This is a genomic window from Streptomyces sp. NRRL F-525 (assembly GCF_000716605.1).
Classification (GTDB): domain Bacteria; phylum Actinomycetota; class Actinomycetes; order Streptomycetales; family Streptomycetaceae; genus Streptomyces.
Genome location: NZ_JNXE01000004.1, coordinates 342,565 through 400,235, shown reverse-complemented (window position 1 = coordinate 400,235; position 57,671 = coordinate 342,565). Strand labels below are relative to the sequence as shown.

The following is a 57,671-nucleotide window of genomic DNA, read 5'->3' as shown; positions in this document are numbered from 1 at the left end:
GCACCTGAGCGAGCGGCTCGGCCTCTTCGTCATCATCGTGCTGGGTGAGGGCGTCGCCCAGCTGGTCGAAGCCACTTCGGACGCGGAGTGGGACAAGAAGCTGTACCTGCTCGCCGTCGCGGCGTTCTTCCTGCTGGCCACGCTGTGGGCGTTGTCCTTCAGGCACGGCTACGCGGGGGTTCCGCACCTGGCGGCAGGGGTGCTGCCCGCCCGTGCGGCGCTGCCGCTGCACTGTTTCGTGTCCGGTTGCCTCGCCGCCCTGGCCGCCGCGCTGGGAGCCGCGGCCGGTCACCTGGAGACGCTGCCGGACGCCACCCGGTGGCTGCTGTGCTCGTCGCTGGCCGGGTACTTCATGCTCAGCGGACTCGCCTGGCTCGGCCGGGCCGGGCGGGAACGGCGGTGGCTGCTGTCCGTGGCCCTCCCCTGCTGCGTACTGCCCCTGCTGCTGGCGGCGTTCGGCGCACATGTCCGGACCGTGACCGTGGTCTGGCTACTCGTCCTGATCGCCCTGTGGCCGATCCTCTACGAGCGACGGGCGGCGAAGCCGTCCAAGCCGGCGGTGCGGACCGGGACTTGAGGCGTGGGGCGAGGTTGTACCGGTGGCGGGGACTCGGGCAGGCTGACTTCCCCGTCGCCAGGAGGAGCGGGACGACCAGAAGGAGTCTCAGGCATGATCGACTGGGTGCTTCTCCGTACCGGAGCACGGCCCGTCCCCTCACCCTTGGCCACACCACTGGTCTGGGCCGCGGCATCCGGCGGCGCGTTGGTGCTGGTGGCGCTGCTCAACGTGCTCATAGGTCCCGATCGTCCGTCGCCTGCGCTTGCCGCGCTGTCCCTGCTTTCGGTGCTGCTAGGCCTGTGCGCCCGTTTCACGGCGGCACCCGGCACCGCGGTGCTGTGCTGGCTCTTCCTCAACGGTTTCGCCGTCCCGCCCGCAGGCACCCTCACCTGGGCCGGACACCGTGACGCGTTCTGGCTCGCCTGCCTGTTCACCGCCGCCGTGGTGGGCACGGCTCTGGCCCGGCTCGTCCACGCCCGAGCCGCCTACCGCCGTCTCACCACGGACATCGGCGGCCCGACACAGACCGAATCATCATGAACGGCGTGGTGGCTCGCCCGGCCATACCATCGTGCGGCCGCCCAGGGTGCCCTCCCCGAGCAGGCCACTCTGTCGGGTGACGGCCGACGCCGTCGTCACTGCTCACCGAACCGAAAAGAGCCGTTTCCGGGCTACGTGGCCAGATCCCTCCTATCGTGGAACGACACAGTGACCCTCGGCGTCGAAACGGGCAGGCCATGCAGGATCCGGAGATCGACTACGCGGCGGTCTTCCGCGCCCTGCCCGGCATGGTGGCGCTGCTCACCCCCGAGCTCGTCTACGTCGACGCCAACGAGGACTTCCAGCGCCTGTCGGGGCGTAAACGCGAGGAACTGGTCGGCCGCTACATCTTCGACGTCTTCCCCGAGAACCCCAAGGACCCGGCGGCGGCCGGCATGCGCGAGACCCGGGAGTCGATGCGGCGCGCGGCGACCACCGGCGAACGCGACACCATGGCCCTGCTCCGCTACGACATCGAGGACCCCCAGGGGACCGGCCGATGGGTGGAGCACTTCTGGAGCCCGGTCAACGCGCCCGTCCGGAACCCGGACGGCGAGGTGACGCTGATCGTCCACCGGGTGGAGGAGGTCACGGAGTTCGTCCGGGCCGTCGGCGGCCGGTCCGACAACAGCCGGGCCCCGGTACTGGAGGCCGAGCTGTACACCCGGGCCCGTGAGCTCCAGGAGGTCAACGAACGGCTGCGCACGGCACACGCCCATGAGCGCGAGGTGGCCCTGACCCTCCAGGCGGCGATGCTGCCCCCGCCGCGACCGGTCGGTCACCACCGGGCGGCCGTCCGCTACCGGCCCGCCGTGAGCGCCCTGAACGTCTGCGGCGACTGGTACGACCTGGTCGACCTGCCCGACGGCGGAATGGCGGTCGCCGTGGGCGACGTCGTCGGGCACGGCCTGGCGGCCGCCTGCGCCATGGGCCAGCTGCGCAGCGCCCTGAGCGCGGCCTGCCGGGTCGCCGACGGGCCGGGTTCCGCCCTGGAGGCCCTCGGTCTGTACGCCCGTTTCGTCGAGGGCGCCGAGTCGGCCACGGCGGTGACGACGTTCATCGACTGGGACGACCACACCATCACCTACAGCTGCGCGGGCCATCCTCCCCCGGCCCTGCTCGCCCCCGACGGCACGGTGACCTTCCTCGACCAGGCCACGGACCCGCCCCTGGGCGCTCGACCCGAGCATGTCGGCCGGCCAGAGACGAGCGTCCCCTTCGCCGAGGGCGCCACCCTCGTGCTGTACACCGACGGCCTGATCGAGCGCCGTACGGAGGACATCGACCGCGGTCTGGCCCGCCTCGCCGACTCCCTCGCCCACCACCGCCACGCGGAACCCGAGCCCCTGGCCGACGCCCTCCTCGCCGACCTGCTCCCGGCCGAGGGCAACACCGACGACACGGCCCTGATCGTCCTGCGCCTGTGACGGCGGCTTCGCCCGGCGCCCCGGCCCCGATCAGCGGCTCCGGTCCCCGCTCGTTCCGGCTGCCGTGGCGGTCCGTCAGTCTCCCGTTTCCGGTGCCTGGGCCGCCCTCGACTCCCGCTTGTCGGCGGGCAGTTCCTGTTGGACTCCGCGTCGCAGGCCGAACAGGGCGACGACGAAGGCGACGGCCATGATCAGGCTCATGCCGAGCAGCACCGAGCGGGTCGCCTCGGCCACGCCCAGCCGGACGAAGTGCGGAATGGACGCGGTCCCACCACTGCCCTGTCCTGAACTCAGCTGGGAGATCGACCTGGCCTCCCGGCTCGCCGCCTCGTGGCCCATGCCCTGCTCGGTCAGGGACCGGGTGATCCGTGACTGCAGCACCGAGGCGAAGACCGTGCCGAGGACGGCCAGGCCCAGGCTGGAGCCGTAGTTGCGCACGGTCTGGGTGACTCCGGTCGCCTCGCCGTAGGAGAGCTGGGGTACGCGGTTGACCGCGTCGGTGTTGGACTGTCCCAGCATCAGCCCCATTCCCGCGCCCGTGAGCACGATGCACCACACGATGCGGCTCTCGCTCAGCTCGGTCACCCGGCCCGCCCACAGGAAGAAGCCGACGCAGGCCAGTGCGCAGCCCAGCACCACGGGCCGCTTGGCGCCGATCCGGTCGAGCATGCGTCCGCCGACCTGCGCGGCCACCACGAAGCCGAGGAAGAAGTAGAGCAGGTCGAGGCTGGCTTCTGACGCCTTCTTTCCGAGGGCGACCTCCGCGTACACGCTCGTGAAGAAGAACACCGGCACGAAGGCTGCCATGGCCACGCCCAGGACGACGTTCTGAACGGAGAAGGCCCGGTCGCGGAAGAGTTCGACGTCCAGCAGCGGATGGGCCGTCCGCCGCTCGACGAGGACGAAGACCACGAGCAGCAGCAGGCCCACGACGATGCACAGCCAGGTCGCCGCCGAGTGCCAGCCCCACAGATAGGACTGCTGGAAGCCGAAGATGCTCAGGCCCACCCCGGCCACGATGAGGGCCAGTCCGCGGTAGTCCATCGGGGCCGGCCGGTTCGGGGTGTGCGGACGCGCCAGCGCGATGAGCACCAGGGCCACGACGGCGACGGGGATGTTGACCCAGAAGATGGCCCGCCAGGTCCATTGCGTCAGCCAGCCGCCGAGGATCGGACCGACCGCGGTGAGACCGCCCGCGACGCCGAAGAAGAGCGCGAGTGCCTTGCCGCGCTCCTGCAGCGCGTAGGAGTTGACCACGATGGCCAGGGCGGCCGGGTACATGAGCGCTCCGCCCGCTCCCTGGAGCGCCCGGAACGCGATCAGCCATCCCTCTGCGATGCCGCCCTTGGGCGTCAGTCCGCACAGTGCGGACGCGACGGCGAAGACGATCACCCCGAGGACGACCATGCGCCGGTGCCCGACGGTGTCGGCCAGCCGTCCCCCGAAGGCGAACAGGGCGGCCATCGCCAGCAGATAGGAGTTGATGGCCCACTGCACACCGGTGTTCGTCAGCCCCAGCTCCTCCTGGATGTTCGGTGCGGCGATGGACACGATCGTCTGGTCGATGAACGTCATCGCCACCGCGAAGATCATCGCGGCCAGTGTCAGCCGTCGGGGCGAGGAGGAGGTTCCAGTTCCGGACATCGGTGTCCTTTCAGCCGTGTGCGCTTACGAGGGCCGACGGTCCCCCTGCGGTCGGCGCCGGGCGGTACAGGGCATACCGAAGAGGTTCAGCGGAACACGTCATACCGGCATCTCCACTCGCCTCGATGAGGCTCATGGTCGCCTTCATCTGCGACTTCCGCATTCGTCGGCCGGCCCGGCATCGCCGGGAGATGCCGGCGTCCGCCGCGGCTCGGCACGGTGCCGAGGGGAAATGCCACCTCTACGGCACCCTTGAGCTCGCCTGCTCCAAGCGGGTTGGAAACGGCCGCCGGCGCGTCACGCGTCCCCTGCCGGGCGAAGTCCCCGCGATGGCACTTGGGCGGCAACTCCACGAACATTGGCCGTTCGGACGGGGCGGCGTCCACCCCGGATGGACGCCGCCCCTTCCCCGAGCGGCCGCGACACCGCGCCGGCAGGGCCGGAACGGGTGCGGTTCGTCACCTGACGTCGACGAAATCGCCTGTCGCCGTGGACGGTCCGGTGGTGGGGGTGCCGGTGAAGACGAAGCGGTAGTAGCCGTCGGTCTTGGCCTTGGTGGTGGTTTTCAGCGTGCCTCCGACACCGCTGGTGACGGATTTCAGCGCCGTGTAGACGGAGCTGCCCTTCTTGCGGAACTGCAGTTGGACCGTCCGCCCCTGGTAGCCGGTGTAGGTGCCGCTCTCCCAGTTGGCGCGGGTCAGCTTCCCGGTGACCGTGATCGTCCTGCCCTTCTTCACCGGCTCGGGCGAGGCGTTGACCGTCACCCGGGCGTACCGCTTGAAGTTCGCCGTACCGGCGACGTCGGTCTCCGTCCAGTTGTCGTCGGTGTCCTGCGCCCCGGCGAGGACCTTCCAGGCGCCGGCGAGGCCGTTGTGGTCGAAGTCCCGCGCGGCGCTCACCGCGATGCTCACCTTGCAGGTGGAGGCCGTCGGGTCGGCCGGCGACACCGCGCATGTCCCCGACGGCGGGTACAGCGGCAGGATGCCGTCGGCGTCGTCGGTGTTGGGACCGTGCCACAGGTAGGCCCAGGACGCGGCAACGCCCTCCGGGTCATGGGCCGTCCACGTGATCGTGACGGTCTTTCTGGTGGTCAGGCCGAGCACGATGTCCTTGCCTCCGTTGACCACGACGTTCGAGAACGTGGTGTCGTCGGCAGCGGCCGGGTCCGCCGCTCGGGCGGTTGCCGGAAGCACCGATGCTGAAAGGGCGGCTGTCAGGAAAGTGACGGCCACGGTCGGGCGTATGCGCATGAAGTCCCCCCTCGGGACACTGGGTTCGCCGCTCCCCGCGCGACGAGACCTGACGGTGTGTCATCGGTGGCTAGACCTGTGAGGGACGGTCCCGGTTGCCCTGTTCTCCGGACCGGTTCCGGCAGCCGCCGGGCAGGGAGGCGATCAGGACCCGCGAACGAAGACAGCCCGGAGCATCACCCCGCCCGGCCGCACGTATATCGCGTTGTGGGCTCAAGGGCGCCGCCATAGGGTCACGAGCATGGATCTACGTCTTCGCATGCGTCGAGCGCTGCCGGAAGCGATGCGCGCGCGTGAAAGGGCCGCGGTGAGCGCCCTTCGCACAGCCCTCGCCGCGCTGGACAACGCCGAGGCGGTCCCCGTGGAGGAGACCGAGCTTCGCGGCTTGGCCGTGGAGCGGTCGCCGGTCGGTGCCGGCGCCACCGAAGCGGCTCGGCGTGAGCTGAGCGAGGACGGTGTGGTCGAGGTCGTGAAAGCCGAGGCCGCCGAACGACTGGAGGCCGCGGCGCAGTTGACCGCGCCCGTACACGCGCACCGGGCCGCACAACTACGCGCCGAGGCCGCCGTGTTGCTTCACTTCCTCGACGGTCCCGGCATCTCGTCCATGGTCCCGCCGACCACGGCGGGCGAATGAACCTGACGCTCGATCAGGCACACGTCAGCGTCGGCATCCCCCAGTCACCGTGGTCGTTGCCGTTGCCGTCGCCCGCGTCACCGACCTTGAGGTCGATCACCTGGGCACCGCTGACATCGACGTCGATCGGCACCGCTGCCTGTTTGCCGCGGATCGTCGGCGTGGTGACCAGGGTCTTGCCGTCGGCGATCACGGAGAACGTCACCGTGCCCGCGCCGCCCGTCTCGTCGTCGACGCCGACGTCCGCCGTCAACCGCGAGCACTGTCCGGCGAGGTAGAGCTGGACGTCGCTGACGGAGTTGGTGCCGAGGCCCTTGGTATAGCCGACGCCGGCGATGGTGATCGGGCGGCCGTCCCCGGCTGCCTGTTCGCCGACGCTGGTGTCCCGTTCCACCGGGCCCCATCCGTTCGTTGAGGACAGGAACGGCAGGGCGCTCACGTCGCTCTTCCCGGCGGGCGGTGCGGGCGGTATTCCGCCGACGATGCGCTCGTCGGCGCCGACGGCCTGCCGTCCGTTCTGCCGGTAGTGCACCGTGGCGGTGAGTGCCGAGGCGGAGGGCAGCGTTCCGGCCGGTGGCTCGACCTGCCAGGTGAAGGTGGCCGACGCACCGGGCCGCAGGCGCTTGACCGACGTGGGGGTCGGGGCGCTCACGCTCCAGCCGTCGGGGGCGGAGAGCGACGCCGTCAGTCCGGAGACGGGCTGTCGGTCCTTCGGCACCCGCACCGTCGCCCGGGCGGTGAAGGCCTGTCCCGGCTGGGCGGTGTCCGGCACGTCCAGGGTGACGTCCGCTCCCGGACGCTTCGGCATCGCGTAGGTCCGGGCGTCGTAGCGAGGGCTGTCGTTCTGCGCGACGCGCAGGGACGAGGCGTAGCTGCCGTAATTGGTCAGTGCGACCTTGCCGAGGCCGCCGGTGCTGCCGTCGAGGTTCCACACGGCGATGGCGATGCTGTTGTGGCCGTTCGGGTTCAGGATGCCGTTGGGGACCGGGAAGGTGTGCTGCGGGCCTAGGTAGTTGACGTAGTTGCCGACCTGCCAGCCGTTCACGAAGATCGTGGCGCGGTACTTGCGTGCCGGGTCGTCGGTGAACGTCAGCCCGAGCGAGGTGTCCTGGCCGTGCGGCAGGTTCAGGTTGGCGTCGGTGCGGTACCAGGAGACTCCGGGTGTCGTGTCGGTCGTCGGGAGGGACACGCGGTTCCATTTGGCGTCCGGGTAGCCCGGCAGGGACCAGCCGGCCCGCTCGCCGTAGAGGCCGCCCGTCGAGAGCGGGCCGCGGACCGTGTCCTGGAGGTCCTCGCCGCCCCGTACGCCCTGGAGGCGCCAGGTGACGGACGTCAGCGGCGCGCCGACGAGGGAGGCGCTGGTCAGGCCGCGCGCGGTCTTGTTGCCGTTGGAGGAGTTGTAGTCCTCCTCGTGCCCCATGTTGACGGTGAGCACGGAGAGGACGTTGTCGCCGGTGGACTTCACGGAGCCGGCCGGGAAGGCGAAGTCGCCGCTGCCTGTGGTGGAGCTGCCCAGGAAGGTGCCGTTCAGCCAGGCGGAGAACGCCTGCGCTCCTCCCCCGGAGTCCGACACCAGGTGGATGCCGGTCTCCTTGCCGGTGGCGCGGAAACGGCCTCGGTACCAGGTGTTGCCGGTGTGGAAGCCGTAGTCGTCCGCGTAGAGCACCGGCAGCGAGTTGACGCCGGAGACGCTGTTGGTGGTCGCCTTGTCGGCCACCTGCCAGCTGGTGTCGTCGAAACCGGGGGCCACTTCGGGGGATTCCTCGGCGTGCTTCCAGTCGGTGAGCGCCGGGAGGTGGACGGGGGCGGCCACCGGGATCTTTCCGGTACGGCTCCCCGTGTCGGTGGCGTGGCTGCCCAACGTCCTGCCGTTCCAGGTGACTTGGGCGGCGGAGGTGAACACCTCGATGTTCTTGTCGTCGGCGTTGTCGCCGGTGAGCGCCAGGGTGCTGCCGCCGTGCAGACTGGTCGCCGTCCGCAGCAGGTGGGTGCCGCGCACGAGCACCGGGCCGTTCGCCGTGTCCTGCCGCCAGAAGGTCTTCGCCGTGGCCTTGTCGCCGACGAGCAGGAGCAGCGGGCGCTGTCCGGCGCCGCTGACGCTGATGCGGATCAGGCCCTGGTGTGTGTAGTTGAGGCGCAGGTCCCCTGTGACGGGGTCCCAAGTGGTGCTGACCGTACCGCCGTTGGCGGTCACGGTGGGCTTGGTGGCGTAGCGCAGGACGGTCTCGCCGTCGCTGCCCTGGTCGCCGTAGAGCACCGCGATGTCCCGGTCCCCGATGGTCGCGTTGGTCATGATCTCGGAGGTCGAGTACTGCAACTGCGCTTCGCCGAGGCGGTAGTTGGCGACGATCACGTGGGAGTCGCGTCCGTCGAGGGTGATCGCGGTGCCGGGCTGCTGCGGCACGACCGGGTAGGTCGGCTCGGCGGTGGCGGCGGTCGGTACGTCGATCGCGTCGACGGCCACGTAGTTGTCCGTGGATCCCGAACTGTGGGTCCCGGTGACGACGATCTTCAGTGTGTGCGCGCCGGGTGTCAGGCCGGTCTTCTGGAAGAGCACCGCCTGGCTCTCGCTGCCGGAGTCGTCGACCGTCGCCACCTTGGTGCCGTCGAGGTAGACGTCGGCGTTGCCGTGGTTGTTGGTCTTCGAGCCGATCCAGCGGATCGCGGTGCCGTCGAAGGGGACGGTGAGCGCGTCGCCGGCCTTGTTCGAGAACGACTCCGTGTGCTTGTAGTCGCCGCCGGTGTAGCTCGTGTCGGCCACATGGGACCACGAACCGGCGTACTGCAGCGCGGAGTCGGGGTCGTCCCAGGTGTAGGTGGTGTCGTTGGTCGGCTGGGCGTTGAGGTCCAGGGAGATGTGCGTCTTGTCGACGGCCGTGGACGTGGAGTTGCCGTGGCGCAGGACGTGGAACTGCGTCTTGGTGTCGGGGTTCATCCGGGCGGTGTCCACGACCGCGGAGTCGTCCGGCGGGGTGGCCCTGATCGCCTCGGTCTTGGTCAGCGGGGCCACCGACTGCGTGAAGTACCCGATGAGTTTGTCCTCGTCGTACTTCGGATCGAGCTGGCGGGTCTCGCGGATCGCGGCGCCGTAGTCGTACGACGTGTAGTTCTCGGGCATGCCCAGCCAGCCCCAGTTGGTGCCGCCGTAGGTCATGTAGAAGCTCTGCGCGGTCGCGCCGACGGCGATGTTCTGCTTGTAGAAGACGTTGGCGAACTGGTCGTTGATGAGCTGGGCGCACTTGTCGTAGCCCGGTCCGCCCCAGGGGTCGAAGGCGCCGCCCTGGAACTCCGGTGAGTACAGCGGTTTTCCGGCCGGGTGGTCGTAGCTGATGTCGGGGACGCCGTTCCACTTCGCGGGGTTGGAGCAGTCGAAGCCCTGCGGGTAGGAGTCCGGGCCGTCGACGTCCAGGGCGCCGGTACCGGAGTTGAAGGTGCCGTTGTTGTTGCCGGTCAGCGGGACCGTGATGCCGTCGGCGCGGGCCTTGTCCTCCAGGTGCTGCATGTAGGAGCGGGCGGCGGCCGAGCCGTCGTAGTACTCGTTCTCGACCTGGTAGGCGATAACTGACCCGGTGCCGTTGGTGAGTTGGTGGCGGGCGATGATCCGGTCGATCTGGGTCAGCCACTCGTCGGCGTACTTCAGGAACCGCGGGTCGTCGCTGCGGTTGTCCTCCGCCTTGGTGGTCAGCCAGCCGGGCAGGCCGCCGCTGTCGACCTCCGCGTTGATGTACGGCGCCGGGCGGGCGATGACGTAGAGGCCGGCCTCCTGGGCCATGTCGAGGAGCTTGTCGACGTCCCTCACCCCGGTGAAGTCGTACACGCCCTCCTTCGGTGAGTGGTAGCCCCAGTCGAAGTACAGGGAGGTCGAGTTGAAGCCGGCGGCCTTCATCTTCTGGAAGATGTCGCGCCACAGGTCCTGGCTCGGGAGCCGGAAGTAGTGGAACTCGCCGGACCACAGGTAGGTGCGCTTGCCGTCGACGAGGAAGGAGTAGCCGTCGAGCGTCACGGTGTGCGCCTGCGGAGCGACGGCGGGCGGCTGCTCGCCGACGTCCTGGGCCGCCGCCGTGGCCGGCGCGGTCAGGCCCGCCGCCAGGGCGATGGTCGCGGTCGCCGCGAGGATCGCTCTCCACCAGCGACGGCGACCGGGTCTCGCACCCTCTGAACCGTTCCGACCATCCCGCACGGCGGCCTCCAGACCGACTGGGCGAACAGCATCAAACAGACTCAGGCAAACCCGAACAGTAAGGGGGCGCGGGCCCAACCACAATGGGTCGGAAGAACACAATCGAGAGGTCGGGTCCCGGGTACGTCTTCACGCGGTCCCGGCCCCGCTCCCGGTGTTCCGGTAGGCCGTCGTGTCACCCGGAATCGGCTTGCTGGAACCGCCGTTGACGGTCCGGTGCGGACCGGTCACACCCACCGAGGGACACCCGCCTCGGGGTATGCACACGAAGGAGTCGAAGCCGCGCCCACCCGGACAGAGCGTCTGGGTGGGCGCGACAAGAACGGGTGGCGGTGGCGGTCAGGTCGCGGTCAGCGACAGGTCGGCTGTCGTGGCGCGGCCCGGCTGCAGGGTCACCTCCTTGGATGCCGGTCGGTGGCCGGCGGCAGAGACCGTGATCCGCAGCGGGCTCGGGCGGGCGTCGAGCCAGAGGTCGTAGTGGCCGTCGGAGTCGGTGCGTACGGTGTGTGCGAGGTGGCCGCAGCCGGTCGTTCCGGCGTGCGCCACCGGGCAGATCAGGACAGTGGCCGCGGCGAGCGGTGCTCCCGTGCGCTTGTCGGTGATCGTCCCGGAGAGATGGCCCCAGGTGTGGGGGATCTTGACCTTGAGGCTGACCTTCACCGACGCTCCGGCGTAGGGGGCGTCCGTGTTGTAGGTGAGCCGCGCGGTGTAGGTGCCGGCCGTGGCCACGGCGGAGGCGTCGGCGCGGACGGTGACCGTGGTGGACCGGCCGGGGGCGAGATCGAACGAGGTCTTGTCCGCCGACAGCCAGCTGACGTCGTCACCGTCGCACTGGTCGTGCCCGGGCAGCACCTCGGCCGAGGAGACGGCGTCCAGGGCCGCGGTCATGCCCCCGATGCGGTAGATCCCGCAGCCGCCGCCGGCCCGGAGGACGGCGGAGCCGGTGTTGGGCAGGCTGGACCAGGAGTTGGACACCGGGTCGTATTCGACGACGGTGTTGACCGCGGCCGTTCCGACGATGCCGCCGACGACCTGGAGTCTGCCGTCGTTCCCGCTGGCGGTGGCGCCCCAGCTCGCCTCGGGCATGTCGGCGGCGCGGGTCCAGGTGTCGGCGGAGGGACTGTAGCGGTAGGTCTGTCCCTTGCGGGGGGCGACCCCTCCACCGTCGACCGTGATGCCGCCCGCGCACACCAGTTCACCGGTGATACCGGCGCAGGCTCCGCGTTCCATGGTGAACGGGTAGTCGGCGCGGCGGGTCCAGGTGTCGGTGGCCGGTGTGTAGCGGTAGACGGTGCTGACGCTGTCTCCGCAGCCGGATCCGGTGCAGCCTCCGATGACGTAGAGGCTGCCGTCGAGGGTGGTCACGTTCGGCATGCCGAACGCCTGGGGCAGATCGGCGAGGCGGGTCCAGGTGTCGGTGGTGGGGTGGTAGGCGTAGAGCGTGGCGCGGGCGCCGTCCGCGGTCCAGCCGCCGACGACGTACATGGTCCCGTCGACGAACGCCCCGCCGGGTGATTCCAGGGCCTCGGGGAGGTCGGCGATGGGTGTCCAGGCATCGGTGGACGGGTCGTGCACATAGCCGCGGTCGAGGTACTCCCCGCCGAAGAGTCCGGAGACTCCGGCGACGGAGTAGACCTTGCCCTGGTAGGTGCCCACGGCGTTGTCCATGACGGGCTCGGGGTAGTCGGCGATGCCGGTCCAGGGGCCGGTCGATGCCGTGGCCGAGGGGCCGCTCGACGTGCTCTTCGGGGCCGAGGAGATGGAACTCACCGGTCCGGGTGAGTAGTTGCCCTTCACGCGCAGCGTCGGAGCGCCTGCCGACACGTCCGACGTGGTCGTGGAGATCCCGTCCGGTGAGGTGTAACCGGTGCTCTGCTCACCGAGGTTGACGTGCAGCGGCGCCTGCCCCTTGTTGGTGAAGGTGACCTTCTTGCTCCCTGACCCGCCCAGCGCCTCGCTGACGGAGAGACCGGCCGAACTCACCGCCAGGCGGCCCGCCTTGAGCGTGCGGTCGAACCGGTTGACCTTGTCCGGCCGCGTGGTGAGGGTGCCGGTCGAGGTGGTGTAGCGGGCGGCGGCGGTCCGGTATGTGTGCCGTCCGACGGGGGTGCTGAACAGCCAGTAGTAGCCGTCGGACGCCAGGTCGTCGGGGGTCGCCATGGTGGTCGCCGTGGTGTAGCCGTCGGCGGTGTCGGTGACGGTGGCGGGCGTGATGGCGTCACCCGTGTTGCCGTCGACGACCTTCCCGGCGACGATCCCTCCGCTCACCGCCGCGCAGGAGCCGACGGTGACGGTGTCGAGCTGCCAGATCGACAGGCCGCTGCCGGAGTAGTGGAAGCGCACCTTGACGTGCTTCGCGTTCGCGGCCTGGGTCAGGGGAACCTCGACGTGGCCCAGGAACTCGGCCGTGTCCCGGTGCCACACCGTGGTCCACGTCGCGCCCGCGTCGAGGCTGAGGTCGACGTCGGCCACCGAGTCCGTGCTGGGGGCGTAGAGGGCGTAGAAGCCGAGGACGGGTGCGCTCTGGCCGGCCAGACTGAAGGTGGGCGACACGAGTTCGGTGTCCTCGTGGACACCGCCCCGGCCCCAGGGGTCGGCGGCGGCCCAATTGCCGGTTCCGCCCGTGTAGTTGGCCAGGAAGCTGTCGGCGAAGTCCCAGGTGGCGCCGTCCGTCCCGTGATCGACGACCGTCCAGCCGTGCTCCGGCGTCGTGCCGGTCCAGCCTCCGAAGTCGGCCGCGCCCGGGTACGCGTGGCCGGGTGCGACGCAGGCCGTCAGGTCCACGTCCGGGGCCACGTCGGCGCGTACGTCGGCGGTGCCCACCGGGACACTCAGGTCCGTGCTCCGGTAGCCGGGGTAGACCGGGGCCACATGGACGGCGTAGGTGGCCTCCTCCGGAAGGTCCACGCTGTACCTGCCGGTGTAGGGGTCGGTGTAGAGCGCTCCGTTCGGATAGCCGTCGATGGTGATCTTCGAGTACAGGGGCCAGCCGTGCCCGCTGCCGTCCTTCACCGTGCCGGACACCGTCCGGGTCGGCACTTTCACCAGGGTCAGGTCCGCGGTGGTGCTCTGGTTCTCGGCGACGCCCACTCCGGAGCTGGTGTTCTCCCGGTAGCCGAAGTCGGTGGCGGTGATCCGGTACTCGCCCACGGCGACGGGGAGGCTGTACGCGCCTTCGGCGTCGGTGGTGACGTGGTACTCCCGGCCGCCCGTCGCCTCTTCGGAGACGGCCAGCGCCGCACCGGCCAGCGGGGCGCCGGACACGCTGTCGGTGACTCGTCCGGACAGCGTTCCATGGACGCCGAAGGCCAGCGCGGACACTCCGACGGGGGTGCCGAGACCGGTCGGTCCGTCCCAGCCGGTGCCGGCGGTGCACACCACCGTGCCGCAGTCGTCGTTGGACCCTTCGGTGACATCGGTCAGCCCGGAGGCGTTGATGTAGGGGTAGGTCACCGGGTAGGTGCCCTCGACGGGAGTACCCGCCAGCGCGTACATCGCCGTGATCAGCGGCGCGGAGAGGCTGGTGCCGCCGACCTGCAGCCAGCCGTCCCTGCCCACCGTGTCGTACACGGCCAGGCCGGTCGTGGGGTCGGCGACCGCGGAGACGTCAGCCGTCGCGCGGGTGTCGCAGCCGGTGGTGAGCCCCCGCTGATAGGCGGGCTGGGCCTCGTACAGCGAGCAGCCCGATCCGCCGGAGGTCCAGGCGGACTCCGTCCAGCCGCGCTCGGTGTCCTCGGTGCGGGTCAGCCGGGTGCCGCCGGCGGCCACCACATCGGGGTTGGTGGCGGGCCAGTTCTGGACATGGCCGGTGTCGCCGGTGGACGCGACTACGGCCACCCCGGGGTGGTCGTAGTGGTGGTCGTACGCGGTCTCGGAGGCGCTCTCGCCGGGCAGACCGTAGGAATTGGAGACGTACTTGGCGCCCAGGCGTACGGCGGTGTCGACCGCGGTGCCCAGGTCGTCGAGGCTTGCCGAATCACCCTGCACGAGAAGGATGTTGCACGCCGGACAGGCGGACGAGACGGCGTCGAGGTCGAGCGCGGTCTCCAGCGCCCAGCCCTCGTTGTCGGCGGGATAGTCCGTGCCACCGCTCTGATCGACCTTGCGGAAGCAGGAGTTGGCGGTGGTGCACTCGGGCAGCCCGTAGTACGCGCGGTACGCGGCCAGGTCCGCCTCGGCGTGGGAGTCGCCGTACGCGTCGACGATCGCGACCGTCCTGCCCTCACCTCCGGCGGGAAGGCTGTAGGCCGCCTGGATGTCGGCCGGGCCCAACGCCGCGGACGGGGGCGCGCTCACCTGAGGCCGGACGATGTGGTCGGAGTCGGTACGCACGTCGGCGAAGCACTGGGCCACGCCGTCCTTGACGCTCGGGTTGTTGCAGCCGGCCGGGACGTAGTTCTGCGGGACGTTGTCCTGCGGCACGGCGTTGAGCAGGTCGGACGACCTGGCGGAGTCGGCGTCGGACGAGGAGGCCGAGGAACCGGGGGTGGCCGCGGCGGCGGTTGGTGTCGCGGCGAGAACTCCTGCGCCGAGACAGCCGGCTATGAGAAGGGAGAGGGGAGCGCGCATGCGCGCACGTCTTGAGGACAGCAAGGGGGCACCCTTTTCGTCACGTTCAGGACCCGATCGGGCCCGGATCAGAGGGGTTCGTAACCGCTGTACGTGTCGTCCGCGCAGGCGGGGTCCGCCGTCGTGTCGCCGGCGGGTACGCCCGGTGCGGCGGGCGTCGGTTCGGGGTGTCGCTCTCCGGTGGGCGGCACATCGGTGTGCTGCGCTCCGGTGGCGGAGGTGTCCGTACGGGCGCTCGGTGCGCCGGAATTCGGTTCGGTGGGTGTGCTGCTCATCCGATGGATGGACGCCCTTCCGGTCATGCCCAGGTGCAGGCCGGCTCGGGGATCGTGCGCGCACTGAGTATTGACGGTCGCCGCGTGTCCTCGCGATGGGGCGGATGACCTAAAGATCGGAGCGTGCGCCGGTGACATGGCCTTCCGACGGGGTGATTCCGGCCTGGGTCAGGCTGACCGCGAGTGCGGTGCGCGAGGTCACTCCGTATTTGCGCATCGCGGAGTTCAGCTGCGCGGCAACGGTCTTCGGGGAACGGGAGAGCGCTCGGGCGATGGCCGGGTTGGTCAGGCCGGTGAGCAGCAGCCGGACCACTTCCAGCTCGCGCGGGGACAGTTGGTCGCCGTAGCCACGCCGCCCACCGCGCCACACCTGTCGTACCGGGGCCCCGGCCGCACGCAGTGCGGCGTGCACGCGGTCGGCGTCGGTCCGGGCTCCCAGGGCCGTGAATCCGGCCTGCGCGCGGGCGAGTTCGGACAGTCCGGTATCCCTGTCCCCCGCTGTCAGCAGGCAGCCGGCCCGGCGCTCGGTCGCGAGCAATGCCTCATACGGCCGCGGCAGGCGCGTCCAGGCGGTGGCGGCCCGGCCGAACGCGGTGGCCGCCTCGGCGCTGCGGCCTTCTCCTTCCGCCAGCACTCCGAGACACGTCTCCAGGGCCGCGTGCGCTGCCGGCAGGTGCTTGCCGGCGAGACCTTCGGCCAGGTCCGCGACGAACCGCCGTGCCTGGTCGGGCCGTTCGACCGCGAGAAGCGCGCCGGTCCGTACCGGTGCGAACTCGGTGGCCCACAGCCAGATGTTCTTGCGGGCCACGACGTCGGCCGGTCCCTCCGTCAACTCCAGCGCCTCCGCGGCCGACCCCTCGGCGAGCCGGATCCGCGCCAGGGCGGCCGCGGGCTCCAGCGGCACATCCACGATGCCGCGCCGCAGCCCCGCGTCGAGCACCTGGCGCAGCCGCTCCTCGACGGTGCCCAACCCGCCGTCGGCCACCGCCACTTGGCCGGGGTTCGCGTCGCCGCCGCCGACCGCCCCGTCCAGCAGGGCTGTGACCAGCAGGGCGTCCAGCTGGAGCAGCGGCTCCTCGTCCACCTCTGCCAGGGCGGCGGCCCGCTCGGCCAGTCCGTCCCAGGCACCGGTGAACCAGTCCAGGTGCACCAGCGTCACCAGGATCATGTCGTGCAGCCGCCGGTACCGGTGTCCCTCGGCCCTGGCCAGCCCGGTCGTCAGCAGCGCTCTGGCTTGGTCGTAGCGGCCCCAACGCATGGCCCCGTTACCGATGTTGAGTCCGCTGCGCGCCAGCTGCATCATTCCTTCAGAGGTCGTCGCGGTACCAGGCAGTTCCGCGGCCACGTCCCAGCCGGCCTCGTCGCCCATGTCCAGCAGGGCAGTCGCCCGGTCCACCACAAGAGCCAGCCGCTGGTCCGCCGTCATCGGCAGCCGAGCGGCGTCGGCCGCCCGGTCCAGCCAACGACGGTGTTCCCCGGCGGTCATCAGGGTGCTCGGCGGGCTGCCGAGCGTGTTCATCGCCCAGGCGGCCTGGAACGGTTCGCCGGCCAGGTCCGGCAGTGCCCGCTCCAGTTCCGCCGCGCCGGCCGCGTACTCGCCCGCGTGCAGCAGCATGCGCCCCAGCTGGGTGCGGACGGCCGCCCGGTCGTGCGGGGCGAGCGCCTCTGTGTCCAGCACTCTGCGCAGCGCGCGGGTCAGATCGCCGCGGCCCACGAGCCCGTTGAAGGCCAGGACCGGCATCTTCTGTGCCCACCGGGCCACCGAGGCGGCGGGCGGATCGCTCTCGGTGAGCAACTCGTGCAGCAGCCCGACGGCGGTGCGATGGTCCCCGGAGGCCAGGGCGAGGTCCGCGGTCCGTTCGGCGTACTGACGCCACTGTCCGATGTCGCCCGCCTCCCGGTAGTGGTGGGCGAGCCGGGCCACCGGCTGCGGTGTCACGGCCCGCAGCGCGCGGCCCGCTTCCCGGTGCAGGGCTCGCCGGTCGGGCGCGGGCGTCATGTCGTACACCGCATGGGCGGCCAGCGCGTGCCGGAAGCGGACCCGGGCGGCACGGTCCTCGCCGAGCAGTCCACTGCGTACGGCGGCGTCCACAGCCTCGCCGACAACGTTGTTCGGGAGCCCGCTCACCGTCGCGAGGACGGCCGAGCCGACCGGTTCGGCGAGCACGGAGGCGGCCTGGAGCACGCGTTGCGCGACCGGGGTGAGACGCGAGGCACGCTCGGCGACCGCGTCCCGGATGGTGGGCGGCACGGCGATGTCGGCCAGCGTCCTGCGCACCCACTCGCCGTCGCGCCGGACCAGATCGGCCCGGTCGCGCAGCAGCCGGACGGACTCCTCGATCGCCAGCGGCACACCGTCGGTCCGCTCCTGGAGGAACGACGCGAACGCCTCGGAGACGTGCTCCCCGTCCAGCATCGACGACATCAGCTCGGCGGTCTGCGGCACGTCCAGCGCGCCGAGGCCGATCCGTACGTACCCGGTGCCGGCCGGGGGCCGGGAGGTCAGCCGCATCAGCGTGGAATCCGGCGCCACGTCCTCGGGACGGTAGGTCAGCACCAGGCTCGTCCGGCGGGACCGGCGGGAGGCGAGGAACATCAGGAAGTCCAGGGTGGCTTCGTCGGCCCAGTGGACGTCCTCCAGGACCAGGACGCCGACGCCCATGGCGTCCAGCAGTTCGGCCAGTGCGCGGAAGAGCCGGTGCCGGGCGGCGCCCGCGTCCGACAGCGTCTCGGGCGACGGCGGCAGGTCCTGCGTCCACTCGGGGAACAGCGGCCGCAGTACCCCGGCGAGGGGAGTGAGGGCCAGCTCCGCCACGTCGGGCCGGGCCTCACGGGCGGCATCGACGACCGGGCCCAGGGTGAGGGCCTCCCGGAACGGGGGGCACATGGCGGACAGCGGCCGTCGGGCGGCGATACCGGGCTCCTCCAGCGCCTCCTGGACGAGTCGGCTCTTGCCGATTCCGGCCTCGCCCTCGACGAGGACCGCGGCTGGCGGCCGGGCCAGGGCGTCCGTCAGCCGGTGCAGTTCGGCCGCTCGGCCGACGAAACGCGGAGCGCTGAGGCCGGGCAGCACGCGCGGGAGGCGCTCCTCCCCAGAGCGCTCCATCCGACCGCCTTCCCCACCCCGCCCAGGGTCTGCGCGGCCCGGGCGCCGACTGCCCGTGCGGGCCTCGACATCGCAGCATGCCACGATCGCCGTACCGACCGCGCCCAGGCAGTCCAACTTCTGCCGCTTCATACAATTCTGAGGCACTGTCATTTACTGACGGCTCGTCAAACAGGTGCTGTCGCCGTTGTGATGCTGCTGCTCATTGCGCCGAGGCAGAGTTGCGACGCGCCTGGTCGGTGACGCCCGCGTCAGTTCCGGTGCGCGGAACTCGCCCGCTGGCCAAGGGTGTTGCGCACGGCGCTCTTTCCGGAGCCGACTTGACCACGGACGATGTGCCCGATGGCCCACCCGGCGCTCCGTCGGAACAGCCCGGTCCATGGATCTCGCGGACTCGGTCGTCAGTCTCGTACGGATCCGCCGTGATGCTTCCGGACGGCGGGGCCGGGTTCGGGGTGGGCGCCGGTGAGTTCGGGCTCCAGGCCCTCGCTCAGCCCGGCAGGGTCACGGCCCGCGTCGGTGCGCCAGGCCTCGAAGGCCCAGGTCGTGAGGGCCACGACGGCGAGGCCCAGGAGCCAGCCGCCCACGACATCGCTGAACCAGTGGACGCCGAGGGCGATCCGGGTGAAGCCGACACCGAGCACGGACACCACCGCGATGGCCCAGCACAGCGGCCGCAGGGCGCGCGGCACCAGGGGCAGCAGCACCAAGAGCAGGATGGCGAACGAGGTGGTCGCGGTCATCGCGTGTCCCGAGGGGAAGGAGAATCCCGGCGCGTGCGCGACCGGGTCCTCCAGGGACGGCCGGGCCCGCTCGACCACCGTCTTGACCAGCAGCCCGATCAGGCCGCCGGCCGTGGCCGTCACGGCGGACCAGGCGGCGAGGCGCCAGGCCCGGCGGTACAGCAGCCACACGGTCAGCAGCGCGACGATCGTCCGCAGGGTGACCGGGTCCCACACCCGGTCGGACAGGAAGCGCAGGACGTCCGTCCATGCCGGATGATCGAGCGCGGTCTCGTTCAACCGCCGTGCCGTGCGCGCGTCGAGACTCCGCAGCGGCTGCCAGCGGCCCTCGACCAGGACGAGCAGCAGGCCGAACGGGACAGCGGCTACGGCGGCGACGGCGACCGAACCGAGGAGATGGACGCCGAATCTCCGGTCGGCCGCCCGGCGGCGACGGAGGTCACCGAGACGTTGGGCCGTGGCGCGGACCACCATTCAGACTCCCGGGTCGGCTGAGATCGGACCGGGCCGCAGCGCCCGCGCGGCCTCCAGCTGCGCGGCGAAGGACAGGCCCAGAAAGAGGGCGATGGACGTCAGGTAGGCCCAGAGCAGCAGGGACATGAAGGCGCTGAGCGGGCCGTAGATCGTGTCGAAGGACCCGCTGATGTCCAGGTACAGGCTCAGCACCCAGGTCAGGGCCGTCCACAGGACGAGGTAGACGGCGGCGCCGAAGGCCAGCCAGGTGTAGCCGGGCTGGCGGCGGCGGGGGGAACGGCGGAAGATCGCGCTGGCCGAGAGGAGGGCGAGGAGCAGACCGAAGGGCCAGCGCAGGATCTCGCAGGCGGTCCTGGCGTCGCCGTCCAGGTGGTACACCGTCGCCGCCGCGGCGGCCAGGTCGCCGCCGGCCACCATCACGACGAACCCGAGTCCGAGCGGGATCCCGGCGCTCAGCGACATCACGAGCCCGCGCAGGTACTTCTGGTGGAAGGGGCGGTCGCGTTCGTTGCCGTAGATCCGGTTGGCGCCGCGTTCGATCTGGCACATCGCGGTGGTGACGTTGACCAGGGAGAAGAGCAGGCCGAACCAGAGGGCGATCTCGTCACCGTCGCCCGCGCTGTGGCGGCTTCGGTCCAGTGCGTCGTCGACGACGTCGGCGCTGGGCCCCTGGGCGATCCGGTGGATGGTCAGTTCGGCGAGTCTCCCGATGTTCTCCGTGTGCAGCGCGGTGGAGAGGCCGACGAAGGCGATGGCCAGCGGGATGACCGCCAGCACCGTCTGCAGGGCGAGCGCGCGGGAGTGGCTGAAGCCGTCGGCGTAGCGGAACCGGACGAAGGAGTCGCGCAGCAGCGGCCAGCGGCCGTAGCGGCGCAGCGACGTCAGGGCCTCGTCGGCCGAGAGGTCCTCGCCGGTCATGTCGCGGGTCTCGGGGACCTTGGTGGCGGTGCCCATTCACTTCTCCCGGGTGGGCAGCAGCACGGTCAGCGCGCCGGGGCTGACTTCGGCGGTGAGCCGCCGGCCGTGGGACACCGGGTCGCCGTCGAGTTCGCGCGACTGCGGTACGGCGAAGGTGAGTTCGGCCCGTCGGAAGGTGCGGAACTCCACCGGTACGCCCTTCGTGCCGGTGCCCTCGGGGACGAGCGTCTCCACGGTCGTGGGCCGCGCGTTCCGCCCGCGGCCGCGCATCAGGATGCCCAGGGCGCGCAGCCAGCCGCCGGGGCCGCGCGGGTCCAGGATCAGCAGGTCGAGCACCCCGTCGTCGGGCCGGGCCGCCGGGAGGAGCGTCAGACCGCCTTGTACGGTGCCGACGTTGGCGAGGAGGACCATGCGGGCCGTGCGGTGCAGGAGGGGCTCGTCGTCGAGCCGGACCGTCAGCCGCATCCGGGGTGTGCGCAGGGTGCCGACGGTGGCGAGGACGTAGGCGAGCCAGCCGACGGCGGACTTGGCGCGGTCGTCGGTGTGTTCCAGCATCGCGGCGTCGAGTCCGGCCCCGGACATCGCGGTGAAGTGGGTGGGTGCGAGGCCGTCTCCCTCGATGCGTCCGAGGTCGATGCGGTGCGGGGTGCCGGACAGGGCGGTGTCGAGCGCGGTCGTGGGGGTGAGCGGCAGGCCGAGGTTGCGGGCCAGCAGGTTGCCGGTGCCGCAGGGCACCACGACGAGCGGTACGCCACTGCCGGCCAGGGCGTCGGCGGCCGCGCGGACGGTTCCGTCGCCGCCGCAGACCACGACCAGTTCCGCTCCGTCACGGACCGCTCCGGACGCCTGGCCGGTGCCGGGGTCGTCGGCCGTGGTCTCGATGAACTCCGGTGCGCGGTGGCCGTGTTGTTCCAGGATCCGCCGCAGTTTCTCGCGGGCCGCCGCGTCGGTCACCGTGGGGTTGAAGATCACGGCGGTGCTGCCGGGCTCGCGTTCCTCGGCCCGCGCGGTCGTGTCGGCGGGCCCGGTCCGCTGCGCGGGAACGGCGGCCACGGACGCGTCGGTGAACAGGGCGCGGCCGACGATCAGCAGGGACAGGGCGCCGTTGGCCATGCCGCCGATCACGTCCGTGGGGTGGTGCATGCCCCGGTAGAGGCGGGAGACACCGACGACCAGCGGCAGGAGGAACAGCAGCCCGGCCAGCGGCCACCGCCAGGGCCTGCGCACCCGGGACAGCACGAGCACCGCGAGTCCGGCATACAGCGCGGTGGCCGCGCCGGTGTGGCCGGAGGTGTAACTGGACGTCGGCGGGGAGGCGTCGAGGCGGTGCACCTGCGGGCGGTTCCGGTCCACCGACAGGGTGACGGCCAGGAACACGAGTGCCTGGAGCGAGACGGCGACGGCGAGGAAGACCGCCTGACGCCACATCGGCAGCCGGGGCAGGAGCAACATCGCCACGCAGCTCAGCAGGGTGATGGCGATCACCGTGAGGGTGTTGCCCGCCTCCGAGCCGACGTACGACAGCGTGGTCAGCGTGCTGGTACGGATCCGCTCGAACCCCTCGTCGACGTGGTCCTCCACCGTCAACGGCCACACGTTCTTGGCCGGGCCCGTGATCAGGAGTCCGAAGCCCACCATCAGGGCGGCCTGGCAGACGGTCAGTACGCCGATGCGTGCCGCGGTGGTGCCGGTACCGCGGGGCAGAACCGGCGCGCGGCCCGGCCGGACCGCCTCGGGTTCGTCCCCGCTCGCTCCTGCTGTTCTTCCCGGCACGGCGGTCGACATCGGGGCTCCCACGGGTCGGCGCCTCGCGGCGGTCCACGGCCGGGTGCCGTTCGCACCCGATCCATCGCCGTCTGCCCCCGAAGCCGGGGCGCAGACACCTCCTCACGTGGGAATCCGCGACTCGCCCTAGGAAGAGGAAGGCAGGACAACCTCCCGTACGCGCGCGAAGTGGCAGGCCGCCCCGTCCCCGTCGAGCACCGGCACCTCCTGGTCACAGCGTTTCCGCTCCCCCTCCGCCAGCTGCGGGTGGAGCGGGCAGCGCGCCCGGAACCGGCAGCCGTCGTAGCGTCGCGTCGGGCTGGGCGGGTCACCGGCGAGCAGGATGCGCGACCGCTGCCGTGCCCGCTCGCGTACCGGATCCGGCAGGGGTACGGCGGAGAGGAGAGCCTGGGTGTAGGGATGCCGGGGTCGCTCGAAGACCTCGTCGACCGGGCCGGCCTCGACCGTGCGGCCGAGGTAGACCACGCTCACGCGGTCGGCGATGTTCCGTACGACGGACAGGTCGTGGGAGACGAAGAGATAGGCGAGGCCCAGCTCTTCCTTGAGGCGTCGCAGCAGTTCGAGCACGCCGGCCTGGACGGAGACGTCGAGGGCGGAGACCGGTTCGTCGAGGACGAGCAGTTCGGGTTCGACGGACAGCGCGCGGGCGATGCCGATGCGCTGCCGCTGGCCGCCGGAGAACTCGTGCGGGTAGCGCTCCGCGTGGGCCGGGTCCAGGCCGACCTGGGTGAGGAGTTCGGGCACCCGGCGGCCGATGGTCGCCCGGTCCGCGCCCTGGGTGCGCAGCGGCTCGGCGACGATGTCCGCCACGGGCATCCGGGGGTCGAGGGAGGCCATCGGGTCCTGGAAGACGATCTGGACGCGGCGGCGCAGGGCCTTCGCCTCCGCCTTGCCGAGCCCGGCGAGGTCCCTGCCGAACAGCTCGACCGATCCGCCTTCCGGGCGGGCCAGTTCGAGCAGTTCGAAGAGCGTCGTCGACTTCCCCGACCCCGACTCGCCGACGAGGGCGAGCGTCTCGCCGCGCCGGATGTCGAGGTCGACGCCGTCGACGGCGTACACGGAGCCGATCCTGCGCTTGAAGGCGGTTCCTTTGAGGAGGGGGAAGGTCCTGGTGAGTCCGCGGACCTTCAACACCGTTTCGCCGGTGGGCGGTTGAGGTGCGCGCGGGGTGTCCATCCGGGGCACGGCGGCCAACAGCCGCTTCGTGTACGGCTCCTGGGGCCGCTCGAAGACGTCGACGGCCGTGCCGGACTCGACGACCCGTCCCTCGTGCATCACGGCCACGCGGTCGGCCGTCCCGGCGATGACGCCGAGGTCGTGGCTGACCAGGAGTACCGCGGCCCCGGTCTCGCGCCGGGCGGTGTGCAGGACGTCGAGCACCTGGGCCTGGATGGTGACGTCGAGGGCGGTGGTCGGTTCGTCGGCGAGGATGATGTCGGGGTCGTTGGCCATCGCCATGGCGATCATCGCGCGCTGGCGCATGCCGCCGGAGAACTCGTGCGGGAACGCCCGTGCGCGCAGGGCGGGTTCGGGGATCCCGACGACGTCGAGCAGTTCGACCGCTCGTTCCAGGGCCTGTTCGCGGGAGACCTCCTGGTGGGCGCGGACCGCTTCGGCGATCTGGTCGCCGATCCGGTAGACGGGCGTGAACGCGGACAACGGGTCCTGGAAGACCATGGAGACGCGGCTGCCACGGACCTTGGTGAGCTGCCGCTCCGAGGCGCCGACGAGCTCCTGGCCGTCGAGCCGCACGGATCCGCGGACCGTCGCGTTGCCCGGGAGCAGGCCGAGTACGGCGAGCGCGGTGGCGGACTTGCCGGAGCCCGACTCGCCGACGAGGCCGAGGACTTCACCGCGTTCGAGGGTGAGACCGACTCCGCGTACGGCGGGACACCCGTCGAAGTCGACGTCCAGATCGGTCACTTGGAGTATCGGGCTCATCGGGAGGCGCCTTTCGAGGTGGGGTCCAGCGCGTCCCGCAGCCCGTCGCCCACCAGGTTCACCGCCAGGACGAAGACGACCAGGAGTCCGGCCGCGAAGAAGAACATCCAGGGGTAGGTGACCGCGGCGCTCGTCCCGTCGGCGATCAGCGTGCCGAGCGATACGTCGGGCGGCTGGACGCCGAAGCCGAAGTACGACAGCGCGGTCTCGCTCATCACCGCGCCGCCGACCTGGATGGTCGCGTCGATGATGAGGAAGGAGGCCACGTTGGGCAGCACGTGGCGCCAGATGATCCGGAACGGGCCGACGCCCATGTACCGCGCGGCGCGCACGAATTCGCGCTCTTTGAGGGAGAGCGTCATGGACCGCACGACCCGGGCGGTGATCATCCAGGCGAAGAGTCCGAGCAGTCCGACCAGGGCGAACCAGCCGCTGGGGTTCAGCCGGGGCGAGACGATCGCGATGATCAGGAAGGAGGGGAAGACCAGCAGCAGGTCCACGAAGAACATGAGCAGCCGGTCGGTCCAGCCGCCGAAGTACCCGGCGCAGGCTCCGACGAGCGAGGCGAGCCCGGTGGCCAGCACGGCGACGAGCAGTCCGATGACGAGGGACTTCTGCAGGCCGCGCACGGTCTGCGCGAACACGTCCTGGCCGATGCGGTTGGTGCCCCACCAGTGGTCGGCGCTGGGTGCGGCCCGCAGCGCGGTGTAGTCGATGTGGCTGTAGGACCAGGGGGTGGCGTACGGCCCGATAAAGGCCAGCAGGAACAGCAGTACCAGGACGACGGCTCCGGCGAGGGCGGTGCGGTTGCGCAGGAAGCGGCGCAGCACGACGGTGGCACGGCCGGCGGGCGGGGCGGCGACGGGTGCCTCTTCGGCGATGAGGGCCGTGGTCATGACGCCTGCCGGATGCGCGGGTCGAGCGCGGCGTGCAGGACGTCGGCGAGGAAGCCGGAGAGCAGCACGGTGACGGCGGCGAACAGGTTCACGGCGACCACCGAGTTCACGTCGTTCTTGCCGATCGACGCGACGAACCACTCCCCCATGCCGTGCCAGCCGAAGATCGTCTCCGTGAAGATGGCGCCGGTGAACAGCGCGAGGAAGCCGTACGAGAAGTAGGTCGACATGGGGATGAGGGCCGTACGCAGTCCGTGCTTGAGGAAGACCGTGCGGCGGGCGAGGCCCTTGGCGCGCGCGGTGCGCAGATAGTCCGAGCCGAGGACGTCGAGCATCGTGTTGCGCTGGTAGCGGCTGTAGCTCGCGACGGCGAAGAGGGCGACGGAGAGGGTGGGCAGAAGGAGGTGCACGCTCCGGTCCTCGATGACGGTCCAGAGGCCGCCGGTCACGCCGGGGCTCTTCTCTCCGGTGAACTGGATCAGGTCCGTGCCGGTGGTCTGGTTGAACCAGATCGCGCCGGTCTTGAGGAGAATCGCCAGCAGGAACACGGGGGTTGAGAGCAGCGCGAAGGAGGCGAGGGTGACGGCCCGGTCGCTGAACCGGTACTGCCGTACCGCCGTCCACGCCCCGACCAGTACTCCTACGACGGTCCCGAACACGGTCCCGGCGAGCAGCAGCCGCAGGCTGACGCCGAGTCGGCGGCCGAACTCGGCGTCGACGGAGGTGCCGTCGATGGTCTCGCCGAGGTCGCCGCGCACCGCGTGTCCGAGCCAGCGCAGGAAGCGGTTCAGCAGCGGGGTGCGGTCGTTGACGCCGATCTCGTCGAGATGGTGGTTCACCGAGGCCACGGGGATGGGGGGCTGCCGGCCGGCGTAGTACTCGCGCGGGTGGAGCGCGAGGGAGGCCAGCAGGTAGGAGAGGCAGACGGCGGCCAGGAGCAGCAGGGCGTAGTAGCCGAGTCGCTTGGCCAGGTAGGCGGGCACAGAAGAAATGGTCCAGGCGTCTTGTTGCCACATCATGAAGAGAACATGTCAGGTGTCCAGGAGGTCTCCCCCGGGGGTCGTAGGCCGTTCTACGTTCGGTGCGTCCACCCGATGACCACCGGCCTCACGAAGGACACCGACATGCGCCAACTCCCCGCCACGGCCTGGGTCGCCGCCACCGCGGCCACCGCGTTGCTGGTGACCGGCTGCGGCTCCTCCGACGACGGCAAACCCGTCGCACAGAGAAGCGCGGCCCCGGCCGGCAGCCAGGCCGTCAACGCCCGACCGCTGAGCGACATCCAGCAGGGCGGCACCCTCAAGCTGGCGATCTCGCAGTGGATCGCGGACTACAACCGCTACACCGCCAACGGCAACCAGGGCGACGCGACGGACATCAACGAACTCGTGGAGCCCCGGCTGTTCTGGGCCGACGCCCAGGGCGAGTCCCACCCCGACACGGACTTCCTGCTCTCCGCCTCGGTGACCTCGGCCAGCCCGCAGACGGTCGTCTACAAGCTGAACCCCAAGGCGAAGTGGTCCGACGGAAAGCCCGTCGGCTGGCGGGACTTCGAGGCCCTCTGGAAGGCGAACAACGGCACCGACAAGGCCTACGAGGCCGCCGACACCTCCGGCTATGAACAGATCAGCCAGGTCGAACAGGGCGCCGACGCCCACCAGGTCAAGGTCACCTTCTCGACGCCGTACGCCGACTGGAAGCACCTGTTCAACCCGCTGCTGCCGGCATCCGGGATCGACACCCCGGACAAGTTCAACAAGGGCTGGACGCAACGGATCCCGATCACCGCGAACGCCTTCAAGATCTCCTCGTACGACAAGACGGCCCAGACCGTCACGGCGGTCCCGGACCCCAACTGGTGGGGAACGAAGCCCAAGTTGGACTCGATCGTCTTCCGCGCCCTGGACTACTCCGCCTGGACGGACGCCTACCTCAACAAGGAGATCGACTACGCGAGCGCGCTCCTGCCCGAGGACTACAAGCGGCTGTACAAGGCGGCCGGCACCGACATCCGCGTCGGCGCCCGCTGGGACGAGGTGCACATCGAGTTCAACGGCGCACGCGGCCCGCTCAAGGACGTCCGCGTCCGCCAGGCCCTCCAGCACGCCATCGACCGCACGTCCATCGCCGCCGCCTTCGGCAAGGACCTCCCTGTCCAACTGAAGCCGTACGGCAGCCACTTCTTCATGCCCAACCAGGCCGGCTACCAGGACAACTCCGGTACGTACGGCACCTACGACCTGAAGAAGGCGGGCGAGCTGCTGGACGCGGCGGGCTGGAAGCTCCAGGGCGGAAAGCGGGTCAAGGCCGGCAAGCAGCTCACGCTCGGCTACACGCTCAGCGCGGGCTCCACCTCCGCGCAGGTGGACCAGTCCGAGCTGGTGCAGGCGCAGTTGGCGCAGGCCGGGATCAAGCTGAACATCGTGAAGGTGCCGTCGAACGACTACTTCTCCAAGTACGTCACGATCGGCAACTTCGATCTGACGAGCTTCCGTTGGGTCGACCAGATCTTCCGCTCCCAGGCGTACCCGATCTACCGCGAGCCGTCCGGCGGGAACCTCTACCAGAACTACGGTTCGGTCGGCTCCCCCGAGATCGACGCCCTGCTCAAGAAGGCCACCGAGACAACGGACACCACCGAGGCGAACAAGCTCTACAACGAGGCCGACGCCAAGATCTGGGCACTGGGCCACTCCATCCCGGTCTACCAGCGACCCCAGGTCCTCGCGGTCCGCTCGACCCTCGCCAACTACGGCGCGAGCGGCCTCGCCGACGTCGACTACACGAAGGTCGGCTGGCTCAAGAAGTGAGCAAAGGGAGGGCGGGCAGGCCGACTTGATGCCGGTACGGCGGAGACCTCGGGCAGGTCTCCGCCGTAGCGGTCGGGGTGGCACGTCCGGCCAGGGCCTGTTGCGAAAGTGGATCTTGGTCGTGGATGATCACGCCCTGTGGGGCGTGGTGATCTGGCGAATGGACAGTGGGCCCGGCTTGAGTCGTTGTTGCCGCAGGGCATCAAGATGGGCCGTCCGCCGGTGTGGACGCGACGGCACCTGGGCCAGGTTCGTCACTCAGTTCCAAGCTCAGGCGGACGCGAAGGGCCTGATCACCTGGGACGTGAATATCGACTCCACCGTCTGCCGGGCCCACCAGCACGCCGCCGAGCCTCGAAAAAGGGGATCTGCAGAAGGAACCGCCCGGCGGCATTGCCGCTGAGCCGGCCGACCATGGTCCCGGACGTTCCCGAGGCGGCCTGACCACCAAGATCCACCTTGGCGTCGAGCAGGGGCAGAAGCCGCTGAGCGTCGTGATCACAGCCGGTCAGCGGGGTGACTCGCCGCAATTCGAGCCGGTCCTGGAAGCCATCCCGGTACCTCGCCTTGATCCGGGCAGGCCCCGCAGGCAGCCGGACCGGGTGCGGGCCGACAGGGCGTACGACTCCCGCCGCAACCGGGCCTACCTGCGCGGACGCGGAATCAAGGCAACCATCCCGGTCCCCGCCGACCGCGTCCGCAACCGCCGGAAGCTCGGTGCCCGAGGCGGTCGGCCGCCGAAGTTCGACAAAACCGACTACCGCGAGCGGCATACCGTCGAGTGCGGGATCAACCGCCTCAAGCGCCACCGGGCCGTGGCCACGAGATACGACCAGCTCGCCGTCCGCCACGAGGCGACCGTGCTGGTCGCAGTCCTCAACAAGTGGCTGTGACCTGCGCCTTCCCAGCAAACCCTAGTCGACCCTGACCACGTACTTGCCCCGCACCCCGCCCGCCTCCAGCGCCCGGTGTGCGGCCGCTGTCTCTTCCAGCGGGAAGACCGTGTCCACCGCCGGCCGCAGCTTCCCCTCCGTCACCTGGCGGGCGAGGTCGTCGAAGAGCGCACGTTCGGGGTTGCCGCTGAAGAAGCGCACCCGGCCGCGTCCGTGGACGGCGCTGGCCGCGATGTAGCCCAGCGAGGCGGCGGGCCGCGTCAGGTCGAAGGCGATGGTGACCATGCGTCCGCCCGGCTTCAGCATCCGCCGTACGGTACGCAGGTCGGTGCCCGCCGTGTCGAGGACCACGTCGAACAGTCCCAGTTCCGCAGGGGACACGGTCCGGTGGTCGACGGCGTGGTGGGCACCGAGCGTACGGACGAAGTCGAGGTTGGCAGCGCGGGCCAGGGCCGTGACCTCGGCACCGTACGCCTGTCCCAGCTGGACGGCGGCGTTGCCGACGCCGCCCGCCGCGCCCCGTACCAGCAGCCGTTCGCCGGGGCGCAGTGCGGCCTTGTCGCGGAGGGCCGTGACGGCCGTGGTGGCCACCGGCAGCGCGGCGGCGGCCACGAGGTCCAGTCCGTCCGGGACCCGGCCGAGCCGCTCGGGCCGTACCGTCACGTACTCGGCGGCGCTGCCGAATCCGGAGGTGCGGCCCAGGATGCCCCACACCTGGTCGCCGACCGCTACGCCGGTCGCGCCGGTGCCGAGTGCGGCGATCTCGCCGGTGAAGTCGAGCCCGATGCGCTGCGGGAACTTCCGGCCGGTGAGGAGGCGGGCCCGACCGGAACGGGCCGCCAGTTCGCCGCCGTTCACGCTGAACGCGCGTACGCGCACGAGGACTTCGCCGGGTGCCGGTCCGGGGCGTGGCACCCGGCCCACGTACAGCACTTCGGGGCCGCCGAAGCGGTCGAACAGTACGGCTTTCATCGTTCGGTCGTCCATCGTTGCGTTCTCACCTTCGCCACCAGTGGCCGTGCGGGGGGATCGTGGCGCCGAGCGTAGGCTGGTAAACGGACGAGATCGTCCACTTGGCCGGAGGTGAGAGACAGTGGTGGGGGATTCCTCTCGGATCGCGGGGCAGGACAGTCTGCGGGCGGACGCCCGGCGCAACCAGCGGCGCATCCTCGAGGCTGCCCGTGTGGTCTTCGCCGAGCACGGCATCGACGCGCCCATGGCGACCGTGGCCCGACGGGCGGGGGTCGGCGTGGCGACGCTGTACCGGCGTTTCCCGACGCGGGACGCCCTGGTGCGGGCCGCGTTCGCGCACCAGATGGACACCTGTGCCCGGGCGCTCACCGAGGCGCTGGCCGACCCCGATCCGTGGCAGGGCTTCCAGCGACTGGTCGAGACGGTCTGCGAACTGCAACGGGAGGAACGGGGCTTCCCGGCCGCGTTCGTCGCGGCCTTTCCGGACAGCACGCGAGAACACGCGCGGGTACGGGAACAGGCCGAGCAGGACTTCATGACCCTGGTCCGCAGGGCTCAGGCGGCGGGCGTGCTGCGGGCCGACTTCCACCCCTCCGACTTCGCCGTGGCCTTGTTGTCCCACTGCGGTCTGGTCACCGCATTGCCGGATGACCGTGCGGCGTCCCGGCGTCTGGTGGCGTACTTGCTCCAGTCGTTCCGCGCCGAGGCGGCCCACGGAGCGCTGCCGGCGCCGAGCGCACTGTCGCTGCGCAGTCTTCCGCTCGCGGCCCACGGCTCCAAGAGACAGCAGTCCTCCGGAGCCTGATACGAAGCGGCGCCTGCCGCGTGGCCGCCCTTCGGGCGACCACGCCACTTTCGCAACAGGCCCTAACGGCGGTCCGCGAGCCGGTGGACCGCCGTGATCAGCGTGTCCACCTCGGCGTGCGTGTTGTAGAAGGCGAACGACGGCCGGACGGTGGCCTCCAGCCCGTACCGACGCAGGATCGGCTGCGCGCAGTGGTGGCCCGAACGGACCGCGATGCCTTCCTCGTTGAGCGCGGTGCCGACCTCGGCCGGCTCGTACCCGTCCAGGACGAACGACACGATGCTCGCCTTGTTCGGGGCCGTGCCGACCAGCCGCAGCCCGGGCACACCGCGCAGGCCTTCGGTAGCGTGCTCGACGAGGGTGTGCTCGTAGGCCGCGATGTTCGGCAGGCCGACGCGCTCCACGTAGTCGATGGCGGCGGCCAGCCCCACCGCGTCGGCGATGTTGCCGGTACCGGCCTCGAAACGACCCGGCGGGGGCTGGAAGCTGGACTTCTCGAAGGTCACGTCGGTGATCATGTTGCCGCCGCCCTCCCACGGAGGCATGTCATCGAGGACCTCGCGCTTGGCGTAGAGCACCCCGATCCCGGTCGGCCCGAACAGCTTGTGCCCAGAGAAGACGAGGAAGTCGGCGTCCAGTGCCCTGACGTCGATCGGCAGGTGCGGGACCGACTGCGCCGCGTCGACCAGCACACGCGCCCCGGCCCGGTGACCGATCGCGATGACCTGCTCGACGGGCACGATCGTGCCGAGCGCGTTCGACATCTGGGTGACCGCGACCAGCTTGGTCCGCTCCGACAGCAGCGCGGCGTACTCGTCGAGCAGCAACTGGCCGCTGTCGTCGACCGGGATCACCTTGATCACGGCACCGGTCTGCTCCGCCAGCATCTGCCAGGGCACGATGTTGGCGTGGTGCTCCAGGTGGGAGAGCACGATCTCGTCGCCCGCGCGGATGTGCGCGGGACCCCATGCCTTGGCAACCAGGTTGATCGCCTCGGTGGTGCCCCGGACGAACACGATCTCCTCGGCGGAACCGGCCCCGACGAACCGGGCGACGGTCTTCCTGGCGCCCTCGTAGGCGTCCGTGGCCCGAGCGGCCAACTCGTGCGCCGCGCGGTGGATGTTGGAGTTCTCCCGCGAGTAGAACTCGACCAGCCGGTCGATCACGGCCTGCGGCTTCTGCGTGGTCGCCGCGTTGTCCAGCCAGATCAGCGGACGCCCGTTGACCAGTTCGGACAGGATCGGGAAGTCCCGGCGGACCGCTTGCACGTCGAAGGCCGGGTGGTGGTCGAGCCGCAGTCCCGACGGCGCCCCGGACACATCGGGTTCCTCGACGAAGTAGTACGGCGCGGTCGTCGCGGTCGGAGACATCACCTCGGGAAGCGGCGGCAGCCCGAGGTGCCCGAAGCCGGGAAGCTCCGGCGCGTGGGCGGGGTACCCGGCTGCCTCGGTGAGGAAGTAGTACGGCCCGGGGTCCGGGAGTCGGGCCGGTGCGGCCGGCGACGGGGCGGGCGGCGGCCCCGGAGGAACCGGCGGGGCCGCTGGCTCCGGAGTGGGTCCGGCGGAGCCGGGCGCACCCACCGCATAGGGGCTCGCCATGAACGTGGCCGGGGCGCTGGTCGGTGGCGGCCCGGACGGCGGGCTCATTCCGGCGGTCGGCGCCGGGGGTGGCGGGTCCATGGACGGGAGGCCGGTCGGCACGGGAGGGGCCGGGTTCGCGGCGGGCGTGGCTGTCGGCACCGGCGGAGAGGGGGCTACGGCCGTCGGGACCGGGGCGGACGGGTCCGCGACCGGCAGACCCGTCGGCGTCGGCCATTCCGACGTGCCGTCGGGGACCGGGGCCTCCGGGTCCGCCGGTTGCCCGGGGAGCGCTCGGAAGAACTCCCCGGCCATCCGGCTCAGCGTCTCCTCGTCCGGCAGCCACGCCGGGGCGGCTTCGTTACCGGTGGGTGAGGGCGTGGTCATGGTTACCGGTAACTCGGGCTGTAGTCATGGAACTTGTCGACCTCGACGTCGTCGAGCACGGCCAGCGCGTCCTCGGTGAGTACCGCGAGCGAGCAGTACAGGGAGATCAGGTAGGAGGCGATGGCGCTGCGGTCGATCTGCATGAAGCGCACCGACAGGCCCATCCCCTGCTCGCCCGAGAGCCCGGGCTGGAACAGTCCGACCACGCCCTGGCGCGACTCGCCGGTGCGCAGCAGGATGAACTTCGTCCTCCCGTTCTCCAGCGGGACCTTGTCCGACGGGATGATCGGCAGCCCGCGCCAGGTCAGGAACTGCGAGCCGAACATGCTCACCGTGGCCGGCGGTACACCGCGCCGGGTGCACTCCCTGCCGAACGCGGCGATCCCCTCGGGGTGGGTGAGGAAGAAGGCCGGCTGCTTCCACACCTTCGTGATGAGGGCGTCCAGGTCGTCCGGCGTCGGCGGGCCCGCCATCGTGGAGATCCGCTGCGTCTCCGCCGCGCTGGCCAGCATCCCGTACTCCGGGCTGTTGATCAGCTCGCCCTCCTGATGCTCCTTCACCGCCTCGATGGTCAGCCGCAGTTGCTGTGCGGTCTGGTTGTGCGGGCTGGAGTAGAGGTCGGAGATCCGGGTGTGGAGGTCCAGGACCGTCTGGACCGCCTTGAGCCGGTACTCGCGGGGCTCCCGCGCGTAGTCGACGAAGGTGTCCGGCAGCGGCGACTCGTCGTAGTTGTCGCACTCGATGCGCACCGACTCGGGATGAACGACCTTGTTCACCCGGTAGATGCCGGCCTCGACCGGGACCCAGGACATCAGATGCACCAGCCAGCGAGGCGTGATGGAGCTCATCTGGGGAACGGTCTTGGTGGCGTTCGCGAGGGTTCGCGCCGCGCTGTCGCTCACCGACATCGATCGCGACGGTGGATTCACAGCCGTGGTCATGCGGCATCTCCTTTCCGCGCCCGGAGGCCGGGCACGCGTGACGGGGTGGGATCACCGGCGGTCACCGACGGAAAGGTGTGCGGCCGGGATCTCTCGCACCCACTATCGATTCACCGTCGCAGTACGTCCGGTAATGGTCCAATGCGTGTTTTCGAGGCCGTCATCGACGCCGTCTATGATTCGCAAATGATCGACTTGAGTCGGTTGCGTGTATTGGTCGCCGTCGCCCGCGAGGGTTCGATCACGGCGGCCGCCGAGGCACTGCACTACGCGCAGCCGTCGGTGAGCCATCAACTCGCCAAGCTCGAGGCCGAGGTCGGCATGCCGCTGTTGCAGCGGATGGGGCGCGGTATCCGGCTCACCGAGGCCGGCCGGCTGCTGGTGGACCGCGCCGAGTCGATCCTCGCGCAGGTCGAGTCGGTGCACGCCGAACTGGACGAGCTGGCCGGGCTGCGTACCGGCCGGGTCCGACTGGCCGCCTTTCCCTCGGCGTTGGCCACCCTGGTGCCGCTCGCCGCCGCCCGCGTCCTGGACCGGTATCCCGGCATCGAGCTGACCCTGCGGGAGGCCGAACCGCCGGACGCGCTCAACGCCCTGCGCGACAACGACGTCGACGTGGCGCTGGTCTTCGAGCACGGCGACCCGCCCCGGCGCGATCGCCGCGACACCACCATGACGCCGCTGCTCGACGAGCCGTTGTACGTGGTCACCCCGGCCGACCGCTCCTGGGACGGTCCCCCGGCCGAGCTGGCCACCTACGCCGACACCCGCTGGATCGCCGGGTGCGAGCGCTGCCGTGAGCATCTCGTCGCGGCCTGCGGACGGGCCGGGTTCGAGCCTGTCGTGGAGTTCGAGACCGACGACTACGTGGCTGTGCAGGCGCTCGTCGCGGCCGGGCTCGGCGTGAGCCTGCTGCCCGGACTCACCCTCCTCGCCAACAGACACCCGGGTGTCAGACTCCACCGCATCGACGGCATGCGCCGACAGGTCGTGGCCGCCGTCCACGGCAAACCGCCCGCGTCCCAGCCCGCCCAAGTGCTCCTCGACGCCCTCGCCGCGACCCTCTCCGAACCGGAGTGGCCGTCCTGATCACACACGCGGCTGCCGACGGTCAGGGTCCGGGTGGCCCCCCTCGGCCTACTCGGCTACGGCGCGCCCGTCGCCCGCCCCCGAACGGTCCGCGTGCACGCGTTGCCGTATGCGCCGGTCCCGGTCGTGGCCGTGGTGGGCGAGCATCGCGACGCGGGCCGCCTCGGCGTCCTGCGTGCGGATGGCCTCGGTGACGGCGCGGTGTTCGGCGAAGGCGGCGGTGAAGGTGCCGGCGACTTCGGGGGTGCGCCAGGGCGCGCTCGTCTTGACCTGGGCGTCGAGGGTCCGCAGGAAGGCGACGACGGTTGCGTTGTGGGCGGCCTGGCGCACCGCGTCGTGCCAGTCGTTCAGGCTCCGCCGGATGTGCGCGGGCTCGTCCAGGGACTCGGCGTGGTCGAGGTGGGCATCGAGGCGGACCATGTCGACCGGGCTGCGGCGCAACGCCGCCGACTCGGCGGCCGTGGCGTCCAACACGGCCTGGATCTCGAAGAGTTCGAGCATCTCCTCGTCCGAGCGCAGGCGCAGTGCGAATCCGCGCCGGGTGGGCACCAGCAGCCCGTCCCGCTCCAGCAGCGCCAGCGCCTCGCGCACCGGGGTACGGGAGACCGCGAACTCCTCGCTCAGGGCGAGCGGTACGAGGGAGGCGTCCGCCGGGTAGTGCCCGGAGGTCAGCCGTTGCCTGAGTGTGTCGTAGATCGTGTCGCGTGTGCTCTTCATCCGCTTCCTCGTCGTGGGCCCTCCGGGCCCGTCACCAACGGCAGTTCGGGGTGGGCCCGCCACTCGCCGAGCGAGCCGTCGTAGAGGACCACGTCGTCGATGCCGATCTCGCGGAGGGCGAGTGCCAGCCCGGCGGCGTTGATCGCTCCGCCGCAGTACAGGACCGTACCGGCTCCCTCGCGCAGTCCGTGCGACTGGGCCAGGTGGGCAGTGCGTTCGGGGTCGAGCGTGTGGTCCGGGGCGAGCAGGTCGGCGTAGGGCAGGTTCGTGGTGCGGGGGATGTGTCCGGAGCGGGGGCGGGCGGGGTCGCCCAGGTACTCGGTGCGGCGCAGGGCGCAGACGGCGGGGGTGGAGTCGTCGCCGTCGGCGATACGGCGCATCCGGGACAGGTCGGTGAAGTGTTCGCGGGCCGGCGCGGCGACGACGTCACCCGGCGGCGGTGGCGGCTCGCGCCCGTCTGTGACCGGGAGTTGGGCCGCCTCCCACGCGGTGAGTCCGCCGTCGAGGACCCGGACGCGGGTGATACCCGCCGAGCGGAGCACCCACCACACGCGGGCGGCCCACGCTCCCGAGAGGCGGTCGTAGACGACGACCGTGGAGTCCCGGCCGATCCCGAGTTCGCGTGCGTATGCAGCGATGCGGTCGTCGGACGGGCGGGTGAAGGGGAAGCGCGCCCCGGGGTCGGAGAAGCCGGCGACGAGGTCGGCGAAGTGGGCGCCGGGGATGCGGCGTTCGGTGTGCAGGGCGAGTCCGCTGACGAAGACGGTGGTGCCGTCCGGTTCGGTGTGCCGGTCAACGGTGGCGTCAAGGAGTACGACGTCGTCCAAGTGCCCTTGCAGCCAGGCCGCGTTGACGAGAGCGGAGCCGGTCATGCGCGGCCTCCCGAGCGGGCGCGGTGCCGCCACTCGCCGCGTTCGGGGCGGGCGAGTCCGAGGTTGTCGCGCAGGGTGCCGCCCGTGTAGGCGGTGCGCACCAGGCCGCGGCGGCGCAGTTCGGGGACGACGTGGTCGGCGAACTCCTCGAAGGCGGCGGGGACATGGGTGGCCTGGATCATGAAGCCGTCGGCCGCGCCGGCGTCGAGCCACTCTTCCATGGTGTCGGCGATGTCCGCCGGGGAGCCGATCATGTTTCCCTCGGTGCGGGCACCGTACCAGCGGCCGATCTCGCGCACGCTGAGCTTCTCGCGTTCGGCGAACTCGACGACTTCGCGGTAGTGGCCCTCGACTCCCACTTCCTCCAGGGAGGGCAGCGGCCCGCCGAGGTCGTAGCGGGTGAGGTCCACGTTGACGTGGTAGGCGAGCCGCGACAACCCGGCCTCGGGGTGGACGAGTTCGGTGAACGCCTCGTGCTTGGCGAGCGCGTCCTTCAGATCGGTGCCCACGACCGTCGTCGCGGCCGGGAGCACCTTGAGCTGCTCGGGGTCCCGGCCGTGCGCGGCGGCACGGGACTTGATGTCGGCATAGAAGGCGACGGCCGACTCCAGGGACTCGTGGCTGCAGAAGATCACGTCCGCCCAGCGGGCCGCGAAGTCCCGGCCGGCCGGGGAGGCGCCCGCCTGGATGATCACCGGATAGCCCTGGGGCGGCCGGGGCACGCTCAACGGGCCGCGTACGGCGAAGCGTTGACCCCGGTGGTCGACGGCGCGCACCCGGTCGGGGCGGCCGTAGATCCCGCTGTCCTTGTCGGCGACGATCGCGTCGTCGGCCCAGCTGTCCCAGAGTTGGGCGGTGACCTCCAGGAACTCCTCCGCCCGGTCGTAGCGGGACTGCCGGTCGGGGAGTTTGTCCTGGCCGAAGTTCTGGGCCTCGGCGTCCTGGAAGCTGGTGACCACGTTCCAGCCGGCCCGGCCTCCGACGAGGTGGTCCAGGGTGGCCATGCCCCGGGCCACGTGGAACGGCTCCTGGTAGCCGGTGGACACGGTGGCCGCGACGCCGAGGTGTTCGGTCGCGGCGGCCATCAGGGTGATGACCGGGATCGGGTCCAGGCGCGGGGTGCCGGTGCCCCAGGTGACGGCGGGGTCGTAGGAGTCACCGAGGCTGCGGGGCACCGCGAGGGAGTCGGGGACGAACGCCATGTCGAAGCCGGCGCGCTCCAGGACGCGGGCGATCCGGGTGTAGTGGGCGGCGGTGAGGAAGCCGTCGCCGGCGTCGGGGTGCCGCCAGCCGACGGTTCCCTGAGGTCCCGCGTTGAGGAAGGCGGCGAGGTGCAGTCGGGGGGCGGGGTGGGCGTAGTCGGTCGTCAAGTGGTGCTCCCGGAGGGGTGGTTCGGCGGTGCGGCTCAGACGGCGAGCAGGGACAGCTCGTCGAGCAGGGCGACGGCGAAGGAGCCGGTGCCGGTGGTGCGGGCACCGGCGCGTTCGGCGGCGACGGCGTACGCGGCGTGCGCGACCGCGGTGGCGGTCAGGGCGTCGGGGACGACGGCGAGCGCGCCCGCGATCAGTGCCCCGAGGCTGCATCCGGCGCCGGTCACCTGGGTCAGCCGTACGTCACCGCCGGGTACGGCCACCGTGCGGGTGCCGTCGGTCAGGTAGTCGGTGGGGCCGCTGACGGCGACGATGGCGCCGGTGCGCCGGGCGAGGTCCTCCACGACACCGATCGCGTCCTCGGAGGAGAGGGTGGTCTCCACTCCCTTGCCGGTGCTGTCGCCGCCCGCGAGCGCGGTCAGTTCGCTGGCGTTGCCGCGGATGACGGTGGGCCGGTACGCCAGCAGGGACGTGACGAACGCGTCGTACTCGACCGCTCCCGCGCCGACCGCGACCGGGTCGAGCACCCAGCGGGTGCCTGCCGCGTGGGCGGTGCGGGCCGCGGCGGTGACGGGTTCGGCGGGGTTGCTGATGAGGGCGGCCGTGTTGATCCAGACGGCGCCCGCGCCGGCCGGGAAGACGGTGGGGAAGTCGGCCGCGGCCCCGATGGCGGGGCCGGCGCCGACGGCCAGCAGGACGTTGGCGCTGAGATTGGCGGCGACGTAGTTGGTGAGGCCGTAGACGAACGGGGAGCCGGTGCGGATGGCCGCGATGCCTTCGGCGACCGACGGGTTCTCGTAGGTGATCTCTTCTATGTATGCAACTGTATGCAGCAGTACTGCCGACCCTCCAAGGCCTCGCGGGCTCATTTCACGAAGGTGCAACAACAGGCCAGGGTGGAGCGGGCGCCGCCGTAGCGGTGGCTGCCGCTCCTCACCTGCTGTCGGACGGAGGCGGATTCTCCACGTGGGAGAGCCACGTTGTGAGCAGACCTTCGAGTGCTTTGCTCTCGGCGGACGTCAGCAGGTCCAGCAGGCGGCGTTCGTTGCGCATATGGTCGGCGAACGCCTCGTCGATCAGTTCGCGTCCGGGCCGGGTGAGGGCGACGATACGGCCGCGCTGGTCGTCGTCGGAACGGCGGCGGGTGACGAGTCCGGCCCGCTCCAGGCGGTCGATCCGCTTCGTCATCGCGCCGGTGGTGACCATGGTGTGTGCGGCGAGCTCGCCGGGCGCGCGCTCATACGGCTCACCGGCGCGGCGCAGTGCGCACAGCACGTCGAACTCCCCCTCACTGAGGCCGTAGCGCCCGTAGACGAGGCAGAGTTCCTCGGTGAGACGGTCGGCCAGGCGGTGCAGCCGACCGATCACGCCCTGCGGGGAGATGTCGAGGTCGGGCCGCTCGCGGCGCCAGTCGGCCTGGATGCGGGCCACGCGGTCCGGAGGGTGCGGGTCGTCCATGCACACCATAATAGCTTCCCCGGAAGGTATATTGCCTTCCATGGAAGCTAATATGCGATGGGTGGCACTGACCGCCGTCGCACCGGTGGCCTGGGGCACGAACTACTACGTCACCCATGAGTTCCTGCCACCCGACACTCCCCTCTACGGGGCGGCTCTGCGGGCGCTGCCCGCCGGTCTCGTCCTGCTGGGCCTGTGCAGGCAGCGACCACGCGGCGCGTGGTGGTGGCGATCCGCGCTGCTCGGACTGCTCAACGTGAGCGTGTTCTTCGTGCTCGTCTACGCCGCCTCCCAACTGCTCCCGACGAGCATCGCCTCAACCGTCATGGCGGTGTCCCCGCTGGCGATGATGCTCATCGCCTGGCCCCTGGTGTCCGAACGGCCCGGCACGGCGCACCTGGCCGGCGCCGCGATCGGGCTCGGCGGCGTCTGCCTCATGCTGCTCACGGGAACGGAGGGAATCAGTGTGCCGGGGATTTCCGCCTCGGCCGCGGCCGTGCTCGTGTCGTCCTTCGGCCACATCCTGACCAAACGATGGAACACAGTCGGCACCGACGTACTCGCCTCGACCGCCTGGCAACTCACCGCCGGAGGACTGTTCCTGCTGCCCGTCGCCGCGGCCGTGGAGGGCCCACCGCCCGCACTCTCCCCATCGGCACTGCTCGCGTTCGGCTATGTCACCCTCATCGCCACCGCGCTGGCCTTCGCCGCCTGGTTCAGCGGACTGCGGCACCTGCCCTCGGGCACGGTGGGCCTGATCGGGCTGCTCAACCCCGTCACCGGCGTGCTGCTCGGCACGGCGGTCGCCGGAGACGTACTGACCGTCCAGCAGCTGTGCGGGCTGGCACTCGTCCTGTTCGGTGTCGTCCTGGGCCGACCCGCACGCACAGGACGACGCGGCGGCAATCGGATCCGTCCACGTCCTGTGCCTGACGAGCGTCCCGCCCGCGAGTCCTCCACGTGCAGTCCCGGGTGAGAACCAGGTACACGGAGGCACGCCAACGGATGACGCCTGCGGGCCCCGGTTGCTCGGAAGAATGACGCCGGGTTTCCATCACGGCCCGTCAGGACCCGATGCCGCCGCGCCCGTCGCGAGGTGGCTCGCGCGGGCCTCCTGTTCGGGCAGCAGGGTGGTGGCGGCGTCGACGAACTCCTGGACCAGGCCGGTGGTCCGCCCGGTGGGCCAGGCCGCCGCGACGTGGTTGGGGCCGAGGTCCTCGACCGGGATCGCCTCGACGTCGGGGCGGGTGTAGAAGTTCGCGGTGGACGCCGGGATCACGGCGATCCCCTGTCCGCCGGCGACGAGTTCGAGTTTCTCCTCGACGCTGTGGATCGCCGGTACCGGGCGACGCTCACCGGTACGCAGTTCCACCGCGATGTCGCGCCACTCGGGGACGGCGTCGGGGTCCTGCAGGAGGTGATCGCCCGCCAGGTCGGCGACCCGCACGGACTCCTTGCCGGCGAGGGGATGGGACGAGGCCACCATGACGAGGCGCGGTTCGGTGTAGAGCGGCCTGATCTCCAGGCCCGCCGGGTCGATCGGCAACCGGACGATGCCGACATCCGCGCGGGCGTCGTGGAGCACCTCCACCTGGTCGTGCCAGCCGGTGCGCAGCATCCGTACGTCCAGCCCGGGGTGGCGCTCGCGCAGCAGGCGGATGACCGGCGTCAACGTGATGCCCGGCATGAACCCGATCGTGAAGCGGGTGACGCTCTCGCCCGCGGCGCGTACCCGCCGCAGCAGTGCGTCCGCGCCTGCCAGCAGGGGCTCGGCGTCGCGGACGAGTTGTTCGCCCGCCGGTGTGAGCACGGTGCTGCGGCGGTCGCGCATGAACACTTCCACGCCCAGCTCGCTCTCGAGCACCCGGATCTGCCGGGAGAGCACGGGCTGGGTGATGTGCAGGCGCTCCGCGGCGCGTCCGAAGTGGAGTTCCTCGGCCACCGCGAGGAAGTAGCGAAGCTTGCGCAGATCGACGTCCATGCGGGTCCTCCGGGTGGTCAGCCGCGCGCGATGGTGGCGAGCGGGTCACCGTGTGTCGGTGCCCAGCCCAGCTCGCGGCGGGCCTTGGCCGAGGTGAGGCGCTGGTCCAGCACGAACGCGTCCGCGACGGGCCCCATCTCGACGCGGGCCTGGTCCAGCGTGATCGAGACCGTCTTTCCGTCGAGTCCGGCACCGCGCGCCGCCGCTTCGGCGACCTGCCTCATCGTCGGGTGTCCCTCGCCGACCCCGATGTAGACCGATCCCGCCTTCGCCGAGAGCGCGGCGGCGTAGAGCGTGGCCATGTCGTCGATGTGCACGAGACCCCACCGGTTGGCGCCGGTACCGATGTATGGAACAGCACCCCTGATTTTACCGGGCGCGATGAAGAAATGTTCGATCAGCCGGTTGTCGCCTCCGTAGAGCAGCCCGGGCTGCACGACGACGGGGCGACCGCCTTCTGCGGCGCGCGCCGAGACCGCGTCCTCGACCGACCTGCGCCATGCCACCACGCCGGGCGGATTCCACGGTGCGCTCTCGTCCTGTACGCCGTCGGTGTCGCCGTAGACCCAGGTGCCGCCGGTGTGCACGTAGGGGCCGGCGCCGACGCCGTCCTGCATGGCCGTGGCCGCGGCGAGGTCCATGTCCGCGGAGGTGGCCTGCGCGAGGTGGATCACCGCGTCGGCGCGGGCGGCCGCGTGGTTGAGCACGTCCAGGTCGGCGAGTCCACCGCGCACCTCGACCGCCCCGGCGCCGGTCACGGCCTGAGCCGCCCGCTCGCTGCGCGCCAGCGCCTCCACGGTGTGGCCTCGCCGTACCAGTTCGGCGATCGTGGCCCGGCCGATGTAGCCGGAGCCGCCCGTCAGGAAAATCCTCATGCCGTCCCTCGCTGTTGATCAGGTTCGCTGTCGATCAGGTTCGACTCCACCGTGCAGCCTGGTCGCCGGTCCCGTCCAAGACCTGTTTCGTGCTCTGTGATGCCCGCAGGGCATGACACGTCGCCGGCCGCGTCGATGCCCTGTGGGCATCGCAGGGGACGAAAAGGGTCTTGGACAGCGCGGCCCCGGCAGATCGACAGTGGACGTGCCGCGACAGCGGGCCGGGATCCCGGTTCCTGGCTGTCGACGGCGTTCCGACCGACAACCCGAGACACATCTCGAACGCCCTCCGGGAGGTGCGACGATGACTCACGTCCTGATCACCGGATCCGCCGACGGCCTCGGCCTGATGGCCGCTCGCCTGCTGATCGGCCAAGGCCACACGGTGACGCTGCACGCTCGCGACATCGCGCGAGCCGCGCATACGCGTACGGTCCTGCCCACCGCCGAGAACGTGCTGGTGGGTGATCTGGGATCCCTCGACGGGATCCGGACGGTGGCCGACCAGGCCAACGCAGCGGGCCGGTTCGACGCCGTCATCCACAACGCGGGCATCGGCTACCGCGAGCCGCGCCGCGTCGAGACCGTCGACGGCCTGTCCCAGCTGTTCACGGTCAACGTGCTCGCGCCCTACCTGCTGACCGCGTCGATGACGCGGCCCGACCGGCTGGTCTACCTCAGTTCGGGCATGGCTCGCGGTGGGGACGCGGACCTGTCCGATCCGCAGTGGAGCGGCCGACGCTGGAGCGGGGCGCAGGCGTACAGCGACAGCAAGCTGTTCGACGTCCTGCTCGCGTTCGGTGTCGCGCGGCGCTGGCCGGACGTGCTGTCGAACTCCGTGGAGCCCGGGTGGGTCGCGACCAGGATGGGCGGCCCCGGCGCACCGGACGACCTGGACCAAGGCCCGGTGACCCAGACGTGGCTCGCCGCCGGCGAGGAGGCGGCCACGCACGTCACCGGACGGCACTTCTACCACCAGAAGGAGCGCTCCGTGCCCACCGTGGCGCACGAGGCGAGGGTTCAGGACGCCCTGCTCGACTACTGCGCCGAGCTCACCGGCACGTCGATCCGCGCGTCGCGATGACCCTGCCCGGTGCGGATACGTCCGGCCCTGTCACCCCCAAGTCAAGTCAACTAAAAGGGAGTTCGACGATGTCCGAGGAAATCCTGATCACCGGTGGCCACGTCGTGACGCTCGACGACGCGCTCGGTGACGTACCCGGTGGCGACGTGCGCGTGCGGGACGGTGTCATCACGCAGATCGGTGTCGGCCTGCGCCCGGGGCCGGACACCGAGGTCGTCGACGCGCGGGGCCGGCTGGTGATCCCCGGCCTGATCGACACGCACCGACACGTCTGGCAGGGCGCGATCGCCGGTTTCACCCCGCAGATGACCGGATACGGCTACGGACCGGCGGTACTCACCGGGATCTCCCTCAGGCACACCGCGCCTGACATCTACGCCGGCACGCTGTGGGGAGCGCTCCAGGCGCTGGACGCGGGCATCACCACGATCGGCGACTGGGCCCACGCGCTGCAGTCCGCCGACCACGCCGACGCCAACCTGCGCGGCCTGCGCGAATCCGGAATCCGCGGCCTGTTCTTCTACGGCGGCCCCGGCCCGGCCGACGACGACCCGAACCCGCCGCACCCGCTGGACGCCCGGCGCATGCGCGACGAGCATTTCCCCGGCAACGGCGGCACCAGCGGGACCAGCGGCAACGGACGGCTGCGGATGGGCATGGCGCTGCGCGGGCCGTGCTTCACCTCCCCGGAGCGCAACCGCCAGGACTTCGCCTTCGCCCGCGAACTCGGCCTGCCGATCTCCGTCCACGTCGGGATGGCCGGCACCGAGGACGCGATCACCGCGCTACGCCGGGACGGGCTGCTCGGCCCGGACGTCAACTACATCCACGCCAACCAACTGACCGACGAGGAGATGGACTTGATCGCCGCCTCGGGCGGGACCGTGACCATCACCCCGAGCACGGACATGCTGATGCAGTTCGGCACCTACCCGGCCACCGGGCGGGCTCTGGAACGTGACATCGTCTCCGGACTCGGGGTGGACACCGTCTGCAGCGCCGGGACCGACCTGTTCTCCGAGATGCGCCTCGCGCTGGCTGCGGAACGCTCGCGTGCCAACGCCGAGGCCCTCGCCCGCAACGAGCTCGTGCACGAGGTCGACCTGCACCAGCGGGACATGCTGCGGCTGGCCACGCTCGGCGGTGCCCAGGTACTCGGTCTCGCCGACGAGACCGGTTCGCTCACCCCCGGCAAGCAGGCCGACATCACCGTCGTCGACCTGCGTTCACCCCACCTGGACGGCTTCGGCGACCCGGTCGCGATGCTCGTCCTCGGCGCCGGCCCGGCCGATGTCGAGACAGCCCTGGTCGGCGGGGAGTTCGCCAAACGCGACGGCACCCTGGTCGGGACCCACGCGGCCAAGGCGCAAGACCTGATGCACGAGACACAGCACCGGCTCCGCGCCTAAGACCACGCCCTGGTCTCCGGCAATGCAGGATCGTCAGTGACGACCAGTGCGACACCGGGGCGGTGGCCACGCCGTCCTCGTTGAGCCGGGCCACCTCGGAGACGATCTCCGGTGCCAGGCGCGGGCTCTGGAGGGGGTAGCGGACGATCCCCAGCGGGGAGCCGGCGGCCATCAGCACCTGGACACCGTCGGACTCAGCGAACTCGCCTAAGGCGTCGAGGAGTTCGTGGTGTCCGGCGCCCACGGGGCCGCGCAGGGTGACCACCCTGCCCCGGCCGTTCCGGCAGAGTTCCCACGCGGCCTGAAGCCGGCCGGTCTCGTGCCGGCGTCCGGGGTGGCGGTGGCCCTCTGGGCCTCGCGCCTGGCGAGCAGCGCGGTGCCCTTGACCTCCAGGCAGGCGCGGAGTCTCGGCCGGGGATCGGGGCCGTGTCGATCAACTACTCAGGTTCTTCAGGGGACTTACCGTTCCTGCGGGCTGCGGTCGTCGTGGTGGTGGTCATCTCGGGACCTCCTTACGGGCGGGGCCCCGGAGGTCGACGTACGCGACGAGGTGGCCGACCGGCGCAGCCGTGACAGCACCAGAGCCACGGCGAGCAGGCCCGCGCAGACGCAGGAGGCCAGCGCGTAGGCGGCCCGCGGGGAGCCGGTGGCGGAGTGCAGATAGACCGCCGAGACGGCGCTGAGGCAGACGGCCGCCGCGATGCGCTGGGCCATCTGCAGGATGCCGCCGCCCACTCCGGCGGCCTCCGCCGGGGCATGCTGGAGCACCTGTGTCTGGTTGGGCGAGACAGCGAGGCCGCCGCCCGCGCCGGAGAGCAGTTGCGTGGCGGCGAACGCCAACGGCAGCCCCGCGGCCGGGAGATGGAGCGCGGCCACCGATCCGGCCAGGGCTGCGCAGATGCCCAGGATCAGACCGGCGTCCACCGTGCGCGGCCCGATCCGCCGGACCACCCGCCAGGCCAGCGCCGAGGAGACGCCCATCGCGATCGCCGAGGGGAGCGCGATCGCCGCCGTGAGCAGGGCCGAGAGGCCCAGCCCGTCCTGGAGGAAGACGGTGAGCACGAGGGACGCGGCGAGCGAGGACCCGAACTGGGCCATGGCGACCGCCGTACCCAGCATGTACGGCTTCGACGACCTCAGCGCCGGGTGGACCAGCGGTGCCCGCCCCCGGCGTGCCCGGGCACGCTGCTGCACGGTGAAGACACCTGCCAGGGCGCACACACCGGCCGCCCACAGGAGTGCCGCTCCCCCGCTGCCCGGTGTGCGGATGAACGGCACCATCAACGTCAGGGTGCAGCCGCAGGCCAGGACGAGGCCGAGCGGGTCGAGCCGGGAGTCGCGCGCGGTGCGGCGGGGCGGTGGCAGCCAGCGGGCCGCGAGGATCAGGGTCACCACGGCGAACGGTGCGCTCAGCAGGAGGCAGTACCGCCACCCGGCATCGGGACCGAGTCCGGCGACGAGCGCGCCGCCGAGCGGCGGCCCGAGGGCCGTGGCCACACCGGACGTCACCGCGTACAGACCCAGCGCACGACCCCGGTCCAGTCCGTGGAAGACGTCCTGAATGGTGCCGATCACCTGGGAGTTGACGAGCCCCGCCGCGGCGCCCTGCACCAGCCGCGCGCCGATCACGGTGCCCGGACCCCCGCCGGTCGCGGCCGCCACCCCCGCCAGGAGGAAGACGGCCACGCCCGCGATGAAGAGCCGCTTGCGTCCGTGCAGATCGCCGAGACTGCCCCCGGGTACGAGGGCCAGTCCGAAGGCCAGTGAGTAACCGGCCACGATCCACTGCACGTCGGCCGCGCCGGCCCCGAGCGAGTGCCGCATGCTGGGGATGGCGATGTTCAGAACTGCCTGGTCCAGCAAGGTGGTTGCCCCTGCGGCCATGCACACCAGCAGTACGCGCCGGGCGGCGCGGTCCTCTCCCGGGAGCATTCAGGCGTGCCGCTCCGTGACGCCGGCGTCCGGCTCCACGCCGAGGACCTTGCGGTAGACGCGCTCACCGTCGCCGTAGTCGTCGACGGCGTAGTGCCAGGTCGCCCGGTTGTCCCAGAGGACGAAGTCGCCTGGCTTCCAGCCGAAGCGGATCGTGTAGTCGGGCGAGGAGGCGTGCCGCAGCAGATGGTCGAGGAGCGCCTTGCTCTCCGCCGGGGTGACTCCGGTGAGTCGCTTGGCCGAGCTGCTGATGAAGAGGCCCTTGCGGCCGGTGGTGGGGTGGGTGAGGACGACCGGGTGCTCGACGGGTTCGCCGGGAGCGTCCTTCCTGCTGCCCTGCGCGTAGTTCTCGGCGTTGCCGGTGTAGAGGGCGCCGACCGACTCCAGCAGCACCTTGAAGGGTTCGGACAGGCCGTCGTACGCGGCCTGGAGGTCCGCCCACAGGGTGTGGCCGCCCACCTCCGGCACCACCTCGTAGGTCAGGGACTCGATCGCGAACACGGGGTCGCGCCAGAGCCCGCCGATGTGCCAGGTGCTGGCCTTGCCGGTCTGCTTGACGTCGTACGGGTAGACCAGCGGGTTGTCCGGGTGCTTCACGGCGGTCGGGTGGTCGAAGGGCCTGGCGAAGATGCCGACGGCGGCCACCTGCTGATCGGGCGTCAGGTGCTGGCCGCGGAACACGAGGACCTTGTGTTCGCGGAAGGCCCGGCGCAGTTCCTCGGCGGTGGTCTCGTCGACGGGCGCGCTCAGGTCGACGCCGGAGATCTCGGCGCCGAAGAGCGGGCCCGCCCTGAGGGTGTCGAGAGGGGCGACAGTGGTCATGACGTTCTCCTCCGTGTACGGCGGGAGCGGAGTTGGCTGACAGTGCGTCAATTACTGGTCGGGGGCGGCCGACCCGGGCACGGCAGAGCGCACGGGCGACGCAACAGCCGTAGGAGAACGGTCAGTTGCCGACCGGGCGGGGGGTGAACCGGGAGTGGGTCAGGTGCGTGCGGGAGGGACGGGATCACGGTCGTTACCCGGGGGTCAACGACAGATCTGGTCGAACTGGTCGGCCCGGCGGCTCACCCAGAACGGGTCGAGCAGCACCGTGTGTGCCTGGCCAGCGGTCTCCATGAGCGGATCAAAGCACACGCCCGCGGGTGCGTCCACCGCGAGTCTGACGGATGAGACGACGACCGCGCCGCGCCCCGGCGGGACACGGACGGTCGTCGCACCACGCCCACCGGGTGCCGCATCACCGCGTCGAACAGGTGGCCCAGAGTGTTGGGCACAGCGATGTCCGGCCGCGTACGGCCCTCGGCGTCGGCGGTGTCAGGAACCGGCGGAGACATCGCTCAAGGAGCCGTCGAGGCCGAGGAGTTGGCCGACCAGGACACCGAACCGCAGGTCGAGTCCGTCGGCGAGACGGTCACGTATCTCCGTCAACCCCCGGATACGGGCGTCGAGTTCGGCCAGTCGCCGGATGGCCACCTGCGGGACGACACAGGTCTCCGCGTAGGGCCCGGTGTGGACCCGTGGCACCTCCGGGCGGTCGGGCAGCGCGTCGAGGATGTCGATGAGGAGACGCACGTCGCCGATGGTGAGGCCGGAGTCCAACAGCTCGCGGACGGCGTGGAGTCGGCGTACGTCCTCCTCGCCGTACTCCCGCTGTCCCGACGCCGTACGCCGTGCCGTGACCAGGCCGCGCTGCTCGTAGTAGCGCAGGGTGCGGGTGGTGACGCCCAGGGCTGCCGCCGCGTCGCCGATGCGCATCCGTCCTCCAGGAGTTGGGCGGCCGGCGACTACAACTCCACGACCACCGTGCCGATGTGGTGTCCTTCGAGCAGTTCGATCAGGGCGCGGGGTGCCTGGTCGATTCCGGACAGGCGGGTGTGCGGGACGGTGACCGAGCCCTCGCGGAGCCAACGGCCGAACGTCTCCGGGTATTCCGCCAGCGCGTCCCGGTGGCGCGCGCCGCTGATGCCGCGGAGCTGGACGCCCCGCACGATGAGCGCGTAGGTGTCGATCTCGACGGGTGCCGTGATCTCGCCCGACACCTGTGCGGAGAGCGCTCCGATCAGTCCCACCCGGGCACCTGGACGGGCCAGGGCCAGCGCGGCCCGCAACTGCTCGCCGCCCACGTTGTCCACGACCGCGTCGATGCCGTCCGGTGCCGCCTTGCGCAGTTGCTCCTCGATCGGTTCGGCGCCGCGCAGGACGACCGCGTCGTAGCCCAGTGTCTCGATCAGGTAGTCGGCCTTGCGCTGGGAGCTGGTGCTGCCGATGACGCGGACGGCTCCGCGCTGCCGGGCGAACTGCCCGGCCAGGGTGCCGAGTCCGCCCGCCGCGCCGGAGACGAACACCGTGTCACCGTCGCGTACTTCGGCTCCCCGGACGACGCCGATCCAGGCCGACGCCCCCTGCGAGAGGTACGCCACCGGGTCCGGCAGGACCGTCAGGTCGACGGGTTGCACCGCGTCGGCCGCCAGCACGGCGTACTCACGGAACCCCGCCCAGTGCGACACCAGATCACCGGGGCGCAGGCTCCCTCCCCCGGGGGCCGTGACCACCTCGCCGACGGCCGGAGCCGACAACGGACCGCCGACCTCGAACGACGGCATCGGCAGCCCGGCCTGTTCGCCCATCAGGGTGCGCAGTGACGCCGCGACGCTCATCAGGCGGTTGCGGACCAGCACCTGCCCGGGTCCGGGTTGTGGGACGGGGACCTCCGCCACGGTGAAGTGGGCCGTTTTCAGGGCGCCTTGGGGGCGGGAGGCGAGACGGACCTCGCGATGCGTTGCGGGGACGGGGATGTTCGACGGTGACATCTGCGGGCTCCTGACGGACTGCCGGAGCGCCGCACGGCTTGTGCGGCGCCCGTCGACCGTAAGAGTTGACGCGCACGTCAAGGGCAAGCCGGAGCGGAGCGTCCGGTCGATGCCGTTCGCCTGCCTGTACCTGCCATTGACGTATGACGAAGTCGCTCCGTACGATCGCGACCGGCATCGAGTGTCAGCGTCAAGCCCTGGCTTGCTGACCGGCAACCCTCCGACGCGGTGGGGTGCTCCAGGTGAAAGCCCGGCGGGATCAGTGACGATCTCCGCAAGCGTGGGGCCCTTGGCCGGGGTCGGAAACGGGGAGGACGGTCGTGCGGAACAGCAGTGATCCGAGTGTCTCCATCGCCTCCCTGACGGCCGCGACCGTGTTCTCCCGGCTCTCCCGCCGCCGCCACATCGACCTGCAGCGCTTCACCAGCTGTCTGTGTCGCGCCTGACCGCCTTGACCACGTCCGTCTGACGTCTGTCGCGGCCCGTAGGCATCTCCCGCAGCCTCTCGCGGTCCTGTCCGTGTTCTCGGACGGCGCCCGCAGCCGCCGCGCCACCTTCCCTTGACTCCCCCAACTGCACTGCCCGTCCTCGGCGTTGCGCCGACCGGAGCGGCACGCCCGCGCGCGCAGCCGTGATCCGCGGGGCACCCCCATGCGTAGTGACACGAGTAGGAGCACCCTCCGTGAGAGCACATCCGGACATCCGCCCCACCCGATGGGCGGCCCTGACCGCCCTCCTGACCACCAGCGTCCTGCTCACCGCCTGCGGGTCCGGCGGCAGCGGCGGCTCGGACGGCGGCAGCGGCCCGGCCAGGTCCGGTGGCACCCTGACCTTCGCGGTGGGTTCCGACGCCGGCTGCGTGGATCCGCAGCAGGTGGCCAGCAACGACACCATCTACTCGGTACGTCAGGTCGTGGACTCCCTCACCGACCAGGACCCCGCGACCGGCAAGATCGTGCCCTGGCTGGCGAAGAGCTGGGACATCAGCGCCGACGCGACGACGTTCACCTTCCACCTCAGGCCGGGTGTCACCTTCAGCGACGGATCGAAGCTGACCGCTCAGGTGGTCAAGGACAACTTCGACGCGGTGCCGAACCTCGGCGCGCTCGGGACCCTCGCCGAGGGCTATCTGAGCGGCGTCAAGACCACCACCGTGGTCGACCCGCTCACCGTCAAGGTGACCTTCCAGCAGCCCAACGCCCAGTTCCTGCAAGCCACTTCGACGCACTCGCTGGGCATCGAGTCCTCGGCGAGCGTGAAGAAGACGCCGCAGCAGAAGTGCAGCCAGGGAGTGGTCGGCTCCGGGCCCTTCGTGCTCAAGCAGTACGTGCAGAACCAGTCGATCACGCTCGCCAGGCGCACCGGGTATGCCTGGGGTTCCTCGCTGTGGCACAAGAGCGGCGAGGCCTACCTGGACAAGGTGGTCTTCAAGGTCGTGCCCGAGGCGGGGGTGCGGGCCGGCAGTCTCCAGTCCGGGCAGGTGGACGCGATCAGCAGCGTCGGCAAGGCCAACGAGGCGGCCCTCAAGGGCGGTCAGGTCACCCTGCAGCGACGGGCCAACCCCGGCGTGGTGTTCGGCCTGGCCTTCAACAACTCGCGGCCGGTCCTGAAGGACGCGCGGGTGCGCCAGGCCATCGGGTTCGCCATCGACCGCAAGCAGATCGCCGACACCGTGTTCCCGACCGGGACCCAGCCCGCGACCAGCGTCCTGGCGCACACCACACCCGACTACGCGAACCTCTCCGCGGACCTGACGACCGACGCCGCCAAGGCGAAGTCCCTTCTGGACGCGGCCGGTTGGAAGACCGACGGCGACGGCATCCGCACGAAGGACGGCAAGAAGCTGAGCCTGACGGTCGACTGGATCCCCAACTCGGCCACCAACCAGCCCGCGTTGGAGCTGATCCAGCAGCAACTCAAGGCCGTCGGCGTGGGTCTGACGCTCAAGCAGCTCCAGGTCACCCAGCTCGCCCCGACGCTCCAGTCGGGTGACTACGACGCGGCGTGGAGCAACGTGACCCGGGCCGACCCGGACATCCTGCGCAGCTCCTTCTCCACCGAGCTGGCCAACTTCTACCGCGTCCCCGTGGGCCCGCTGGACACCCCGCTGACCCAGCAGGCGGCGACCACGGACACCACGAAGCGCGGCCAACTGGTCGAGCAGGCACAGCAGTTGCTCGTGCGCAACGCCTACTACGCTCCGGTGGTCGAGCTCCAGACCCAGATCGGCGTGGCGAAGAAGGTCCACAACCTGAACTTCGACGCCTCCAGCCGGATCCAGCTCCACGACACCTGGATCGGCTGACGCATGCGCCGCTACGCGATCAAACGGCTCGCCCAGGCCGTCGGGGTGCTGTGGGCGGCCTACACGGTGTCCTTCCTGATCCTCGACTTCCTGCCCGGCGATCCGGTGACGGCGATGGCCGGTGCCGGAATGGACTCCGGGCAGGTCGATCCGGCCCAACTCGCCGCGCTGCGGCACGAGTACGGCTTCGACAAGCCGATCCTGGTGCAGTACGCCGACTATCTCGGCAAGGCGGTCCGCGGGGACTTCGGCGACGCGGTCTCCACCGGCCGGCCGGTGACCTCGACGCTGGCCGACGCACTGCCCCAGACACTCCAGCTGACCGGTGCCGCGCTGCTCCTCGCGGTGGTCCTCGGCGGCGGTCTGGCGGTGCTGGCGACCTACACCTCGCAGCGCTGGCTGCGCCAACTGCTGCTGTCCCTGCCGCCGTTGGGGGTGTCGGTCCCGACGTTCTGGATCGGTCTGCTGCTCGTCGAGATGTTCTCCTTCCGCCTGCACTGGTTCCCGGCCTTCGGCAACGACGGGCTGCGCGGGCTGGTGCTGCCGGCCGTGACCCTGGCGATCCCGACCGGCGCGCAGGTCGCGCAGGTACTGGCCAAGAGCCTGCTCACGGCGCTGGACCAGGCCTATGTGGAGACCGCCCGCGCCAAGGGCGCCGGCCGATGGCGGGTGCATCTGCGGCACGCGCTGCGCAACGCGTCGCTGCCCGCGCTCACGGTCGTAGGGCTGCTGGTGGGGCAGTTGATCGCCGGTTCGGTGGTCGTCGAGACGGTGTTCTCGCGTGACGGCCTCGGCCGGGTGACGGCAGCCGCGGTCACGGCCCAGGACATCCCGCTGGTCCAGGGGGTGGTGGTGTTCGGGGCGCTGATCTTCGTGGTGACGAACCTGGTCGTCGACCTCGTGTATCCGCTGCTGGACCCGCGGATCATGGTGGCCTCGGGCCGGAAGGCGGGACTCGCATGAGCCAGGAACTGATCGCCGACCCCACCGGCGCCGCGCTCGGCCTCCCGGCCCGGCCGGTCGAACCGGAAGGCGGCCCCGGACCGGGGCGCCGCGTCGACCTGCGGCGCGTCCGCAGGTTCCTGCTGCGCCGCCCGGGCCTGCTGCTGTCCGTCCTGATCGTCGTCCTCGTGGTGCTGGCCTCCTTCTGGCCGGATCTGTTCACCGCGAAGGATCCGCTGCAGGGCGTGCCGTCGGAGAACTTCCGCGGCCCCAGCGGCGCGCACTGGTTCGGCACCGACGAACTGGGACGCGACGTCTTCTCCCGGGTGGTCCACGGCGCCCAACTCTCCCTGAAAGCAACGCTGCTCGCGGTCGCGGTCGCCTTCGTGGTGGGCAGTCTGATCGGTCTGGTCGCCGGTTTCGTCGGCCGCTGGGTCGACGACGTGCTGATGCGCTTCGTCGACGTACTGCTCTCCATCCCGGCACTGTTCCTCTCCCTCGCCCTGGTCACCGCGCTCGGCTACGGCACGGTGAAAGTGGCGGTCGCGGTCGGGATCGCCAGCGTCGCGAGCTTCGCGCGGGTGACCCGCTCGGAGGTGCTGCGGGTACGGCAGGCGGTCTTCGTCGAGGCCTCGCGCTCGTGCGGGTCCCGCTGGTACTCGGTGCTGGGCCGCCACGTCCTGCCCAACGCGGCGGGCCCGGTGATCGTCCTGGCCACCCTCGACTTCGGCTCCTCGATCCTCGCCGTGTCGGCCCTGAGCTTCCTCGGCTACGGCGCCCCGCCGCCGGCACCGGAGTGGGGCACGCTGATCTCCGACGGCCGCAACTACCTCGCCAACGCCTGGTGGTTGACCGCGCTGCCCGGACTGGCGATCGCCGCGACCGTGCTGGCGACCAACCGCATCGCACGCGCCCTGGACGGCGAATGGTCCCGGCAGCGATGACCGACCGCCTGACGAACAACCCTGGAACGGGTGAGGACTTGACGACAGCACCGAGCACCGAGCCGAGCGGCCAGGGAGCGCTGGAGATACGCGGCCTGTCGGTGTCGTACCGCGCCCGCGGCACCACCGTGCGGGCGGTGCGGGACGTCGACCTCGACGTGCGGCCGGGTGAAGTGACCGCGGTGGTGGGCGAGTCGGGGTCCGGCAAGAGCACCACCGCGCACGCGATCACCCGGCTCCTGGCGCCGAACGCCACCATCGACGCCGGCACGATCCGCTTCGGTCGGCACGACCTCACCGCGCTGTCGGAGGCGGAGTTGCGCACAGTGCGCGGTGCGCGGATCGGCCTGGTCCCGCAGGACCCGTCCGTGTCGCTCAACCCGGTCAAGCGCGTCGGCGAGCAAGTCGCCGAGGTGCTGCGCATCCACGGTCTGGCGACCCGCCGTTCCGCGCCGGCGGAGGCGATCGGCATCCTGGACCGGGCGGGGCTGCCCGACGCGGCCACCCGGGCCCGGCAGTACCCGCACGAACTGTCCGGCGGCATGCGGCAGCGTGCCCTGATCGCCATCGCCATCGCGGCGAACCCGCAGCTGATCATCGCGGACGAGCCGACCAGCGCGCTCGACGTCACCGTGCAGCGCGTCATCCTCGACCATCTCCAGGCCCTCACCGAGGAGTTGGGCACGGCGATCCTCCTGGTGACCCACGATCTCGGCGTCGCCGCCGACCGGTCCCAGCGCCTGGTGGTGATGTCACAGGGGCGGGTCGTGGAGGCCGGTCCGACGCGAGACGTCCTGGCCGACCCCCAACACGAGTACACACAGCGGCTGTTGGCCAGCGCGCCGAGCCTGGCCACCGCCCGCGCGAGTTTCCCTGCCACCGCACCCGCGGCCACCGAAGGGACTCCACTGGTCGAAGTCCGCAACGCGGTCAAGGAGTTCCGGCTCCCCCGCGCGGAGGGCGCGTCCCGCACCCTGCGCGCGGTGGACGACGTCAGCTTCACTCTGCACCGCGGCCGAACCCTGGCACTGGTCGGCGAGTCCGGTTCGGGGAAGTCCACCACGGCCCGGCTGGTGCTCCGGCTGACCGACGCGACCGACGGACACATCCTCTTCGACGGGGAGGACGTCACGACCGCCCGAGGCGCGCGGGCCCGCCAACTCCGCCGCCGGGCCCAGCTCGTGTACCAGAACCCGTACGCGTCCCTCGACCCCCGCTTCTCCATCGGCGAGGTGATCACCGAGCCGCTGCGCGCGTTCAGGGTCGGCGACCGCACCTCCCGCCTCGAACGCGCCCGCGACCTCCTCGACCGGGTCGCGCTGCCCGCCTCGACGCTGGAACGCCGCCCGGCGGAGCTGTCGGGCGGGCAGCGCCAGCGCGTGGCGATCGCCCGCGCCCTCGCGCTCTCGCCGGATCTGGTCGTCTGCGACGAGCCGGTGTCCGCGCTCGACGTCTCCGTCCAGGCCCAAGTCCTGGACCTGCTCGCCGAGTTGCAGGCCGACACGGGAGTGGCGTACCTGTTCATCTCGCACGACCTCGCCGTCGTACGACAGATCGCCCACGAGGTGGCGGTCATGCGGGCGGGCCGCATCGTGGAAGTGGGCTCGCCCGAGGACCTCTTCACACACCCCGAGCACGAGTACACCCGCGAACTGCTCGCGGCGATCCCCGGCCACCGGGACGACCACGACCTGAGGACGCGGACCGCGTGACCAGTGGCCCGCCCGCTCCGGCGGCGCCGATGGCGATGAGGACGCCGTCGGCAGCGCGCGGAATCAGCGCAGCCGGGGCAGGAGTTGGTCGCCGATGCGGATGATCTCCTGTTTGTAGGGGGTGTCGGAGAGGACGAAGTGGGTGATGCCGAGCTTGCGGTAGGCGTCCAGGGCCGTGGCGACGTCGGCGGCGGAGCCGACCAGCCAGGTCGTCGCCGCTCCCCCGCCGCCGAACCTGCCCGGCGCGGTGTAGAGGCAGGTGTCGAGGACCTCGCCCCGGGCGGCGAGGTCGTAGAGCCGCTGTTGTCCGACGGCCGTCTTCCGGTTGCCCGTCCAGGTCAGTTCGTCGGCCGAGCCGGCCGCCATGCGGGCGACCCGTTCCTCCGCCGCCCGCCACGCCTCGTCCGTGGTGTCGCGCACGACGGTGGTGATCCGCAGGCCGAATTCGAGTGGCCGGTGCCGGCGGCCGACCTCGTCGCTCAACGTCCTGAGCCGGTCGATGCGTTCGGCGAGCCCGGCGAGGGGTTCGCCCCAGAAGAGCTGCACGTCCGCCTCGGCCGCCGACACGCGCTCGGCGGCCTCGGACGCGCCGCCGAAGCAGAGCGTCGGATGTGCTCGGCCGGCCGTCGCCCAGGGGCGGGGCGCGACCGTGGAGCCGCTCACCTGGAAGTGCTCACCGGCGAACGTGACGTTCTCCTCGGTCCACAGTCGTCGTACGAGACGCATGAACTCCCGGGTGCGCGCGTACCGTTGGGCCGGATCGGCGCTGGTGTCGCCGTAGGCGGCCAGGTTGTCGAGGCCGCTGACGATGTTGACCAGGACCCGGCCGCGGCTGAGCTGGTCCAAGGTCGCTGCCGCTACCGCGAATTGGGCCGGCTGCCAGTAGCCGGGGCGAACCGCGATCAGGGGTTTGAAGGTGGTGGTCCTGGCGGCCAGCGCGGTGGCGACGGTGAAGGTGTCGGGGCGTCCCCACCCGGCGCCCAGGAGCGCGCCGCCCCAGCCGTGCCGTTCGGCGGTGCGGGCGAGGTCGGTGGAGTACTCGATGGAGCCCCAGCCGTCCGTCGTGTCGTCGCCGCGGTGGCCCGGCTCGACGGTGTTGGGGATGTACCAGAGGAATTCCGGGCTCATCGTGCTTCCGATCGCAGCGTGGCCGAGGGCGGAGCGAGGGGTGTCCCGGGCGGTCGGCACGGGAGGCGTCCGTCGGAGCGCGGCTCAAGTCGGCCGAACGGAGGGGGACATGGCGTGGATCCGTGACTCAGGGGATCAACACAGCGCGCTGGACACGCGGACAAGGTCGACGCAGCGCTCCTTGGTGAGCAGCAGGACCTTGGTCATGTGATCGAGTTTCCGAGCCGGCGATCCGGATGTCAATGTGCCCCGAGCGGGCGGGGGCATCATGCCGAGAGCCGCGCCATGGTCTCCGCGATCAATGCCACGCGGTCGGCGACTTCGCCGGCCGGCACCTCCACGAGGTCGTAGCCGAACCGCCGATAGCTCTGTTCGTGGATCCGCTCGAACTCCAGGGACTCCTGATAGCTGATCCGGCGTGCGGCGGTGGGCTCGCAGAATCCGATGGTGCGGACGAAGAAGACCTGCCGTTCGTAGACCCGCTCGCGGGTGATCCTCTCGATCTCGGCGGAGAGCGTCTCGGAGACGGGTCGTCCGAGGTAGACGCTGAGGGCGTGCGTGCAGATCGGGGACCTGTCGTAGACCTGCGCGGCCGCGTCTCCCGTCGTGGGCGCCAGCTGCCGTCGGCGCTGGAGGGCGGCGACTTCCTCGACGAAGTCGGCCCGGGTCCAGGGCTCGGGGTGCCCTGCGGCCTGCCCGTCCGTGATGATCTCGGTCGCCGCCTCTTCGACGACGTCGAATCCGCGCTCCTGGAGTTGGCGGAGGATCGATGTCTTCCCCGCGCCGGGCGCACCGGTGAGGACGTACCGCTTCATCGTGAACCCCCCTAGTTTTTCGGGCCGTTGGTGTGGCCGTGCGTCGGTTCAACGGTCCCGCGACGGCGTGCCCGGCACATGGAAACACGCGCTGACCGACTTGCCGTGGGGGCAGGAGTGCGACTCCCAGGTGTCGGCGAGCGCGTCCACGAGGAGCATCCCGCGTCCGCCGAGGCGCTCCGTGCTCGCCTCGCGGGGAGTGGGCAGGTCGCTGGACTTGTCGTGGACGGAGACGTGCAGGCAGTGGTCGTCGCACGTCATCACCAACTGGGCGCTGCTGTGGGCGTGCCGGTGCGCGTTGGTGACCAGTTCGGAGACGGTGAGCAGTACGGCGTCCACCGTTTCCGGGGCGGTGGTGCTCCAGTCGAGCGCCTCCAGATGCCTGCGCGCCCAGTCCCGGGCCGACTTCACCTCACTGTCCAACGGCAGGGTGCGGGCCCAGCCCACTGCCCGGAGCGACGAACCTTCCACAGCGATCAATCCTCCCTCGGTAGCGTGCTCCGCTCAGTCCCCTCCCCCCGTGGAACCCACCGGCGTGGAGCGGGTGTTCTCAGCGGCGACCACGAAGTTTGGCCAGCAGGCGCTGGGCCTGGGCCCGGCGGCGCGGGTCGGCGGCGGCCCGGCGTACCTGGTCCGCCGCGCGTCGCCCCTGGGGGCTCTTGGCGAACTGCTTGATGCGCTCCACTACGCCCGACATGACGCTCCTCTCCTCCGGTCCGACGAGCATCGGACCGTTCACTGTCACGGCTACCCCGGCCGGGTCGGATCAGCCATGTCACCTGCGACGAAGCGACGCGACGCGGCCGTTCACGAGGGTCCGGGTGTGTCAGGAGATGGCCCGGAGCCTGCCGTGCGAGCGGCGGCGGAGTTCGTCGAGGGCCTGTGCCGTGCTGTCGTCCCCC

At 71.1% G+C, this 57,671-nt stretch carries 46 protein-coding genes, 1 pseudogene and 1 riboswitch (2 of these 48 only partly in view); of the genes and pseudogenes, 16 read left to right on the top strand and 31 right to left on the bottom strand.

Going from position 1 to position 57,671, the window contains the following annotated elements; translation table 11 throughout:
• From OO69_RS08910 to OO69_RS08900, 3 genes are all read left to right on the top strand, one after another.
• Positions 1–577 carry the 3' portion of a low temperature requirement protein A gene (locus tag OO69_RS08910; RefSeq protein ID WP_033279889.1) on the top strand. It extends 644 nt beyond the left edge of the window, so only the last 577 of its 1,221 coding nucleotides appear in the window; its start codon lies off the left edge, out of view; the stop codon is at positions 575–577.
• 93 nt (positions 578–670) lie between these two features.
• Entirely contained in the window at positions 671–1,099 is a 429-nt protein-coding gene (locus OO69_RS08905; protein ID WP_033279888.1) for a hypothetical protein, read from the top strand.
• A 197-nt stretch (positions 1,100–1,296) separates the two neighbouring features.
• Positions 1,297–2,526 carry a PP2C family protein-serine/threonine phosphatase gene (locus OO69_RS08900; RefSeq protein ID WP_033279887.1) on the top strand — a complete coding sequence of 410 codons (1,230 nt, stop codon included), beginning with the start codon at positions 1,297–1,299 and terminating at the stop codon, positions 2,524–2,526.
• 75 nt (positions 2,527–2,601) lie between these two features.
• Here OO69_RS08900 and OO69_RS08895 read toward each other — a convergent pair whose 3' ends face one another.
• Both OO69_RS08895 and OO69_RS08890 read right to left on the bottom strand, forming a co-directional pair.
• Positions 2,602–4,170 carry an MFS transporter gene (locus OO69_RS08895; protein ID WP_033279886.1) on the bottom strand — a complete coding sequence of 523 codons (1,569 nt, stop codon included), beginning with the start codon at positions 4,168–4,170 and terminating at the stop codon, positions 2,602–2,604.
• A gap of 458 nt (positions 4,171–4,628) precedes the next feature.
• Positions 4,629–5,420: a hypothetical protein gene (locus OO69_RS08890; RefSeq protein ID WP_078652344.1), complete on the bottom strand. Its 792-nt coding sequence runs from the start codon at positions 5,418–5,420 to the stop codon at positions 4,629–4,631.
• Positions 5,421–5,703: 283 nt separating this feature from the next.
• Here OO69_RS08890 and OO69_RS08885 point away from each other — a divergent pair, with 283 nt between their 5' ends.
• Positions 5,704–6,054 carry a hypothetical protein gene (locus tag OO69_RS08885; protein WP_051800864.1) on the top strand — a complete coding sequence of 117 codons (351 nt, stop codon included), beginning with the start codon at positions 5,704–5,706 and terminating at the stop codon, positions 6,052–6,054.
• A gap of 13 nt (positions 6,055–6,067) precedes the next feature.
• Here OO69_RS08885 and OO69_RS08880 read toward each other — a convergent pair whose 3' ends face one another.
• From OO69_RS08880 to OO69_RS08835, 10 genes are all read right to left on the bottom strand, one after another.
• Positions 6,068–10,234 carry a beta-galactosidase gene (locus OO69_RS08880; protein ID WP_033279885.1) on the bottom strand — a complete coding sequence of 1,389 codons (4,167 nt, stop codon included), beginning with the start codon at positions 10,232–10,234 and terminating at the stop codon, positions 6,068–6,070.
• A 339-nt stretch (positions 10,235–10,573) separates the two neighbouring features.
• Positions 10,574–14,803, bottom strand: a complete 4,230-nt coding sequence (locus OO69_RS08875; RefSeq protein WP_051800863.1) for a carboxypeptidase regulatory-like domain-containing protein — start codon at positions 14,801–14,803, stop codon at positions 10,574–10,576.
• 68 nt (positions 14,804–14,871) lie between these two features.
• Positions 14,872–15,078, bottom strand: a complete 207-nt coding sequence (locus tag OO69_RS08870) for a hypothetical protein (protein WP_033279884.1) — start codon at positions 15,076–15,078, stop codon at positions 14,872–14,874.
• A 109-nt stretch (positions 15,079–15,187) separates the two neighbouring features.
• Positions 15,188–18,184 (bottom strand): helix-turn-helix transcriptional regulator, encoded by a 2,997-nt coding sequence (locus OO69_RS53505; protein ID WP_063744420.1) that lies wholly within the window; start codon positions 18,182–18,184, stop codon positions 15,188–15,190.
• 401 nt (positions 18,185–18,585) lie between these two features.
• On the bottom strand, positions 18,586–19,401 hold the full coding sequence (locus OO69_RS08860) for a phosphatase PAP2 family protein (RefSeq protein WP_051800861.1): 816 nt from the start codon (positions 19,399–19,401) through the stop codon (positions 18,586–18,588).
• A complete protein-coding gene (locus OO69_RS08855; protein ID WP_033279883.1) occupies positions 19,402–20,355 on the bottom strand; it encodes a YihY/virulence factor BrkB family protein in 954 nt (317 codons plus the stop codon).
• Positions 20,356–22,104 carry a diacylglycerol kinase family protein gene (locus OO69_RS08850; RefSeq protein ID WP_033279882.1) on the bottom strand — a complete coding sequence of 583 codons (1,749 nt, stop codon included), beginning with the start codon at positions 22,102–22,104 and terminating at the stop codon, positions 20,356–20,358.
• Between the two features lie 126 nt (positions 22,105–22,230).
• On the bottom strand, positions 22,231–24,045 hold the full coding sequence (locus OO69_RS08845; RefSeq protein ID WP_033279881.1) for an ABC transporter ATP-binding protein: 1,815 nt from the start codon (positions 24,043–24,045) through the stop codon (positions 22,231–22,233).
• On the bottom strand, positions 24,042–24,941 hold the full coding sequence (locus OO69_RS08840) for an ABC transporter permease (RefSeq protein WP_033279880.1): 900 nt from the start codon (positions 24,939–24,941) through the stop codon (positions 24,042–24,044). The genes OO69_RS08845 and OO69_RS08840 overlap by 4 nt, the downstream gene beginning before the upstream one ends.
• On the bottom strand, positions 24,938–25,924 hold the full coding sequence (locus OO69_RS08835) for an ABC transporter permease (RefSeq protein ID WP_033279879.1): 987 nt from the start codon (positions 25,922–25,924) through the stop codon (positions 24,938–24,940). The genes OO69_RS08840 and OO69_RS08835 overlap by 4 nt, the downstream gene beginning before the upstream one ends.
• A gap of 141 nt (positions 25,925–26,065) precedes the next feature.
• Here OO69_RS08835 and OO69_RS08830 point away from each other — a divergent pair, with 141 nt between their 5' ends.
• Both OO69_RS08830 and OO69_RS50010 read left to right on the top strand, forming a co-directional pair.
• A complete protein-coding gene (locus tag OO69_RS08830; protein ID WP_033279963.1) occupies positions 26,066–27,751 on the top strand; it encodes an ABC transporter family substrate-binding protein in 1,686 nt (561 codons plus the stop codon).
• A 138-nt stretch (positions 27,752–27,889) separates the two neighbouring features.
• A pseudogene (locus tag OO69_RS50010) lies at positions 27,890–28,644 on the top strand (IS5 family transposase).
• Between the two features lie 21 nt (positions 28,645–28,665).
• Here OO69_RS50010 and OO69_RS08820 read toward each other — a convergent pair.
• Positions 28,666–29,631 (bottom strand): NAD(P)-dependent alcohol dehydrogenase, encoded by a 966-nt coding sequence (locus tag OO69_RS08820; RefSeq protein WP_033279877.1) that lies wholly within the window; start codon positions 29,629–29,631, stop codon positions 28,666–28,668.
• A gap of 109 nt (positions 29,632–29,740) precedes the next feature.
• Here OO69_RS08820 and OO69_RS08815 point away from each other — a divergent pair, with 109 nt between their 5' ends.
• Positions 29,741–30,421 (top strand): TetR/AcrR family transcriptional regulator, encoded by a 681-nt coding sequence (locus OO69_RS08815; RefSeq protein ID WP_033279962.1) that lies wholly within the window; start codon positions 29,741–29,743, stop codon positions 30,419–30,421.
• 62 nt (positions 30,422–30,483) lie between these two features.
• Here OO69_RS08815 and OO69_RS08810 read toward each other — a convergent pair whose 3' ends face one another.
• Positions 30,484–32,385: a family 2A encapsulin nanocompartment cargo protein cysteine desulfurase gene (locus OO69_RS08810; RefSeq protein ID WP_051800860.1), complete on the bottom strand. Its 1,902-nt coding sequence runs from the start codon at positions 32,383–32,385 to the stop codon at positions 30,484–30,486.
• Between the two features lie 2 nt (positions 32,386–32,387).
• A complete protein-coding gene (locus tag OO69_RS08805; protein ID WP_033279876.1) occupies positions 32,388–33,326 on the bottom strand; it encodes a family 2A encapsulin nanocompartment shell protein in 939 nt (312 codons plus the stop codon).
• 186 nt (positions 33,327–33,512) lie between these two features.
• Here OO69_RS08805 and OO69_RS08800 point away from each other — a divergent pair, with 186 nt between their 5' ends.
• Entirely contained in the window at positions 33,513–34,415 is a 903-nt protein-coding gene (locus OO69_RS08800) for a LysR family transcriptional regulator (protein WP_033279960.1), read from the top strand.
• A gap of 48 nt (positions 34,416–34,463) precedes the next feature.
• Here the strand turns inward: OO69_RS08800 and OO69_RS08795 are convergent, their stop codons facing one another.
• The 5 genes from OO69_RS08795 to OO69_RS08775 form a co-directional block, all read right to left on the bottom strand.
• Entirely contained in the window at positions 34,464–35,132 is a 669-nt protein-coding gene (locus tag OO69_RS08795; protein ID WP_033279875.1) for a GntR family transcriptional regulator, read from the bottom strand.
• Positions 35,129–36,004: a sulfurtransferase gene (locus OO69_RS08790; protein WP_033279874.1), complete on the bottom strand. Its 876-nt coding sequence runs from the start codon at positions 36,002–36,004 to the stop codon at positions 35,129–35,131. Before OO69_RS08790 ends, OO69_RS08795 begins: the two co-directional genes overlap by 4 nt.
• Positions 36,001–37,374 carry an LLM class flavin-dependent oxidoreductase gene (locus tag OO69_RS08785; protein WP_033279873.1) on the bottom strand — a complete coding sequence of 458 codons (1,374 nt, stop codon included), beginning with the start codon at positions 37,372–37,374 and terminating at the stop codon, positions 36,001–36,003. The genes OO69_RS08790 and OO69_RS08785 overlap by 4 nt, the downstream gene beginning before the upstream one ends.
• 35 nt (positions 37,375–37,409) lie before the next feature.
• Entirely contained in the window at positions 37,410–38,243 is an 834-nt protein-coding gene (locus OO69_RS08780; protein ID WP_234444379.1) for a hydroxyethylthiazole kinase, read from the bottom strand.
• A gap of 64 nt (positions 38,244–38,307) precedes the next feature.
• Positions 38,308–38,832, bottom strand: a complete 525-nt coding sequence (locus OO69_RS08775; protein ID WP_033279958.1) for a MarR family winged helix-turn-helix transcriptional regulator — start codon at positions 38,830–38,832, stop codon at positions 38,308–38,310.
• Between the two features lie 52 nt (positions 38,833–38,884).
• On the opposite strand from OO69_RS08775, the gene OO69_RS08770 reads away from it, so the two are divergent.
• Positions 38,885–39,808, top strand: a complete 924-nt coding sequence (locus tag OO69_RS08770) for an EamA family transporter (RefSeq protein ID WP_051800859.1) — start codon at positions 38,885–38,887, stop codon at positions 39,806–39,808.
• Positions 39,809–39,886: 78 nt separating this feature from the next.
• On the opposite strand, the gene OO69_RS08765 is transcribed toward OO69_RS08770, so the two are convergent.
• A complete protein-coding gene (locus tag OO69_RS08765; RefSeq protein WP_051800858.1) occupies positions 39,887–40,813 on the bottom strand; it encodes a LysR family transcriptional regulator in 927 nt (308 codons plus the stop codon).
• A gap of 17 nt (positions 40,814–40,830) precedes the next feature.
• Entirely contained in the window at positions 40,831–41,688 is an 858-nt protein-coding gene (locus OO69_RS08760) for an NAD-dependent epimerase/dehydratase family protein (protein WP_033279872.1), read from the bottom strand.
• A 304-nt stretch (positions 41,689–41,992) separates the two neighbouring features.
• Between OO69_RS08760 and OO69_RS08755 the strand changes: the two genes are divergently transcribed.
• On the top strand, positions 41,993–42,772 hold the full coding sequence (locus OO69_RS08755; protein WP_033279871.1) for an SDR family NAD(P)-dependent oxidoreductase: 780 nt from the start codon (positions 41,993–41,995) through the stop codon (positions 42,770–42,772).
• A 68-nt stretch (positions 42,773–42,840) separates the two neighbouring features.
• On the top strand, positions 42,841–44,181 hold the full coding sequence (locus tag OO69_RS08750; protein WP_033279870.1) for an amidohydrolase family protein: 1,341 nt from the start codon (positions 42,841–42,843) through the stop codon (positions 44,179–44,181).
• A gap of 459 nt (positions 44,182–44,640) precedes the next feature.
• Here OO69_RS08750 and OO69_RS08745 read toward each other — a convergent pair whose 3' ends face one another.
• The 4 genes from OO69_RS08745 to OO69_RS08730 all read right to left on the bottom strand — a co-directional run bounded on the left by OO69_RS08745 (position 44,641) and on the right by OO69_RS08730 (position 48,923).
• Complete coding sequence (locus OO69_RS08745; RefSeq protein ID WP_033279869.1) at positions 44,641–46,113, bottom strand: MFS transporter; 1,473 nt, start codon at positions 46,111–46,113, stop codon at positions 44,641–44,643.
• Positions 46,114–46,935 carry a TauD/TfdA dioxygenase family protein gene (locus tag OO69_RS08740; protein WP_033279868.1) on the bottom strand — a complete coding sequence of 274 codons (822 nt, stop codon included), beginning with the start codon at positions 46,933–46,935 and terminating at the stop codon, positions 46,114–46,116.
• A gap of 492 nt (positions 46,936–47,427) precedes the next feature.
• On the bottom strand, positions 47,428–47,868 hold the full coding sequence (locus OO69_RS08735) for a MerR family transcriptional regulator (protein ID WP_033279867.1): 441 nt from the start codon (positions 47,866–47,868) through the stop codon (positions 47,428–47,430).
• Between the two features lie 29 nt (positions 47,869–47,897).
• The gene (locus tag OO69_RS08730) at positions 47,898–48,923 is read right to left on the bottom strand and encodes an MDR family NADP-dependent oxidoreductase (protein WP_033279866.1); all 1,026 of its coding nucleotides are present in this window, start codon (positions 48,921–48,923) and stop codon (positions 47,898–47,900) included.
• 173 nt (positions 48,924–49,096) lie between these two features.
• A riboswitch (SAM riboswitch) is annotated at positions 49,097–49,210 on the top strand.
• Positions 49,211–49,243: 33 nt separating this feature from the next.
• Here OO69_RS08730 and OO69_RS53500 point away from each other — a divergent pair.
• From OO69_RS53500 to OO69_RS08710, 5 genes are all read left to right on the top strand, one after another.
• Positions 49,244–49,369 (top strand): putative leader peptide, encoded by a 126-nt coding sequence (locus OO69_RS53500; RefSeq protein ID WP_267885195.1) that lies wholly within the window; start codon positions 49,244–49,246, stop codon positions 49,367–49,369.
• 236 nt (positions 49,370–49,605) lie between these two features.
• Positions 49,606–51,228, top strand: a complete 1,623-nt coding sequence (locus OO69_RS08725; RefSeq protein ID WP_033279865.1) for an ABC transporter substrate-binding protein — start codon at positions 49,606–49,608, stop codon at positions 51,226–51,228.
• 3 nt (positions 51,229–51,231) lie between these two features.
• Positions 51,232–52,191 (top strand): ABC transporter permease, encoded by a 960-nt coding sequence (locus tag OO69_RS08720; protein WP_033279864.1) that lies wholly within the window; start codon positions 51,232–51,234, stop codon positions 52,189–52,191.
• Positions 52,188–53,114 (top strand): ABC transporter permease, encoded by a 927-nt coding sequence (locus tag OO69_RS08715; RefSeq protein WP_033279863.1) that lies wholly within the window; start codon positions 52,188–52,190, stop codon positions 53,112–53,114. Before OO69_RS08720 ends, OO69_RS08715 begins: the two co-directional genes overlap by 4 nt.
• Positions 53,096–54,826, top strand: a complete 1,731-nt coding sequence (locus OO69_RS08710) for a dipeptide ABC transporter ATP-binding protein (RefSeq protein WP_033279862.1) — start codon at positions 53,096–53,098, stop codon at positions 54,824–54,826. The genes OO69_RS08715 and OO69_RS08710 overlap by 19 nt, the downstream gene beginning before the upstream one ends.
• 63 nt (positions 54,827–54,889) lie before the next feature.
• Here the strand turns inward: OO69_RS08710 and OO69_RS08705 are convergent, their stop codons facing one another.
• The 5 genes from OO69_RS08705 to OO69_RS08690 all read right to left on the bottom strand — a co-directional run.
• Positions 54,890–55,954 carry an LLM class flavin-dependent oxidoreductase gene (locus OO69_RS08705; protein ID WP_033279955.1) on the bottom strand — a complete coding sequence of 355 codons (1,065 nt, stop codon included), beginning with the start codon at positions 55,952–55,954 and terminating at the stop codon, positions 54,890–54,892.
• A gap of 266 nt (positions 55,955–56,220) precedes the next feature.
• Positions 56,221–56,769 carry an AAA family ATPase gene (locus OO69_RS08700; RefSeq protein WP_033279861.1) on the bottom strand — a complete coding sequence of 183 codons (549 nt, stop codon included), beginning with the start codon at positions 56,767–56,769 and terminating at the stop codon, positions 56,221–56,223.
• A gap of 48 nt (positions 56,770–56,817) precedes the next feature.
• The gene (locus OO69_RS08695; protein ID WP_033279860.1) at positions 56,818–57,240 is read right to left on the bottom strand and encodes an ATP-binding protein; all 423 of its coding nucleotides are present in this window, start codon (positions 57,238–57,240) and stop codon (positions 56,818–56,820) included.
• Positions 57,241–57,319: 79 nt separating this feature from the next.
• Positions 57,320–57,466, bottom strand: coding sequence for a hypothetical protein (locus tag OO69_RS52450; RefSeq protein ID WP_199810905.1), 147 nt, complete (start codon positions 57,464–57,466; stop codon positions 57,320–57,322).
• Positions 57,467–57,595: 129 nt separating this feature from the next.
• Positions 57,596–57,671, bottom strand: the end of a protein-coding gene (locus OO69_RS08690; RefSeq protein ID WP_033279859.1) for a helix-turn-helix domain-containing protein. 761 nt of this gene lie beyond the right edge of the window; 76 of the gene's 837 nt are visible here — the last part of the coding sequence; its start codon lies off the right edge, out of view; it ends in the stop codon at positions 57,596–57,598.

Bases quoted from the DNA above. Each gene is read 5' to 3' on its own strand.
- OO69_RS08735 (WP_033279867.1), bottom strand. From the start codon at position 47,868: ATGCGCATCGGCGACGCGGCGGCAGCCCTGGGCGTCACCACCCGCACC.
- OO69_RS08885 (WP_051800864.1), top strand. From the start codon at position 5,704: ATGCGCGCGCGTGAAAGGGCCGCGGTGAGCGCCCTTCGCACAGCCCTC.
- OO69_RS08780 (WP_234444379.1), bottom strand. From the start codon at position 38,243: ATGAGCCCGCGAGGCCTTGGAGGGTCGGCAGTACTGCTGCATACAGTT.
- OO69_RS08845 (WP_033279881.1), bottom strand. From the start codon at position 24,045: ATGAGCCCGATACTCCAAGTGACCGATCTGGACGTCGACTTCGACGGG.
- OO69_RS08890 (WP_078652344.1), bottom strand. From the start codon at position 5,420: ATGCGCATACGCCCGACCGTGGCCGTCACTTTCCTGACAGCCGCCCTT.
- OO69_RS08700 (WP_033279861.1), bottom strand. From the start codon at position 56,769: ATGAAGCGGTACGTCCTCACCGGTGCGCCCGGCGCGGGGAAGACATCG.
- OO69_RS52450 (WP_199810905.1), bottom strand. From the start codon at position 57,466: ATGTCGGGCGTAGTGGAGCGCATCAAGCAGTTCGCCAAGAGCCCCCAG.
- OO69_RS08805 (WP_033279876.1), bottom strand. From the start codon at position 33,326: ATGACCACGGCTGTGAATCCACCGTCGCGATCGATGTCGGTGAGCGAC.
- OO69_RS08870 (WP_033279884.1), bottom strand. From the start codon at position 15,078: ATGAGCAGCACACCCACCGAACCGAATTCCGGCGCACCGAGCGCCCGT.
- OO69_RS08745 (WP_033279869.1), bottom strand. From the start codon at position 46,113: ATGCTCCCGGGAGAGGACCGCGCCGCCCGGCGCGTACTGCTGGTGTGC.
- OO69_RS08720 (WP_033279864.1), top strand. From the start codon at position 51,232: ATGCGCCGCTACGCGATCAAACGGCTCGCCCAGGCCGTCGGGGTGCTG.
- OO69_RS08900 (WP_033279887.1), top strand. From the start codon at position 1,297: ATGCAGGATCCGGAGATCGACTACGCGGCGGTCTTCCGCGCCCTGCCC.
- OO69_RS08905 (WP_033279888.1), top strand. From the start codon at position 671: ATGATCGACTGGGTGCTTCTCCGTACCGGAGCACGGCCCGTCCCCTCA.
- OO69_RS08860 (WP_051800861.1), bottom strand. From the start codon at position 19,401: ATGGTGGTCCGCGCCACGGCCCAACGTCTCGGTGACCTCCGTCGCCGC.
- OO69_RS08770 (WP_051800859.1), top strand. From the start codon at position 38,885: ATGCGATGGGTGGCACTGACCGCCGTCGCACCGGTGGCCTGGGGCACG.
- OO69_RS08765 (WP_051800858.1), bottom strand. From the start codon at position 40,813: ATGGACGTCGATCTGCGCAAGCTTCGCTACTTCCTCGCGGTGGCCGAG.
- OO69_RS08710 (WP_033279862.1), top strand. From the start codon at position 53,096: ATGGTCCCGGCAGCGATGACCGACCGCCTGACGAACAACCCTGGAACG.
- OO69_RS08875 (WP_051800863.1), bottom strand. From the start codon at position 14,803: ATGCGCGCTCCCCTCTCCCTTCTCATAGCCGGCTGTCTCGGCGCAGGA.
- OO69_RS08820 (WP_033279877.1), bottom strand. From the start codon at position 29,631: ATGGACGACCGAACGATGAAAGCCGTACTGTTCGACCGCTTCGGCGGC.
- OO69_RS08895 (WP_033279886.1), bottom strand. From the start codon at position 4,170: ATGTCCGGAACTGGAACCTCCTCCTCGCCCCGACGGCTGACACTGGCC.
- OO69_RS08855 (WP_033279883.1), bottom strand. From the start codon at position 20,355: ATGGGCACCGCCACCAAGGTCCCCGAGACCCGCGACATGACCGGCGAG.
- OO69_RS08730 (WP_033279866.1), bottom strand. From the start codon at position 48,923: ATGTCACCGTCGAACATCCCCGTCCCCGCAACGCATCGCGAGGTCCGT.
- OO69_RS08840 (WP_033279880.1), bottom strand. From the start codon at position 24,941: ATGACCACGGCCCTCATCGCCGAAGAGGCACCCGTCGCCGCCCCGCCC.
- OO69_RS08775 (WP_033279958.1), bottom strand. From the start codon at position 38,832: ATGGACGACCCGCACCCTCCGGACCGCGTGGCCCGCATCCAGGCCGAC.
- OO69_RS08705 (WP_033279955.1), bottom strand. From the start codon at position 55,954: ATGAGCCCGGAATTCCTCTGGTACATCCCCAACACCGTCGAGCCGGGC.
- OO69_RS08740 (WP_033279868.1), bottom strand. From the start codon at position 46,935: ATGACCACTGTCGCCCCTCTCGACACCCTCAGGGCGGGCCCGCTCTTC.
- OO69_RS08715 (WP_033279863.1), top strand. From the start codon at position 52,188: ATGAGCCAGGAACTGATCGCCGACCCCACCGGCGCCGCGCTCGGCCTC.
- OO69_RS08830 (WP_033279963.1), top strand. From the start codon at position 26,066: ATGCGCCAACTCCCCGCCACGGCCTGGGTCGCCGCCACCGCGGCCACC.
- OO69_RS08810 (WP_051800860.1), bottom strand. From the start codon at position 32,385: ATGACCACGCCCTCACCCACCGGTAACGAAGCCGCCCCGGCGTGGCTG.
- OO69_RS08755 (WP_033279871.1), top strand. From the start codon at position 41,993: ATGACTCACGTCCTGATCACCGGATCCGCCGACGGCCTCGGCCTGATG.
- OO69_RS08795 (WP_033279875.1), bottom strand. From the start codon at position 35,132: ATGAAGAGCACACGCGACACGATCTACGACACACTCAGGCAACGGCTG.
- OO69_RS08850 (WP_033279882.1), bottom strand. From the start codon at position 22,104: ATGTCGACCGCCGTGCCGGGAAGAACAGCAGGAGCGAGCGGGGACGAA.
- OO69_RS08760 (WP_033279872.1), bottom strand. From the start codon at position 41,688: ATGAGGATTTTCCTGACGGGCGGCTCCGGCTACATCGGCCGGGCCACG.
- OO69_RS08800 (WP_033279960.1), top strand. From the start codon at position 33,513: ATGATCGACTTGAGTCGGTTGCGTGTATTGGTCGCCGTCGCCCGCGAG.
- OO69_RS53505 (WP_063744420.1), bottom strand. From the start codon at position 18,184: ATGGAGCGCTCTGGGGAGGAGCGCCTCCCGCGCGTGCTGCCCGGCCTC.
- OO69_RS08750 (WP_033279870.1), top strand. From the start codon at position 42,841: ATGTCCGAGGAAATCCTGATCACCGGTGGCCACGTCGTGACGCTCGAC.
- OO69_RS08790 (WP_033279874.1), bottom strand. From the start codon at position 36,004: ATGACCGGCTCCGCTCTCGTCAACGCGGCCTGGCTGCAAGGGCACTTG.